The organism is Pantoea sp. RIT-PI-b, from assembly GCF_001187905.1.
GTDB lineage: Bacteria > Pseudomonadota > Gammaproteobacteria > Enterobacterales > Enterobacteriaceae > Pantoea > Pantoea nemavictus.
This window is the reverse complement of record NZ_LGIS01000018.1, coordinates 1-56,808: the sequence shown is the minus strand read 5'-3', so window position 1 is coordinate 56,808 and position 56,808 is coordinate 1. Positions and strand designations below refer to the sequence as shown.

The 56,808-nt window shown below is 56.0% G+C and carries 55 protein-coding genes and 1 riboswitch (1 of these 56 only partly in view); of the genes, 18 read left to right on the top strand and 37 right to left on the bottom strand.

Annotated features, from left to right (window positions below):
* Nucleotides 1-28: the 3' portion of a porphobilinogen synthase gene (hemB, locus tag AC790_RS11860; protein ID WP_007889868.1), read on the top strand. It extends 950 nt beyond the left edge of the window; the window shows 28 of its 978 coding nt (coding positions 951-978); its start codon lies off the left edge, out of view; its stop codon occupies nt 26-28.
* A 108-nt stretch (nt 29-136) separates the two neighbouring features.
* Nucleotides 137-1,111 carry a sensor domain-containing diguanylate cyclase gene (locus tag AC790_RS11855; RefSeq protein WP_007889869.1) on the top strand — a complete coding sequence of 325 codons (975 nt, stop codon included), beginning with the start codon at nt 137-139 and terminating at the stop codon, nt 1,109-1,111.
* A 48-nt stretch (nt 1,112-1,159) separates the two neighbouring features.
* On the opposite strand, the gene AC790_RS11850 is transcribed toward AC790_RS11855, so the two are convergent.
* On the bottom strand, nt 1,160-2,182 hold the full coding sequence (locus AC790_RS11850) for an alpha/beta fold hydrolase (RefSeq protein WP_049851909.1): 1,023 nt from the start codon (nt 2,180-2,182) through the stop codon (nt 1,160-1,162).
* Nucleotides 2,183-2,498: 316 nt separating this feature from the next.
* Here AC790_RS11850 and AC790_RS11845 point away from each other — a divergent pair, with 316 nt between their 5' ends.
* Entirely contained in the window at nt 2,499-2,990 is a 492-nt protein-coding gene (locus tag AC790_RS11845) for a helix-turn-helix domain-containing protein (protein ID WP_049851908.1), read from the top strand.
* 123 nt (nt 2,991-3,113) lie between these two features.
* On the opposite strand, the gene yfaU is transcribed toward AC790_RS11845, so the two are convergent.
* From yfaU to AC790_RS11815, 6 genes are all read right to left on the bottom strand, one after another.
* A complete protein-coding gene (gene yfaU, locus AC790_RS11840; protein WP_049851907.1) occupies nt 3,114-3,914 on the bottom strand; it encodes a 2-keto-3-deoxy-L-rhamnonate aldolase in 801 nt (266 codons plus the stop codon).
* 13 nt (nt 3,915-3,927) lie between these two features.
* On the bottom strand, nt 3,928-5,214 hold the full coding sequence (locus AC790_RS11835) for an MFS transporter (RefSeq protein WP_049851906.1): 1,287 nt from the start codon (nt 5,212-5,214) through the stop codon (nt 3,928-3,930).
* A 49-nt stretch (nt 5,215-5,263) separates the two neighbouring features.
* On the bottom strand, nt 5,264-6,466 hold the full coding sequence (gene rhmD, locus AC790_RS11830) for an L-rhamnonate dehydratase (RefSeq protein ID WP_049851905.1): 1,203 nt from the start codon (nt 6,464-6,466) through the stop codon (nt 5,264-5,266).
* Between the two features lie 13 nt (nt 6,467-6,479).
* Nucleotides 6,480-7,262 carry an IclR family transcriptional regulator gene (locus AC790_RS11825; RefSeq protein WP_049851904.1) on the bottom strand — a complete coding sequence of 261 codons (783 nt, stop codon included), beginning with the start codon at nt 7,260-7,262 and terminating at the stop codon, nt 6,480-6,482.
* 178 nt (nt 7,263-7,440) lie between these two features.
* On the bottom strand, nt 7,441-7,911 hold the full coding sequence (locus AC790_RS11820) for a hypothetical protein (RefSeq protein ID WP_049851903.1): 471 nt from the start codon (nt 7,909-7,911) through the stop codon (nt 7,441-7,443).
* Nucleotides 7,912-8,074: 163 nt separating this feature from the next.
* Nucleotides 8,075-9,076 carry a GlxA family transcriptional regulator gene (locus AC790_RS11815; RefSeq protein ID WP_049851902.1) on the bottom strand — a complete coding sequence of 334 codons (1,002 nt, stop codon included), beginning with the start codon at nt 9,074-9,076 and terminating at the stop codon, nt 8,075-8,077.
* 100 nt (nt 9,077-9,176) lie between these two features.
* On the opposite strand from AC790_RS11815, the gene AC790_RS11810 reads away from it, so the two are divergent.
* Nucleotides 9,177-9,872 carry a cysteine hydrolase family protein gene (locus AC790_RS11810; RefSeq protein WP_049851901.1) on the top strand — a complete coding sequence of 232 codons (696 nt, stop codon included), beginning with the start codon at nt 9,177-9,179 and terminating at the stop codon, nt 9,870-9,872.
* Here AC790_RS11810 and AC790_RS11805 read toward each other — a convergent pair whose 3' ends face one another.
* Entirely contained in the window at nt 9,873-10,220 is a 348-nt protein-coding gene (locus tag AC790_RS11805) for a hypothetical protein (protein ID WP_049851900.1), read from the bottom strand.
* A gap of 74 nt (nt 10,221-10,294) precedes the next feature.
* A complete protein-coding gene (locus AC790_RS11800) occupies nt 10,295-11,479 on the bottom strand; it encodes an NAD(P)/FAD-dependent oxidoreductase (RefSeq protein WP_071531058.1) in 1,185 nt (394 codons plus the stop codon).
* Nucleotides 11,480-11,720: 241 nt separating this feature from the next.
* On the opposite strand from AC790_RS11800, the gene pitA reads away from it, so the two are divergent.
* Nucleotides 11,721-13,220, top strand: a complete 1,500-nt coding sequence (gene pitA, locus AC790_RS11795; protein ID WP_152929126.1) for an inorganic phosphate transporter PitA — start codon at nt 11,721-11,723, stop codon at nt 13,218-13,220.
* A 155-nt stretch (nt 13,221-13,375) separates the two neighbouring features.
* On the opposite strand, the gene uspB is transcribed toward pitA, so the two are convergent.
* Nucleotides 13,376-13,711, bottom strand: a complete 336-nt coding sequence (gene uspB / locus AC790_RS11790; protein ID WP_007889890.1) for a universal stress protein UspB — start codon at nt 13,709-13,711, stop codon at nt 13,376-13,378.
* A 417-nt stretch (nt 13,712-14,128) separates the two neighbouring features.
* On the opposite strand from uspB, the gene uspA reads away from it, so the two are divergent.
* On the top strand, nt 14,129-14,566 hold the full coding sequence (uspA, locus tag AC790_RS11785) for a universal stress protein UspA (RefSeq protein ID WP_007889892.1): 438 nt from the start codon (nt 14,129-14,131) through the stop codon (nt 14,564-14,566).
* Nucleotides 14,567-14,645: 79 nt separating this feature from the next.
* Here the strand turns inward: uspA and rsmJ are convergent, their stop codons facing one another.
* The 4 genes from rsmJ to AC790_RS25120 form a co-directional block, all read right to left on the bottom strand.
* A complete protein-coding gene (rsmJ, locus tag AC790_RS11780; protein WP_049851899.1) occupies nt 14,646-15,395 on the bottom strand; it encodes a 16S rRNA (guanine(1516)-N(2))-methyltransferase RsmJ in 750 nt (249 codons plus the stop codon).
* Nucleotides 15,396-15,403: 8 nt separating this feature from the next.
* The gene (prlC, locus tag AC790_RS11775; RefSeq protein ID WP_049851898.1) at nt 15,404-17,446 is read right to left on the bottom strand and encodes an oligopeptidase A; all 2,043 of its coding nucleotides are present in this window, start codon (nt 17,444-17,446) and stop codon (nt 15,404-15,406) included.
* A gap of 140 nt (nt 17,447-17,586) precedes the next feature.
* A complete protein-coding gene (locus tag AC790_RS11770) occupies nt 17,587-18,477 on the bottom strand; it encodes a hypothetical protein (protein ID WP_049851897.1) in 891 nt (296 codons plus the stop codon).
* 127 nt (nt 18,478-18,604) lie between these two features.
* Nucleotides 18,605-19,054: a hypothetical protein gene (locus AC790_RS25120; protein WP_007889901.1), complete on the bottom strand. Its 450-nt coding sequence runs from the start codon at nt 19,052-19,054 to the stop codon at nt 18,605-18,607.
* 330 nt (nt 19,055-19,384) lie between these two features.
* Between AC790_RS25120 and AC790_RS11760 the strand changes: the two genes are divergently transcribed.
* Nucleotides 19,385-20,227: a 23S rRNA (adenine(2030)-N(6))-methyltransferase RlmJ gene (locus tag AC790_RS11760; RefSeq protein ID WP_007889903.1), complete on the top strand. Its 843-nt coding sequence runs from the start codon at nt 19,385-19,387 to the stop codon at nt 20,225-20,227.
* 39 nt (nt 20,228-20,266) lie between these two features.
* Nucleotides 20,267-21,079, top strand: coding sequence for a CPBP family intramembrane glutamic endopeptidase (locus tag AC790_RS11755; protein WP_007889905.1), 813 nt, complete (start codon nt 20,267-20,269; stop codon nt 21,077-21,079).
* Here the strand turns inward: AC790_RS11755 and rnz are convergent.
* Complete coding sequence (gene rnz, locus AC790_RS11750; RefSeq protein ID WP_049851896.1) at nt 21,076-21,987, bottom strand: ribonuclease Z; 912 nt, start codon at nt 21,985-21,987, stop codon at nt 21,076-21,078. The genes AC790_RS11755 and rnz overlap by 4 nt on opposite strands.
* 249 nt (nt 21,988-22,236) lie before the next feature.
* Here rnz and gorA point away from each other — a divergent pair, with 249 nt between their 5' ends.
* The gene (gorA, locus tag AC790_RS11745; protein WP_049851895.1) at nt 22,237-23,589 is read left to right on the top strand and encodes a glutathione-disulfide reductase; all 1,353 of its coding nucleotides are present in this window, start codon (nt 22,237-22,239) and stop codon (nt 23,587-23,589) included.
* Nucleotides 23,590-23,661: 72 nt separating this feature from the next.
* On the opposite strand, the gene dinD is transcribed toward gorA, so the two are convergent.
* Nucleotides 23,662-24,519: a DNA damage-inducible protein D gene (gene dinD, locus AC790_RS11740; RefSeq protein ID WP_049851966.1), complete on the bottom strand. Its 858-nt coding sequence runs from the start codon at nt 24,517-24,519 to the stop codon at nt 23,662-23,664.
* 373 nt (nt 24,520-24,892) lie between these two features.
* On the opposite strand from dinD, the gene AC790_RS11735 reads away from it, so the two are divergent.
* Entirely contained in the window at nt 24,893-25,825 is a 933-nt protein-coding gene (locus tag AC790_RS11735; RefSeq protein ID WP_049851894.1) for a nucleoside recognition domain-containing protein, read from the top strand.
* 260 nt (nt 25,826-26,085) lie between these two features.
* A complete protein-coding gene (locus tag AC790_RS11730) occupies nt 26,086-26,865 on the top strand; it encodes an L-threonylcarbamoyladenylate synthase (RefSeq protein WP_007889920.1) in 780 nt (259 codons plus the stop codon).
* A 42-nt stretch (nt 26,866-26,907) separates the two neighbouring features.
* On the opposite strand, the gene AC790_RS11725 is transcribed toward AC790_RS11730, so the two are convergent.
* Together AC790_RS11725 and AC790_RS11720 are read right to left on the bottom strand one after the other, a co-directional pair.
* A complete protein-coding gene (locus AC790_RS11725; RefSeq protein WP_049851893.1) occupies nt 26,908-27,924 on the bottom strand; it encodes an NAD(P)-dependent alcohol dehydrogenase in 1,017 nt (338 codons plus the stop codon).
* Between the two features lie 163 nt (nt 27,925-28,087).
* Entirely contained in the window at nt 28,088-28,909 is an 822-nt protein-coding gene (locus AC790_RS11720) for an SDR family oxidoreductase (RefSeq protein WP_049851892.1), read from the bottom strand.
* A 95-nt stretch (nt 28,910-29,004) separates the two neighbouring features.
* On the opposite strand from AC790_RS11720, the gene AC790_RS11715 reads away from it, so the two are divergent.
* A complete protein-coding gene (locus AC790_RS11715; protein ID WP_049851891.1) occupies nt 29,005-29,907 on the top strand; it encodes a LysR family transcriptional regulator in 903 nt (300 codons plus the stop codon).
* A 1-nt stretch (nt 29,908) separates the two neighbouring features.
* Here the strand turns inward: AC790_RS11715 and AC790_RS11710 are convergent, their stop codons facing one another.
* Nucleotides 29,909-30,550, bottom strand: coding sequence for a hydrolase (locus AC790_RS11710; protein WP_007889925.1), 642 nt, complete (start codon nt 30,548-30,550; stop codon nt 29,909-29,911).
* Nucleotides 30,551-30,803: 253 nt separating this feature from the next.
* Between AC790_RS11710 and AC790_RS11705 the strand changes: the two genes are divergently transcribed.
* The gene (locus AC790_RS11705; RefSeq protein WP_049851890.1) at nt 30,804-31,721 is read left to right on the top strand and encodes a bestrophin family protein; all 918 of its coding nucleotides are present in this window, start codon (nt 30,804-30,806) and stop codon (nt 31,719-31,721) included.
* A 128-nt stretch (nt 31,722-31,849) separates the two neighbouring features.
* Here the strand turns inward: AC790_RS11705 and AC790_RS11700 are convergent, their stop codons facing one another.
* The 4 genes from AC790_RS11700 to AC790_RS11685 form a co-directional block, all read right to left on the bottom strand.
* The gene (locus AC790_RS11700) at nt 31,850-32,746 is read right to left on the bottom strand and encodes an alpha/beta hydrolase (RefSeq protein WP_049851889.1); all 897 of its coding nucleotides are present in this window, start codon (nt 32,744-32,746) and stop codon (nt 31,850-31,852) included.
* Between the two features lie 191 nt (nt 32,747-32,937).
* Nucleotides 32,938-33,285, bottom strand: coding sequence for a hypothetical protein (locus tag AC790_RS11695; protein WP_049851888.1), 348 nt, complete (start codon nt 33,283-33,285; stop codon nt 32,938-32,940).
* 26 nt (nt 33,286-33,311) lie between these two features.
* Nucleotides 33,312-34,661, bottom strand: coding sequence for a sodium:proton antiporter (locus AC790_RS11690; protein ID WP_007889933.1), 1,350 nt, complete (start codon nt 34,659-34,661; stop codon nt 33,312-33,314).
* A 54-nt stretch (nt 34,662-34,715) separates the two neighbouring features.
* Entirely contained in the window at nt 34,716-35,921 is a 1,206-nt protein-coding gene (locus tag AC790_RS11685) for an MFS transporter (RefSeq protein WP_049851965.1), read from the bottom strand.
* A gap of 92 nt (nt 35,922-36,013) precedes the next feature.
* On the opposite strand from AC790_RS11685, the gene AC790_RS11680 reads away from it, so the two are divergent.
* Complete coding sequence (locus AC790_RS11680) at nt 36,014-36,946, top strand: LysR family transcriptional regulator (RefSeq protein ID WP_007889936.1); 933 nt, start codon at nt 36,014-36,016, stop codon at nt 36,944-36,946.
* Nucleotides 36,947-37,065: 119 nt separating this feature from the next.
* Here AC790_RS11680 and AC790_RS11675 read toward each other — a convergent pair whose 3' ends face one another.
* The 8 genes from AC790_RS11675 to AC790_RS11645 form a co-directional block, all read right to left on the bottom strand.
* Entirely contained in the window at nt 37,066-37,575 is a 510-nt protein-coding gene (locus tag AC790_RS11675) for a TIGR00645 family protein (RefSeq protein WP_049851887.1), read from the bottom strand.
* Nucleotides 37,576-37,629: 54 nt separating this feature from the next.
* A complete protein-coding gene (gene kdpD / locus AC790_RS11670) occupies nt 37,630-40,302 on the bottom strand; it encodes a two-component system sensor histidine kinase KdpD (RefSeq protein ID WP_049851886.1) in 2,673 nt (890 codons plus the stop codon).
* A gap of 89 nt (nt 40,303-40,391) precedes the next feature.
* Complete coding sequence (kdpC, locus tag AC790_RS11665; RefSeq protein ID WP_049851885.1) at nt 40,392-40,964, bottom strand: potassium-transporting ATPase subunit KdpC; 573 nt, start codon at nt 40,962-40,964, stop codon at nt 40,392-40,394.
* A gap of 11 nt (nt 40,965-40,975) precedes the next feature.
* The gene (gene kdpB / locus AC790_RS11660) at nt 40,976-43,024 is read right to left on the bottom strand and encodes a potassium-transporting ATPase subunit KdpB (protein WP_049851884.1); all 2,049 of its coding nucleotides are present in this window, start codon (nt 43,022-43,024) and stop codon (nt 40,976-40,978) included.
* Between the two features lie 7 nt (nt 43,025-43,031).
* The gene (gene kdpA, locus AC790_RS11655) at nt 43,032-44,711 is read right to left on the bottom strand and encodes a potassium-transporting ATPase subunit KdpA (RefSeq protein ID WP_049851883.1); all 1,680 of its coding nucleotides are present in this window, start codon (nt 44,709-44,711) and stop codon (nt 43,032-43,034) included.
* A complete protein-coding gene (gene kdpF / locus AC790_RS24195; protein ID WP_081113208.1) occupies nt 44,711-44,800 on the bottom strand; it encodes a K(+)-transporting ATPase subunit F in 90 nt (29 codons plus the stop codon). Before kdpF ends, kdpA begins: the two co-directional genes overlap by 1 nt.
* Nucleotides 44,801-44,908: 108 nt before the next feature.
* Nucleotides 44,909-46,072: an HD-GYP domain-containing protein gene (locus AC790_RS11650; protein ID WP_049851882.1), complete on the bottom strand. Its 1,164-nt coding sequence runs from the start codon at nt 46,070-46,072 to the stop codon at nt 44,909-44,911.
* 139 nt (nt 46,073-46,211) lie between these two features.
* Nucleotides 46,212-47,594, bottom strand: a complete 1,383-nt coding sequence (locus AC790_RS11645; protein ID WP_049851881.1) for an MFS transporter — start codon at nt 47,592-47,594, stop codon at nt 46,212-46,214.
* 423 nt (nt 47,595-48,017) lie between these two features.
* Here AC790_RS11645 and AC790_RS11640 point away from each other — a divergent pair, with 423 nt between their 5' ends.
* Complete coding sequence (locus tag AC790_RS11640; RefSeq protein ID WP_007889954.1) at nt 48,018-48,932, top strand: sugar ABC transporter substrate-binding protein; 915 nt, start codon at nt 48,018-48,020, stop codon at nt 48,930-48,932.
* Between the two features lie 77 nt (nt 48,933-49,009).
* Here AC790_RS11640 and AC790_RS11635 read toward each other — a convergent pair whose 3' ends face one another.
* Entirely contained in the window at nt 49,010-49,507 is a 498-nt protein-coding gene (locus tag AC790_RS11635) for a GNAT family N-acetyltransferase (protein WP_007889956.1), read from the bottom strand.
* 64 nt (nt 49,508-49,571) lie between these two features.
* On the opposite strand from AC790_RS11635, the gene AC790_RS11630 reads away from it, so the two are divergent.
* Nucleotides 49,572-51,404 carry an ABC transporter ATP-binding protein gene (locus AC790_RS11630; protein WP_049851880.1) on the top strand — a complete coding sequence of 611 codons (1,833 nt, stop codon included), beginning with the start codon at nt 49,572-49,574 and terminating at the stop codon, nt 51,402-51,404.
* Here AC790_RS11630 and AC790_RS11625 read toward each other — a convergent pair.
* The gene (locus tag AC790_RS11625; protein WP_049851879.1) at nt 51,401-52,525 is read right to left on the bottom strand and encodes a GNAT family N-acetyltransferase; all 1,125 of its coding nucleotides are present in this window, start codon (nt 52,523-52,525) and stop codon (nt 51,401-51,403) included. The two genes, AC790_RS11630 and AC790_RS11625, sit on opposite strands and share 4 nt — an antisense overlap.
* 226 nt (nt 52,526-52,751) lie before the next feature.
* Here AC790_RS11625 and AC790_RS11620 point away from each other — a divergent pair, with 226 nt between their 5' ends.
* Together AC790_RS11620 and AC790_RS11615 are read left to right on the top strand one after the other, a co-directional pair.
* Nucleotides 52,752-53,693: a glutathione S-transferase family protein gene (locus AC790_RS11620; RefSeq protein WP_049851878.1), complete on the top strand. Its 942-nt coding sequence runs from the start codon at nt 52,752-52,754 to the stop codon at nt 53,691-53,693.
* 11 nt (nt 53,694-53,704) lie between these two features.
* Nucleotides 53,705-54,310 carry an alpha/beta hydrolase gene (locus AC790_RS11615; RefSeq protein WP_049851877.1) on the top strand — a complete coding sequence of 202 codons (606 nt, stop codon included), beginning with the start codon at nt 53,705-53,707 and terminating at the stop codon, nt 54,308-54,310.
* Here the strand turns inward: AC790_RS11615 and AC790_RS11610 are convergent.
* The 4 genes from AC790_RS11610 to AC790_RS11595 all read right to left on the bottom strand — a co-directional run bounded on the left by AC790_RS11610 (nt 54,307) and on the right by AC790_RS11595 (nt 56,375).
* The gene (locus AC790_RS11610; RefSeq protein WP_049851876.1) at nt 54,307-55,104 is read right to left on the bottom strand and encodes a sugar phosphate isomerase/epimerase; all 798 of its coding nucleotides are present in this window, start codon (nt 55,102-55,104) and stop codon (nt 54,307-54,309) included. The two genes, AC790_RS11615 and AC790_RS11610, sit on opposite strands and share 4 nt — an antisense overlap.
* A 106-nt stretch (nt 55,105-55,210) precedes the next feature.
* Nucleotides 55,211-55,588 carry a fluoride efflux transporter CrcB gene (crcB, locus tag AC790_RS11605; protein WP_007889962.1) on the bottom strand — a complete coding sequence of 126 codons (378 nt, stop codon included), beginning with the start codon at nt 55,586-55,588 and terminating at the stop codon, nt 55,211-55,213.
* A 90-nt stretch (nt 55,589-55,678) separates the two neighbouring features.
* A riboswitch (Fluoride riboswitch) is annotated at nt 55,679-55,754 on the bottom strand.
* 42 nt (nt 55,755-55,796) lie between these two features.
* Entirely contained in the window at nt 55,797-56,138 is a 342-nt protein-coding gene (locus AC790_RS11600) for a hypothetical protein (RefSeq protein ID WP_049851875.1), read from the bottom strand.
* Nucleotides 56,139-56,147: 9 nt separating this feature from the next.
* Nucleotides 56,148-56,375 carry a type II toxin-antitoxin system Phd/YefM family antitoxin gene (locus tag AC790_RS11595; protein ID WP_007889964.1) on the bottom strand — a complete coding sequence of 76 codons (228 nt, stop codon included), beginning with the start codon at nt 56,373-56,375 and terminating at the stop codon, nt 56,148-56,150.
* Nucleotides 56,376-56,808: the final 433 nt, after the last annotated feature.

The following is a 56,808-nucleotide window of genomic DNA, read 5'->3' as shown; positions in this document are numbered from 1 at the left end:
TGATCTCGCCGAGCAAAAAATGCTCTGATCCTCGTTACGCTTGGCAGTGGTTATCGCAGCCACTGCCCGGCGCTTTCTGCCTGTGTGGCAAAAACACCAGTGTTGTCGTAATTCCATAATTAATAAGAGTAACGCGATGAAAGCACCTGCACTGCCTGCGGACGAGTCACATCGTCTGGCCCAGTTACGTGCGCTCAACATTCTGCATACGCCGGCAGAAGAGCGTTTCGACCGTTTAACCCGCCTTGCCCGTCGTCTGTTTGGCGTGCCGGTGGCGCTCGTGAGCTTAATGGAAGAGGACCATCAGTGGTTCAAATCCATCGCTGGACCGAGTGCTGCCACCGCGCCGCGCAATACCTCCTTCTGCGGCCATGCCATTCTGCAAGACGATGTGATGGTGGTGGAAAATCCCTTAGAAGATGAGCGTTTCTGCGACAACCCGCTGGTGAAAGATAACGACAATCCGATACGTTTTTACGCCGGTTGTCCGCTGCGCACGCCCGCTGGCGCTAAAGTCGGCACGCTGTGTCTGATTGACCATCATGTGCGCGAGTTTGACGCTGACGATATCCATACCCTGCGCGATCTGGCTGCCATGGCGGAAGCGGAATTGGTCGCATTTCAGACCGCCACCTCCGATGAGCTGACGCAAATCACCAACCGCCGCGGCTTTATGACGCTCGGCCAGCTGGCGCTGAATGAGTGCCAGGTGAAGCAGTTACCCGCCAGCCTGACCTTCCTCGATCTCGATCGCTTTAAAGCCATCAATGATACGCTCGGCCACCGCGAAGGCGACCGTGCGCTCATGGATTTTGCTGATGCCATGAAGGTGAGCTTCCGCCATGCGGATATCTTTGCCCGCCTGGGCGGCGATGAGTTTGTGGTGCTGTTTAACGGCTTGCAGCAAGCCGATGCCGAAGGCGTGCTGGCGCGCTTTGATCGGTTCCTGCAGCAGCAAACCCAGGATTTGGATCGTCGCTACGTTCTGCACTTCTCATCGGGAATTGTTGAGTTTGATCCCGACCATCCGCAATCGCTGGAGCAGCTGCTGGAAGGCAGCGATGAGCGTATGTACGCCGCTAAAAACGGCAAAAAGCAGCAGAGCGTATAACAAGCGGGTCGCCAACCGTGGCGACCTCATAATCATTGCGTTTGGCCGCTATTTACGCGTCAGCGCCTCAACCAATTGCTGATTAAATTTCTGCGGCTCTTCCATTTGCGGCGCATGTCCCATGCCCGGGAATTCGATTAAACGGGCACCGGGAATCATCTGCGCCACCTGCTTACCCAGGACGTTGTAATGCCCCAGCTTCGCTTTCACTTCCGGTGGCGCAATATCACTGCCAATCGCCGTGGTATCGGCGGTACCAATCATCAGGGTGGTTGGGACGCGTAAATCTTTAAACTCGTAATAGACCGGCTGAGTGAAAATCATGTCGTAGATTAACGCCGAGTTCCACGCCACTTTCTTGTGCCCCGGCCCGCCGTTCAAACCTGCCAGCATATCGACCCATTTGTCATATTCCGGCTTCCACTGGCCGCTGTAATAGGTCTGTTGCTCGTACTTCTTGATGCCCGCCGCGTCCAGTTTGAGTTCACGCTGATACCACTGATCGACCGAGCGCCACGGCGCGCCTTTGGCTTTCCAGTCCTCTAAACCAATAGGGTTCACCAGCACCAGCTGCTGCGTTTGCCTGGGATACATCAGCGCGTAGCGCGTTGCCAGCATACCGCCGGTTGAGTGCCCAATGATGATGGCGTTTTCGACGCCGAGCTGCTGCAACAGTTGATGGGTGTTCTGCGCCAACTGCTGGAAGGTGTATTGATAGTTGGCCGGTTTGGTTGAACTGCAGAAGCCAATCTGATCCGGCGCAATCACACGATAGCCTTTCTGGCTCAGCGCTTTGATGGTGTCGTCCCAGGTGGCGCCGCAGAAATTTTTGCCGTGCATCAGTACTACGGTGGCTCCATTGGCCTGCTGCTCAGGCTTAACGTCCATATAGCCCATGCTCAGCGTTTGCTGCTGCGAAGAGAAGGAAAAGTGCTGCAGTGGATAGGGATAGCGGAAGCCTTCCAGCTGTTCGCCATACACATTGGCGGCGAACGCAGGTGCAGTACTGGCTATCGCCACCGTGGCCAGAATAACGGCAAGTGACTGTTTTGTCTTAAAACGAAAACCCATATTGCCCTTCCTTAACAGAGAAAACCTTCAGTCTGACACGTTAATCCGTTTTACGTATTGATGGCGTGTGCCGCAGAGGGATGTAAATTTTACATTTAGCCCATCAACACTATGAAAAATTTGAGTTAATAATAACGTCCGTTATTACGATAAATATTCAACATCAGAACAACACGCAAACGGTTTTGCGCACGGGAAACAAGACCAGTCTTGATGACAAATAATAAATAAGCCAAATAATCAGAAAACTTTACATTAATTGCAGATTGGAAAGATTAATTAAATTACACTCTCTAAGTGTTTATGGAGGACTACAATGACACAGCAAAAATATAATGAAGGGGTGATTGATTCGGTGACCGAATGGATTATGTCTAATTTGGATCAACGTTTAAGCATTGATGATATCGCATTAAAATCGGGCTATTCAAAATGGTATTTGCAGAAACTTTTTGCCCGCTATCACAATGAAACCCTGGCACGCTACATTCGTAAAAAGAAACTGATTCACTGCATCAATGATTTGAAAAACAGCAACGCGCCGATAATTAGCCTGGCCGTAAAATACCACTTTGAAAGTCAGCAATCTTTCACGCGGTCGTTTAAACACGTACTCGGCTGCACGCCGCTCTTCTGTCGCAAAAGGCAACTCGATAAGGAAACCCAACAAGCACTGCACGAAAGTAATGATCCCTGCGTACTTTGTCGACAGGCCGGATTTGATGTTACAGAACGCACGCGAGAAATTGTTGCTCCTAAAGTACGCACTAATGAATTTTTACCACGTATCAGCTGCGTGATGCGCTAACGAATCCATCACGCTTTTATTAACGCCTTTGCACTCATTTCTGACGCTAATAGACTTATTCATGTCAAATTTAAAGGCTATATCAACGCTGAAAAACGGATGGCGCACCATCCGTTTTTTCATTTAATAGCTGGCTTTATTCAGCGCGATTGCACTGTTTTTAAAATGCGCTAAACGATTATCCAGCGCGGCGGTATAAAGCATGGTATCTACCCCGACGGCGACAAAATTTGCCCCCCATTCGAGAGCACGTTCCGCCATGGCCAGATTAACCGCCAGAAAACCAGCGGCTTTTCCCGCACTGCGGATGCGTTTAATACTGTGTTCAATGATCTTCTGCACCTCGGGATGATCGGCATTATCGGGAAAACCTAATGAAGCTGACAGATCCGCTGGGCCAATAAATATCCCGTCAACACCCTCAACCTCTAGCAGCGCATCCAGATTCTCAATGGCGGTTTTGCTTTCGGCCTGTATCAGCAAACAGAGTTCGTCATTGGCACGCGCCATGTAATTTTCCACCCGCCCCCACCGCGCTGCACGCGCTACCCCAGCTCCTACCCCGCGCGTGCCATAAGGTGGATAGCGTGTCGCCCGTACCAGCGCCTGTGCCTGCTCGGCAGTATCAATCATCGGCACCAGCAAAGTACGTGCACCGATATCCAGCACCTGCTTAATCAACGCCGTCTGGAACTCTATCGGACGAATTACCGGCTGGCTGCGATAAGGCGCAATAGCCTGCAGCTGATGATAGAGATCCTGCACGGTATTCGGTGCATGTTCGCCATCAATCAATAACCAGTCGTAGCCGCTGGTGGCGGCAATCTCGGCCAGATACGACGATGTGCTGCTGAGCCATAAACCAATCTGCGTTTCACCGTTGGCCAGGCCGGCTTTAAAGGCATTTTTTAATGGATCCTGCATACCCACTCCTTCTTTAATGCGACGCCTGCTGAGATTGTGGCAATTGACGCTCCACTTTCAGGCTGAGAATAATCAGTGAACCGATGGCAGCGATCAGCGCCAGCGCCAGTAACCCGGCGCTGCTGCTGTTAAACTGCGCCTCGGCATTGACGCGAATCAGCGGGGCGAGGAAGCCACCGACGGCACCAAACAGATTGACGAAGCCGATGCCCGCCGCCAGCGCGGTGCCGGACAGCAGCTGGGTTGGCATGGTCCAGAACACCGGCTGCACGGCAATAAAGCCTACCGCCGCCACGCTAAGTGCGAGGATGGCCAGCAGCGGCGACACCAATCCGGATAGCCCAATCCCCAGCGCCGCCGCTAGCAAGGTAAACGCCGCCACCCGACGCCGTTCGCCGCTGCGATCGGAATAACGTGGAATCAACCAGGTGCCAAACAGCGCGGCAACCCACGGAATCGCCGCCACTAGCGAAGCGAGAAATCCGACTTTGGTGCCGATCAGCGCCGCCACCTGCGAAGGCAGGAAGAAGATCAGGCCATATACCGCAATCTGAATGGTCATGTAGATAATGGCGAGCTGCCAGACGCGACCGTTACGCAGCGCATCACGCAGCTGTGCGGTGGGCTTTTGCTGCTCCTCGCTCTCCAGCTGGCGCTGCAACGCTTGTTTCTCATCAGCGCTGAGAAAACGCGCGGTTGCCGGCGTGTCGTCGATGTAGCTGAAGGTGAAAAGCCCGGCGGCTACCGCTAATAACCCCTCAATAATGAACATCCAGAACCAACCCGGATGTCCCAGCACGCCATGCATTTCCAGCAACGCACCCGAAAGCGGCGAGCCTAACGTCAACGCCAGCGGTGCGCCCATGTAGAACAAACCCATTACGCTGGCGCGCTGCTGCTGCGGGAACCACAGCGATGTCAGATAGATCATGCCAGGAAAGAATCCCGCCTCAGCGGCACCGAGCAGTGTGCGTACCAGCAGAAATTTGGCCTCGGTGTCGGCAAATGCCATCGCCGCCGAAAGAAATCCCCACAGCAGCGTGGTGCCGCCAATCCAGCTGCGTGCGCCAAAACGTCGCATCAGCAAATTGGCCGGCACGCCGAGCAATGCGTACACCACAAAGAAAATCCCGGCACCGAGCGCGTAAGCCTCGTTACTTAAGCCGGTATCGAGTTGATACGCCTCTTTGGCAAAGCCGATGTTGGCGCGGTCAAGAAACGCCAGCACGTAGAGCATCAACATGAAAGGAATGAGGCGGGCACGGTTTTTCTTCACCGCGCTGTGCACCAGATTATCCATTGGGAAAGCCCTCACAAATGGCTGCGACCATCAGCCGCAGCCCACGCGGTTAATGGTGATAAGGACGTTTCAGACCTTCGCGATTCAGCTCTACGCCAAAGCCCGGTTTATCCAGTACCGATTTGTGTATGCGGCCATTAACTGGCACCGGCTCATTGATGAGCAGCGGATCAAACTGCGGGCGTAGCGTGCTGCAATCCGGGCTGGTCATCAGGAATTCACTGAATGGCGTATTGGTGAACGTGATTACCGCATGATGCGAGTAAACCGAAGAGCCGTGCGGCACCACCAGCTGACCGCGTGATTTCGCCAGCGCGGCCACTTCAACCAACGTAGTCAGGCCGCCGCACCAACCGACATCGGGTTGCAAAATATCGATGCCGGTTTCTGCCAGCGTGCGGAAGGATTGCAGCGTGCCGTGATGCTCGCCGCTGGTGATTAACATGCCTTGCGGCGCCTGCTTTTTCAGCTGGGCGTAGCCTTCAAATTGTTGAGGCGGCAAACACTCTTCCAGCCACTTGACGTTATAAGGCGCGCAGGCGTGTGCCAGTTTGGTGGCAAAATTCACGTCCTGGCTCATCCAGCAATCCAGCATCAGCCAGAAATCTGCGCCACAGGTTTCACGATAGTGGGCAATGCGCGCCACCTCTTTACGGATGCCTTCGTCACCATCGTGCGGTCCCCACTGCACCGCCGTCTTGCCGCCGATAAACCCCATTTTTTGCGCCAGGTCCGGACGAGCGCCGGTAGCATAGAACTGCAGTTCATCACGCACCGCGCCGCCCAACAGCTTGTATACCGGCAGATCGGTAACTTTGCCGAACAGATCCCACAGCGCCAAATCGACGCACGAAATAGTATTCATCACCACGCCACCGGAACCGGCGTAGTACATGGTGGCATTCATCATCTGGTCGTGAATCAGTTTGATATCGCTAACGCAGCGCCCTTCGATGAAGCGATTCAGATGCTTTTCAACGATAAAGCAGCCCATTTCACCGCCGGTGGTGATGGCAAACCCTGTTTGCCCGTTATCGGCTTCGACTTCAACAATCAGCGTACCTAGCACGTTGATGCCGAAGGATTGTCGCGACTGCTCATACTGTTTGTATTTGCTCATCGGCGTGGCGACATGGTCATCAATCCAGTGATTAGCACCCTGATCGTGGTAATCGCCGCCAGCTGCCGCTTTATCGGCCGTTGCGCCACCGGCAAAGTAGGCGCGGACAGTTTTAATTTTTGGTAGGGACATGAGCTTCTCCGGGTTACGAGGCGTGTTTTTCCGCCGGGCTACGCCAGCCCAGCAGACGGGAAATATCGCGGGCGCAGGCTATCGCCAGGCCGGCAAGGTAATCGCGCTTATCGTCATCAATTTCCAGCCGGGTACCCACCAGCGAAATGGCGGCGACTAACTGCTCGCGAGCATTAAAAATTGGGGCAGCCACACAGCGCACATCGGGATAATCCTCACCGTTATCAAAGCTCCAGCCCTGACGGCGAATGCGCGCCAGCTCAGTACGCAAGGCATCGGCGCTACGCAGCGACGTGGGCGTTACCGCCACAAAGCGCATGTCGTTGATGATGCGTTCCTGCTCTTCGGGGCGTTGCCAGGCAAGCAAACACTTACCAATGCCGGAGCGATACAGCGACAGGCTTTTACCTTCGTGCGAGCGCACGCTGATAGTGGCAGCCGATTCGAGTTTGAGGATGTAACAGGCATGACCGCCATCAAGGATGCCGAGATGACACAACAGGTTGGTTTGCTGCATTAACCGCGTAAGACGCGGGCGCGCGATATCGCGGATGTCCATGTGCTGCAGTGCGTGACCGGCGAACTCCACCAGTCGCGTCCACAGGCAGTAGTTGTTATTGCGATCGATGGTGATCAGACGCTGTTTTTTCAGTTCGGCGAACAGCAGATAGGCACTGCTTTTAGGCAGCGCGAGCGTTTCTATAATCTCAGCGGCGCTGCACGGTCCGTGCTGCGCAATAAAGTCGAGAATAGCAATCGCGCGCGTCAGTGCGGGGACAGGTGTGACTTCCATCATGCTGGACTCCAGTCTGATTATCTGGAGGGCAGTGTTGTGGTTTTAGTTGGGTATAAGTGTGCGCCGTATCAAATTCCCTTAGGGAGAGCGCCTCATACAGCAGCGTGTGTGCGGGAATGTGAATCGTGCCGCGCTGAAAGTACAGCCGATTGTACTCAACACCCCAGCGCGCAAGAATTTACGAGAAGATATATTTAACAGCCGCAATCACCATGGTGGTGGCCATCACCATCAGTAAGCGTTTAATCCAGCGCATGTCAGTTTTTAATGCAGAGACGTCTGCTTTCAGTTGTTTGACATCAGCTTTAAGTTCGCCAATATCTTTTTCCACCGCGTCGAGGCGCGTTTCAACTGCGAACAGGCGCGTGTTCAGTTCCTGTATCGCGCCACTTAGTCGAGAATCCAGTTCTTTAATCGCACCGCTCAGCCGATCATCTAGCTCTTTAATTGCTGCACTCAGCCGAAGATCCAGCTCTTTAATGCTCCTCGTCGTTTCCTCTCCAGCCTTCATCAAATCCGCACGTGACAGCGCATTGTCCTGCTGCATTTCAGTAAAGATTTCTACCATCGCTTCGGCTTGTTGATCGCTGACGCCAGCCAGCTGCAACGCTTTAAAAGCTTTGTGAGTATTCATCATCGCGAGTGTCATCCGTGAAGCTCCTGAGTTGATGTGACGCGTCTGTCAAACATCATGCCCAGCGAGCAATTATTGCACCATGTGACTGTTTGCATTTTGCGCTGCGCGGCGAAAAATATCAATTAGTACAACAAGTAACGTGCAATGGGATGCGAGAGCGCTCGCAAAATTTGCGTTAGGATCTGCCGCGAAAGGTTTTACGATATTGCAGTGGGGAGGTGTTCAGCTGCTTCTTAAAATGACGGCGCAGCATCAGCGGCGATGAAAATCCGGCTTTTTCAGCAATCAACTCCACCGGTTGATCGGTTTTCTCCAGAAAACGCTGCGCCAGTGCCAGGCGTTGATTCACTAACCAATCGCTAAAACAGCTGCCGGTGGTTTGGTTAAAGCGGCGGGTGAAGCTGCGGCGGCTCATCAGCGCTTTCTCTGCCAGCTGCTCCAGCGTGAGCGCCTGCTGCAGGTTTTCTGTCGCCCAGCTCAGCGCCGACATAAAGCGATCGTTGCCTGCCGAATGATAAACCGGCTGCTCAATGTACTGCGCCTGTCCGCCCTGTCGATGCGGCGGCACCACCAGCATACGCGCGACGCTATTGGCCACATCAACACCACACTGCTCGCGCACCAGATGCAGACAGCAATCAATACTCGCGGCGGTACCTGCCGACGTGACGATCTGCCCTTCGTCGATGTACAGCACGTCGCGATCAATCGCCACATCCTGATACAGGCGTTCAAAATCCGCCATCCAACGCCAATGTGTGGTTGCACGGCGCTGGTTCAGTAAGCCGGCGGCGCCGAGTACAAACGCACCGAGACACAAACCCACGACTTTCGCTCCGCGCTGCGCCGCCTGCTGAAGCGCCAGCAGCAGCTCAGCGGGTGGCGGCACCGAGGGATCGCTCCAGCTTGGCACCACCACCATATCGGCATCGGCCAACTGTGCTAATCCATGCTCAGCAATAATCGAAAAACCGCTGTTGGTTTTTAATGGGCCGGGATGCGTAGCGCAAATCATTAACTGATAGCACAGGGTGCCGTCGTCCTGAGCCGCCTTTTCAAATACCGCGCAGGGCACTGAAAGGTGGAACGGGATGATGTCGTCGAACACCACGACACCGACTTTGATGGGCGAAGCCTTACCTGGCGTTTTTGGCGCAAACTGAACGTTATTTGTCATCCGTTGTACTCCTTCACTCACGGCGAAATCGCCATACTGCACCCCATCGGAAGCCGTGCTGGCCTCCTCTCTACGCTAAACCATCAAAGGATTATTACGTATGAAAAATATTTTTGCTTCAGGAACTCTGGCACTGGCCATGGCAATTTCAGGCAGTGCTTTCGCTGCTGAGACTAAGCCTGAGAAAGCGCCGACTATTCGTACCATGAGCGGTGCTACTGCTACTACTTCACTTAATGCGAAGCAAACTGCTGTGATTGTCATTGATATTCAAAACGAATATTTCCCTGGCGGTAAAATGCCGATCCCGGATGGCATGCAAGCGCTGAAAAATAGCAAACGCATCGTCGAGTTCGCTCACAAAAACAAGATGCCGGTCTTCTTCGTCCAGCATTTAGGTGATGCCGATGGTCCGCTGTTTGCGAAAGGCAGCCGTTTTGCTGAGTTCCATAAGGATTTGCAGCCAGCCAAGGGTGATCGCGTAATCAGCAAAGCCACGCCAAGCTCATTTGTCGGCACCGACCTGCAGAAGCAGCTGGACTCACTGGGCATCAAACAGCTGATCATTACCGGTCTGATGACGCACATGTGTGTGTCATCCACCGCGCGTGATGCGGTGCCGCTCGGCTACTCCGTCATTATTCCGGAAGATGCGACAGCAACACGTGATCTGGCAACCTGGGACAACAAGGTGGTGGATCATAAAGTCTTGCAGCAAGCGGCGCTGACCGGCGTCGCAGATGTGTTCGCTGAAATTAAAACCACCGATGCTGTGCTGGCGATGCCCGTTAAATAATTACTGAACCGGCTGGCCGGGTAACAGTTTGTCAGACATCAAACGGCGGCAGGAGAGACTCTCCTGCCGCGCTTGTTGCTGTTGCTCCGGTGACAAATCCTGCCAAATGCTTTGCAGATGATCTGCAAGCCCTGGCTTGAAATGAATCTTCTGCAGCGCGTAATCGGAATTGCTGCCTTCAATGATGTGCTGCATATCCTGTGATGTATTGCCGCGCCCATCATGAGTGAGAGTACAGAACGTGGCGATGTAGTAGGCTTTATCCTCGTCGCTGTAGTGCGGCATCAGCCACCAGACAACGGCGCTCAGCACAATCAGCAACGGCAGAAGAATTTTGATTTTTAACATGAAGGGCGTCACCCGCTGAAGAGTAAAGCGCGCGATAGTAGCAGATTGCGCGCGTGCGGCCTATTCAGCACGCACTACAGCGCCTGCGCGCACGCCCAGGCTGAGCTCCACGCCCACTGGAAGTTATAGCCACCCAGCCAGCCGGTGACATCCACCACTTCACCAATAAAGAACAGCCCCGGCACATCGCGTGCTTCCATGGTTTTCGACGACAGCTGCGTGGTATCCACGCCGCCCAGCGTCACCTCAGCGGTACGATAACCTTCGGTGCCGTTCGGCTGCACACGCCAATGATGCAATGTGTTAACCAGCTCGCTCTGCTGCTTGCTATTCAGCTGCTTCAGCGTGACGTCGGGAATCTGTTTCAGCTCCTGCAGCACTTCCACCAGCCGTTTCGGCAGGATCTTCGCCAGGCTGTTTTTCAGGCTGAGATTAGGATGAGCCTCGCGCTGCACATTAATGAAATCATCCAGCGAGGTGGCAGGCGACAAATCAATGGTGACGAATTCACCAGGCTGCCAATAGCTGGAGATTTGCAACACGGCCGGGCCAGACAGGCCGCGATGGGTGAACAGCATCGCTTCTTTAAATAAGGTGCCGTCCTGCGCGGTGATGGTGGTAGGCAACGCCACGCCCGACAGCGTATTGAGCTGTTCAAGTAGCGGTTTATGCAGCGTGAAAGGCACCAATGCCGCGCGCGTGGGGAACACTTTCAGGCCGAACTGCTCGGCCACTTTGTAGCCGAACGGCGTCGCACCCAGGCCCGGCATCGAGAGTCCACCGCTGGCGATGACCAGTTTTTCCGCCTGCACCGCTGTGCCGTTAAGCTGCAAGGTGTAACCGCTGTCGTCACGATCCACGCTCATCACTTCGCTGCGCAAACGCACGGTAACCTGGCCAGCCTCACACTCTTTTAATAACAGATCGACAATCTGCTGCGCCGAGTCATCGCAGAATAACTGTCCCAGCGTTTTCTCGTGATACGCAATGCCATGGCGATTCACCAGGTCGATGAAATCCCACTGGTTGTAACGCGCCAGCGCCGATTTACAGAAATGCGGGTTGTGCGACAGATACGCCGCAGGCTCGGTGAACATGTTGGTGAAGTTGCAGCGGCCGCCACCCGACATCAAAATTTTGCGTCCGGCTTTTTTGCCGTTATCCAGCAGCAGCACGCGACGACCCAATTGCCCTGCCTGCGCCGCACAGAACATGCCGGCTGCGCCTGCACCAATAATGATAACGTCAAACTTTTCCACTGCTTTATCCGCCTTGCCCGAAAGGCGCTGATTGTAGGGATTTGCGGCTTTTAGCGCTAGCGTCAAAAAATTGCCGTAAATATGTCATAATGTAACTCACTAATTTTTAGCTGTTTTCAGCTAAATCTATACGCTGCATTACAATTTTAAGACAAGAAAGAGCTATATTTTTCTTTCATATCGCGCACGTTGTCGCAGATAATGCGCCGCGTTCATGTCCTCCCAAAATGGCGTAACGTTTATGCTACATCTGTTTGCTGGTCTCGACCTCAGTACCAGCCTGTTACTGATTCTTGCTCTGCTGTTTGTATTGTTTTATGAAGCAATCAACGGTTTTCACGACACTGCTAACGCGGTCGCGACTGTCATTTATACCCGTGCGATGCGGGCGCAACTGGCAGTTGTCATGGCGGGTGTTTTCAACTTTCTGGGTGTTTTGCTTGGTGGATTGAGCGTGGCGTATGCCATCGTTCACATGCTTCCGACCGATTTACTGTTGAATGTCGGTTCGGCCCACGGCCTCGCAATGGTCTTCTCCATGCTGCTGGCCGCGATTATCTGGAACCTTGGCACCTGGTATTTAGGTTTGCCGGCGTCCAGTTCTCATACTTTGATTGGCGCCATCATCGGTATTGGTCTCACCAACGCCCTGATGACCGGCACCTCGGTGGTAGACGCGCTCAACTTGCCGAAAGTCATCAATATCTTCATGTCCCTGATTCTTTCGCCGATTGTTGGTCTGGTGATAGCAGGCGGGCTGATCTTTATCCTGCGTCGCTACTGGAGCGGAACCACTAAGCGTTCACGCATCCATATGACGCCTGCCGATCGTGAAAAGATTGATGGCAAGAAAAAGCCGCCGTTTTGGACGCGCATCGCCCTGATCGTTTCGGCGATTGGCGTGAGCTATTCACACGGCGCAAACGATGGTCAGAAAGGCATTGGCCTGATTATGCTGGTGCTGATCGGCGTCGCGCCAGCCGGGTTTGTGGTTAACCTGAATGCGTCGGGTTATGACATCACCCGCACACGCGATGCTGTTAACCATCTGGAACAGTATTATCAGCAGCATAACGAGTCGCTGGCGCATATGGTGCAGCTTGCACCGCCGGTGGTACCAACGCCGGAAGAGTCAGTCGGCGGCCCGCAGGAGTTCCATTGCGATAGCAGCCGTGCGCTGCAAGCCATCGATCGTGCGCAGCTGCTGCTGAACAACCTGCAGAGCTATGACCAGCTGTCGGTTGATCAACGCGGACAGATGCGTCGTCTGCTGCTGTGTGTCTCCGATACCGTGGATAAAGTGGCTAAGCTGCCGGAAACCAGTGCGGAAGATAAGCGCTTCCTCAACAAGCTGAAAAGCGATTTGCTGGGCACCGTTGAGTACGCACCGATCTGGATTATTGTTGCTGTGGCGCTGGCGCTGGGCATCGGTACCATGATTGGCTGGCGTCGCGTTGCCACCACTATCGGTGAGAAAATCGGTAAGAAAGGCATGACCTATGCGCAGGGTATGTCGGCGCAGGTGACGGCTGCGGTATCGATTGGCGTCGCCAGTTATACCGGTATGCCGGTTTCCACGACGCACATTCTGTCATCGTCGGTAGCCGGTACTATGCTGGTGGATGGCGGTGGATTGCAGAGTCGCACCATCAAAAATATCGCCATGGCGTGGGTATTCACCCTGCCGGTGTGTATTTTGCTGTCGGGTTCGCTTTACTGGATCGCGTTGAAATTAATTTAATAGATACCCTAAATAATTCGAATTGCAGGAAGGCAGCAAGTGGGTGAGGTCCCCAGGAGCTTACTGAAGTAAGTGACTGGGGCGAACACACGCAGCTAACGCTGCTGCAAGTCGAAGTATGACGGGTATGAGGGCGACAGCGATGTCGCCCTTTTTTATTGCCAGATTGCCATCGCAATCAGGCTGACCACCACCAAAAAACAGAGCCCGCTGGTCAGCACGAACTGACCGCGCACGCGCTCACAGCGGCGAATAAATTCGTCGTCATGATGATCGTGATAGCGCTTATCCCAGATATAGCGCACCAGCCGCACCTGCTTGCTCGGCTGCCCGTGCGAGGTAAAGAACCCCGCGCCATCCACGTATTGATATAACAGCGGATCGCAACCGCGCAAAACGGCCAATAGTGAGCGCAAAGAAGAGAAGTAGCGCGCCATATTCACCAGACAAACCACACACAGAGCCCAAAAAAGCGCGATAGTGCTGATCATGTTCCCCTCCCGGCTGGAGCCGCAACGACGTCGAACGCAGCGGGGAATTGCTGTAGACGCCGCACGGGAAATAAACCAGCCACTGAATGATTCCGATTGCATTGTTGTTATGCGAACCTGAGTGCGCGACTCATACGGCAGTGGCACTTATTTTCAGTGTAGGAGATCTGTTCAATTTTTTTCCAGCGATGATTTTCGTTCGGGGCGAGTGAAAAAGCCGATAACGCTTGATCTTCCTCACAAGCGGACTTTCGCTTGCAGCATTTGTTAACAACTCTGGCTATACTCAGGGCATAACAAAAACCGCCTGCAAGGCTGAAATAGTGGTTGGTGGCGCTTCATCGCCGTCTCGCGCAAAGGAACCGCCTACCGTGAAAGCAGGAAGATTGCCCCGAATCTTGAGAAAGGAGTTTTATCATGGCTTATAAACACATCCTGATTGCAGTAGACCTTTCCCCGGAAAGCCAGTTGCTGGTTGATAAAGCCGTTTCGCTGGCCCGCCCTTACGACGCGAAAATCTCGCTGATCCACGTTGATGTGAACTATTCAGACCTCTACACCGGGCTGATTGACGTTAATCTGGGTGACATGCAGAAGCGTATTTCTGAAGAGACGCACACCGCGCTGAAAGAGCTTTCGATCAATGCCGGCTATCCAATCAGTGAAACCTTGAGTGGCAGCGGCGATCTCGGCCAGGTGCTGGTGGATGCGATTAAGAAATATGACGTGGATTTGGTGGTATGTGGCCACCATCAGGACTTCTGGAGCAAGCTGATGTCCTCAGCACGCCAGTTGATTAATACCGTGCATATCGACATGTTAATCGTGCCGCTGCGCGATGAAGACGAAGAATAATTGATCAGGTCAGCGTGAATGCTGACCTGACAATTCGTAGGGTCGGCATGAATGCCGACCTTTTTCATGCCCGCACGATCTACGCCAGCGGCGGATAAATATCAAAACGATGGCTTTTAGTCACCACCGCATCTTGTGTCACCACGCCCGCTAGCGGCGGCGCGTAGTCCGGACGCTTCACCACGATACGCTTCTTCGCCAGTCGGCGCGCCGGTTCCAGCAGCGCATCAGCATCTTGATCGGGCCCCACCAGCGACTGAAACACGCGCATCTCTTTCTTTACCATCGCGCTTTTCTGCCGATGCGGATACATCGGATCGAGATACACCACATCCGGTGCGGGAGTGATCTCGCTCAGTGCCTGTTGGCTAACGACATGCAGTAGCGTAAGGCGATCGCGCAGCCAGCCGCCAATCTCTGCATCCTCGTAGCCACGACGCAAACCATCCTCCAGCAACGCCGCCACCACCGGATGCCGCTCTAGCATACGCACACGACAACCGAGCGCCGCCAGCACAAAGGCATCGCGCCCTAATCCGGCCGTCGCATCAATCACCTCAGGCAGATAACCACTTTTGATGCCGACTGCTTTCGCCACCGCTTCGCCGCGACCGCCACCAAACTTACGCCGATGCGCCATCGCACCCGACACGAAATCCACAAAGATGCCGCCCAGTTTCGGCTCATCCAGCTTACGCAGTTCAAGGTGCTGCTGCGTTAACACCAGCGCCATGGTCGCCTGAACGTCCTGCTGCAGGCCCCAGCGCTCAGCCAAATGTAATAAGGCGCCGTCTCCGGCGCCTGATTCATCGATTAAACCAATTTTCACAAGCCGGCTTATCCCTGAATTCCGTAGTGTTCCAGCATCGCATCGAGCTGTGGTTCACGGCCACGGAAGCGTTTGAACAGCTCCATTGGCTCTTCAGAACCGCCACGCGTCAGGATGTTGTCGAGGAACGACTGACCAGTCTGACGGTTGAAAATGCCCTCTTCTTCGAAGCGCGAATAGGCATCGGCAGCCAGCACATCGGCCCACAGATAGCTGTAGTAACCTGCCGCATAACCGCCGGCGAACACGTGGCTGAAGGCGTGCGGGAAGCGGCCCCACTCCGGGCTTGGCACCACGGCAACCTGCTTCTTCACTTCACGCAGGGTTTCGAGGATTTGCGCGCCTTTCGCCGGATCGAACTCGGTATGCAGGCGGAAATCGAACAGGCCGAACTCCAGCTGACGCAGGATAAACAGCGCCGCCTGATAGTTTTTCGCCGCCAGCATTTTATCCAGCAGTTCCTTCGGCAGCGGTTCGCCGGTTTCATAGTGGCCGGAGATAAACGCCAGCGCTTCCGGCTCCCAGCACCAGTTCTCCATAAACTGGCTCGGCAGCTCCACGGCATCCCACGGCACACCGCTGATACCGGATACGCCCGGCGTTTCGATGCGCGTCAGCATGTGATGCAGACCATGACCAAATTCGTGGAACAGCGTGATCACTTCATCATGCGTGAACAGCGCCGGTTTGCCCTGCAGCGGACGGTTGAAGTTACAGGTGAGATACGCCACCGGCTTCTGCAGGCTGCCATCGGCTTTACGCATCTGCCCCACACAATCGTCCATCCACGCACCGCCGCGCTTGTGTTCGCGCGCATACAGGTCGAGATAGAAGCTGCCGCGCAGTTCGCCGCTTTCGTCGAACAGATCGAAGAAGCGTACGTCCGGATGGTAAACATCCACGTCTTTGCGCTCTTTGGCAGTAATGCCGTAGATGCGTTTTACCACCTCAAACAGGCCGCTTACCGCGCGCGCTTCCGGGAAGTAAGGACGTAGCTGCTCATCGCTGATGGTGTAGAGATGCTGTTTCTGCTTTTCGCCGTAGTAGGTCAAATCCCACGGATTCATCTCGTCGACGCCGAACTCTTTTTTGGCGAAGGCGCGCAGCTGAGCCAGCTCTTTTTCGCCCTGCGGACGCGCACGTTTCGCCAGATCGGTAAGGAACTCAATAACCTGCGCCGGATTTTCCGCCATTTTAGTGGCCAGCGATTTGTCAGCGTAGGAGTCGAAGCCCAGCAGCTGAGCCAGTTCGTGGCGCAGCGCCAGCTCTTCCGCCATCACCGGACCATTGTCCCATTTGCCGGCATTCGGGCCCTGCTCGGACGCACGCGTTGAATAGGCGCGATACAGCTCTTCACGCAGCGCGGCGTTATCGCAATAGGTCATGACCGGCAGATAGCTTGGGATATCCAGCGTCAGCAGCCAGCCCTGTTGCTCTTTGGCTTCGGCCTGCGCTTTGGCTGCGGCCAGCGCGCTCTCCGGCATGCCCGCCAGATCGGCTTCATCGGTCACCAGCTTGCTCCAGCCCATGGTGGCATCAAGCACGTTGTTGCTATACGTCGAGCCCAGCTCAGACAGACGCGCAGCGATTTCGCCATAGCGCTTCTGTTTCGCTTTATCGAGGCCGATACCGGACAACTCGAAATCACGCAGGCTGTTATCCACCGCTTTCTGCTGCGCAGTATCGAGGCCCGCGTAGCTATCGCCCTCTTTCAGGTTGCGATATGCCTGATACAAACCTTCGTGCTGGCCAACCCAGGTGCTGTACTCGGAGAGCAGCGGCAGCGTTTGCTCGTAAGCTTCACGCAGTTCCGGGCTATTTTTCACTGAATTGAGGTGGCTGACCGGCGAGAACAGGCGACCTAAGCGATCGTCCACTTCAGCCAGCGGCTGAACCAGATTATTCCATGTGTAGGGCGCGCCTTGCGCCACTACGCGTTCCACCGCTGCGCGGCAGTCGTTCAGCGCTTCGGTAACCGCTGGAACCACATGTTCAGGTTTGATGGCAGAAAACGGCGGAAGCGAAAAAGGCGTGAGTAACGGATTGGTCATAAGCGCAGTCCTTTCATGATGAAGTTGCGCGCGAACTCTCGCGCGACACAATTTTACTAACATGCGGCTTGATGGCATGAAAATCAATGCCACTAAGGATGGACTAGCGAAGAAAAGCCCGCCAGAAGGCAGGCTGAAGATTATTTAATCGCGAGCTGATAATGGATGACATCGTAGGGCGCCACCCACGGCGGCAATGGTTCACGCTCAAAGATATCTTTGGCCAGCGCCCAGCCTTCCACTTCGCCCCCTTTACCGGTGAGCGACATGCCGTCATGCATCAGCGGCGGCAGATGATTATCAAAGGGCACGTTATCATCCGCAAAATTGTTAATGACTTTGCCGCTCAAGGTGCTGACTTTTACGTTAAGTTCTACCGGCTGGTCAGGAATGAGCTTCGATTGCACCGATTTCACCGCAAACCAGTGCATACCGTTTTCTGCCCGCAGCGCCTTGCGCTTCTCTAGCTGCTGATTCAGCTGCGCATAGCCTTTGGCAATTAGCGCACTCATCCCTTTATTGATCGACGCCTGCATCGTGGCATAACGCTGCGCCATCTCTTTACTGCTTAGCGCCGAGGTGCCGGTTTTCAACTGCGTGGTTACGCCAGCGATCAACTGATCCATGCTGATGTCGAGACCGACATCTTTTACCATTTGCAGCTGCGCGACGGCATTGCTGGCGATGGATTGGCCCAGCGTATAGCCATCACGTTCGGCATCACTTTGCGGTGCCGCGATCGTGCTGGCGTCACTCCTGGTCTGCCTGGCCGCCAATTGCTTTTCCAGCTCGCTGATGCGGGCGCGCAATTGCTTCACTTCTCTCTGATCGGCTGCATGGACGACAGGCCTGGCGACCGGTTTTGCTACCGGCGGTAACTGCGGTTTTGGCTTTTGGACTGGTACAGGAGGTAGCGTGCGTGCGGCATCGCCAAAGGCGTGCAGCATCTCCTCTTCAGAAGCCGCGCAAGCCAGCGCCGGGGATAATAGTGCGGTGATGAAAAGGACAACGGGCAGATGACGCTGTGTCATCACAATCTCCTGAGGCAGCCTTAAGAACACAAAAGGCTTCATCTCTATGGATAAAATAGAGATGAAGCCCATCCTGCGCGCGAAATATCGCGCTGCTACTTCGCGGGTATGATTAAGAACGCGCGTGTTAACCGGCCTGGCGAATAATCAGCTGTGACAGACGAGTCTTAATACGGAAACACAACTCACGAATCTGGAACTGATAACGTGGCATCACTAAATCGTTAATATCCGCGCCAATTGAATCTTTAATTTGCAGATATTTATTGGTCTGGGCGCCGATTTTCTGGAATTCGGCTTGATAGCTGTCATACGAGGCCTGGCTATAAAGGCGCATCGCGTCGAGCTCTTTGCGGCACTGCTGAATGTTGCTGGCACGGTCATCACTAAATGAGGCGCTTGCTGGCTGAGCCGGTGCGGAAGCCACAAAAGGAGTACCTTGCTGCTCTGGCGCATTTTGCGCAGCAGGCTGCTCGTCCGCAGTTGGCGGTGTGACCAAACTATGAACGGGTTGTTGTTTCGCGCAGCCCGTCAGTACCAACAGGCTTGCCACCGCGATACCAGTCATTTTTTTCATTATTTTCACCAGGAGTTGTTAGAGATGCTTGAAGCAAAAAATTATACGGCCTTAACCGGAAAGTTTCCTGCCAGACTCTCTGGCATTTGGCTTATGACCGCTTGGTTTAGCGCAGACTAACTTACTTAATCTATGGATGAAATTCGAGTAAGGAATTTTCCTTAGGAATATTCGCTGATAACCAGGCAAGTCGCAACCCGCTATAGCGACGCTTTGTCGCAAAACTTAAGCGTCTCGCAAAACGTCAGCAATTTTTACCCAGCACGGCTATAATCGCGCCACACACGATGTATTGACTCCCTTTGATCCAACCGCGGACCCCTCTCTTTTATGCTGAGTTATCGCCACAGTTTTCATGCCGGCAACCATGCCGACGTGCTGAAACACACCGTTGAAAGCCTGATCCTCACCGCCCTGATGGAGAAGGAGAAACCTTTCCTCTATCTGGATACCCATGCCGGTGCCGGACGTTACCTGCTGAGCGGTGAGCACGCCGAGCGTACCGGTGAATATCTGGAAGGCATTGGCCGTATCTGGCAGCAGCCGGATGTGCCTGAGCTGCTGAAGCCGTATCTTTCGGCGGTGCGTAACCTCAACCCACACGGCACCTTAAAGTATTATCCCGGTTCACCGTTGATTGCCCGCTTCCTGCTGCGTGAAGAGGACAAGATGGAGCTGACCGAGCTGCACTCCAGCGATTATCCGTTGCTGCGCACCGAGTTCAGCAAAGATTCGCGCGCGCGCGTGGCGCGTGGCGATGGCTACCAGCAGCTGAAAGCCAAGCTGCCGCCGCTGAGCCGTCGCGGTCTGATTCTGATCGATCCGCCATATGAGATGAAAAGCGATTATCAGGATGTGGTGAAAGGCATTCAGGAAGGCCACAAGCGCTTCGCCACCGGCGTGTTCGCGCTGTGGTATCCGGTGGTAATGCGTCAGCAGATCAAGCACATGGTTAAAGATCTGCAGGCCACTAATATCCGCAACATTCTGCAGATTGAGCTGGCGGTACGTCCGGACAGCGATCAGCGCGGCATGACCGCCTCCGGCATGATCGTCATTAATCCGCCGTGGAAGCTCAAAGCACAGATGGAAGAGCTGCTGCCGTGGCTGCATCAAAAGCTGGTGCCAGCCGGCACCGGTCACTTCAGCGTTACGCAGATCGTGCCAGAGTAAGTTCGCTCACGGCGTTGCCAGCCAAATAGGATAATTATCATGTGGATCATTCTGGCTGGCGCGCTCGCTGTGCTGTCGCCCGCCAAACGTTTTTCGGTACTGCTGCTCACGCTGGCCACGATTCTCGGCCTGTTTCAGGATGTGCTGGATTGGCCGGCGATGCTGCTGCTCGGCGCAATAGCCATTATCGCGTGGGTTCGCGTCGAAAACAGCGCGCGCTGGATTCAGCTGGTCAGTGAAGCCGCGCTGGTCGCTATCGCCATTGGCCTGTTTATGCATTTCTTCCCAGGCTTCAAAAATCCGCGCCAGGTTGAAGATGTGCAGGCCGGGCCGCTCAGCCTGCCGTTCAGCTTCTCCTACAACTTCGATAAAGCGCTGATTCCGTTTGTGTTGCTCATCTGCTTGCCGCAGCTGTTTCGCACCAAGGCCGCTCCGCCGCGTTACAAAATTTTGTGGCTGGCGCTGCTGGCGGCGATTCCGCTGCTGCTCTACGTGGCGGTGCAGTTAGGTGGTTTGGCCGTTGAGCCGCACTGGCCGGAGTGGCTGGGCAGTTTTATGCTGGCGAACCTGTTCTTCGTTTCACTGGCGGAAGAAGCGTTCTTTCGCGGCTATCTGCAGCAGCGCCTGCGCCAGCACATCGGCGCCGTGGCGGCACTGCTGCTGACGTCGCTGCTGTTTGGTTTAGCGCATTTTCCCGGCGGGCCGCTGCTGATGATCTTCGCCACGCTGGCCGGGCTGATTTATGGTCTGGCGTGGCACTGGAGTGGACGCCTGTGGGTTGCCACCGGCGTGCATTTCATTTTCAACATGACGCACCTGCTGTTCTTCACCTATCCGGCGCTACAGCACTAAACCTCGAACACCGCGAAATCATGTGCCAGCTCGGTCGCAGCAAACACCGACTGGCACTCCGCCAGCAGTTTTTCCCGATCCTTCGATAAATAGCGCGAGCTGAAATGCGTGGCGATCAAGCGCTTAGCGCCTGATTGTTTGGCCACTTCGGCTGCCTGAATCGTGGTTGAGTGACCGCGACCGTTGGCTTTCTCCTGCAGCGCCGCTTCCAGCGTGGTTTCGTGCACCATCACATCCGCATTGGCGGCCAGCTGCAGCGCAACATCGGTGGGCGCGGTGTCGCCAAATATCGCCAGCACTTTGCCTTTGGTGGCAGGCCCAAGATACTCCGCGCCGTTGATCTCCCGACCATCCTCCAGCTGGATGCGCTTGCCTGCTTTTAAATCCTGATACCACGGACCGCGCGGTACGCCTTCTGCTTTCAAACGCGGCGCATCAAGGAAGCCCGGCTTGTCGTGCTGCTCAATGCGATAGCCAAAGCACTCAATCACATGATTCATCGGCCAGGCGGTAACACGAAATTCGCCATCATCCAGCACCAAACCGGCTTCGATTTCGACAATTTCCAGCGGATAGGAGGTGTAAGAGCCACTTAAACTGAGCGCCGTCTCAATAAACTGGCGAATACCTGCTGGACCGTAAATGGTCATCGGTTCGGGGATGCCTGCCATCGAACGGCTGGTGAGCAATCCCGGCAGCCCGAAGATGTGGTCGCCATGCAGATGGGTGATGAAGATTTTTTCCAGCTTGCCCGGCTTGAGCGCCGAGCGCATGTATTGATGCTGCGTTGCTTCGCCGCAGTCGAACAGCCAGGTTTCGCCGCGTTTCGACAGCGTCAGCGCAATCGCGGTGACATTACGTTGCAGGCTGGGCGCACCGCCGCCGGTGCCGAGAAAAGTCAGTTGCATATTCATTTCCTTTTGACGAGTAGCACCCGTCATAATTCATGTTGCAGGAAGGCGGCAAATCCTTTAATCCCCAGGAGCATAGTTCACTATGTGACTGGGGTTAAAGGATGCAGCCAACGCGCCTGCGGCTTGAAGTATGGCGGGTTTCGGGATTCAACCCTATTACATTTATAGGTGCAATCTTTGCGCGCCTCGCGCCTCAAGCGTTAAACTCTATGCCAATTTTCTTCCAACAGATGGACATAACGGATGACCAGACATTTTGACTACCTCGCCATCGGCGGCGGCAGCGGCGGTATCGCCTCGATTAACCGCGCTGCGATGCACGGCCAGAAATGCGCGCTGATTGAAGCCAAAGAGCTGGGCGGCACCTGCGTCAACGTCGGCTGCGTACCGAAAAAGGTGATGTGGCACGCGGCGCAAATCGCTGAAGCGATTCATCTTTATGGGCCAGATTATGGCTTCGATACCACGGTAAACCGTTTTGACTGGTCAGTTCTGGTGAAAAACCGTAGCGCCTACATCGATCGCATCCACAGCTCGTACGACAACGTGCTGGGCAAAAATAAGGTGGAAGTGATCAAAGGCTTCGCGCGCTTTATCGATGCCAATACCGTGGAAGTCAACGGTGAAACACTCACCGCCGATCACATTCTGATCGCCACCGGCGGTCGTCCAAGCCACCCAGACGTACCGGGCGCGGAGTACGGTATCGACTCAGACGGCTTCTTCGAGCTGGATGCGTTGCCAAAGCGCGTGGCGGTGGTGGGTGCAGGTTACATCGCGGTAGAACTGGCCGGCGTGGTTAATGCGCTGGGCGCAGAAACGCACCTGTTCGTGCGTAAACACGCGCCGCTGCGCAGCTTCGATCCGCTGATCGTCGATACGCTGGTAGAAGTGATGCAGGCGGAAGGACCAACGCTGCACACCGAATCGATTCCGAAAGCCGTGATTAAAAACGCTGACGGCAGCCTGACGCTGCAGCTGGAGAGCGGCCACGAGCAAACGGTGGATTGCTTGGTGTGGGCGATTGGCCGTGAACCGGCGACCGATAACCTCAATCTGGCGGCAACCGGCGTTAAGCTGAATGAAAAAGGCTATATCAGCGTCGATAAGTTCCAGAACACCAATGTGCAAGGCATTTATGCGGTAGGTGATAACACCGGCGCGGTTGAGCTCACGCCAGTCGCGGTAGCGGCCGGTCGTCGTCTCTCCGAGCGTCTGTTTAACAACAAGCCGGACGAGCATCTGGATTTCAGCAACGTGCCCACCGTGGTGTTCAGCCATCCGCCGATTGGCACCGTTGGCCTGAGCGAACCGCAGGCGCGCGAGCAGTACGGCGACGATCAGGTGAAAGTGTACACCTCCTCCTTCACCGCGATGTACACCGCGGTAACGCAACATCGCCAGCCGTGCCGCATGAAGCTGGTGTGCGTCGGTCCGGAAGAGAAGATTGTCGGCATCCACGGTATCGGCAACGGTATGGATGAAATGCTGCAAGGCTTCGCGGTGGCGCTAAAAATGGGCGCAACCAAAAAAGACTTCGATAACACCGTGGCGATCCACCCCACCGCGGCCGAAGAATTTGTGACAATGCGTTAATATCGGTTTGATTAATAAACCGCTAATCTCGTAAATAACATCAGGATGCTTATGCATCCTGATGTTGATTTATTAAAGTTCATCGCTATCTTTTTCCAGTTTCGCTGGTTTAACAAGTGACTTCTTTTCTGCTGAAGCCAATCTCCGCTCAACTTTTTTTACATCTTCAGCAGCCGATAAACTTTCAGGTCTAATTCCTCGACTGAGTAATGTTTCTCTTACCGCCTGGTTATTATTAACGTGCTCGCCGGATATCTGCAGCTCACTTTGCATTTGTAGCGTACGAGCATTATGAATAGTAATTTCTGTGGCGAAATCTTTGGCTTTTAAAATTATGGTTGGCGCGAAATCAGCTAATGGGCGACTTTCTGGCACAGCCCACAGTGCTTTCATAACCTGAGTAGTACGATTAAACAGGGCAAAATCACCTTTACTGCGAATAAGTGCGAAGTTCTGGCTTCCACCCGTTTGTTCGTAGATTACGTTTGAAAGCTCTTTTTCGGTTCCGCTCAGTTTTTTCCTTGCCTGCACCCGCTCAGTTTCTAGCAGCCTTAATTCAATAAGCTCCGCTTTACGCGTCTGCATGGCAAAGTAAGTCTGCGCAAAGGCAATCTCCTGCTTTCTGGGATCGCCGTTTTGAGCAATCAGATAACATGCATACCGCGTAAGCATGACATCATCAATTTTGCGCTGCCCACCTTTGCCAAGTTCGATCATTTTCCCGACGTCGGCAAAATGATCCAACACCTCATGCTCTGAAATCTCGCAAGCCGTTTTGGCTTTCAAAACCACACTTTGAAAGTTGTCCCATTTGCCATATCCCAGCAGATGTTGCACATCTCGCGCTAACCAGAACTCCACACCACTATCAGTTTGTTGAGAACAGCGTTGAAAAGCATCGGTCAGCATCTGAATATGTTTGTTTTCCATCATTCCCCCTAAAATGCGTGTCAACACATCACTCGGGGATCAAACTGCCCAGCCTTCCTCTACATCGATAGCAGGTCCGTCTTATTTTTCGTTATCGCTTATTGGAACTTAACCGCAATCAGTCATGGAAAATAGTTCGGTATACTTCATTTCCTGAAATACAAAACCCATTTTCTTCGCTACTCAACAGTCCACGTAACGGATAAGATTTATTCCTTTACGGATGCTGAGTTATTCGGCCGCCATTAATGACGAAACTACAACGCGTTACCGCGATGTTGTAGGGTGCGCATTAATGCGCACCGCAAACTTAATGGCATTGCCGGTTTATATTTTTCGGGGAGAACGGTGTGAAAACAGGTCGTAATTGGGCATGAATATTATCGATATCATCATGTCCGCAGGCAAAGCCTCGGTGGACGTGGCGCTCTACACCTTAATTCCAATTATGGTGGTGATGTTATTCATCATGAAATATCTGGAAGTCAAAGGTCTGTTGGACTTCGTCGTCCGTCATGCCACGCCGTTATTAAAACCCTTCGGTATTACCGGGCTGGCTTTTTTTGCCATGATTCAGCTTAATTTCGTCAGCTTTGCGGCACCGCTGGCGGCGCTGGCGATTATGGAAAAGCGCGGTACCTCCGATCGTCATATGGCGGCTACCCTGGCGATGCTGTTTGCCATGGGGCAGGCCAGCACCTTTTATCCGCTGATTCCGGCGGGATTACACTGGAGCAGTGCGCTATTTATCTCGGTCTGCGGCGGAGTCGTAGCGGCGGCGACCACCTATCACTTCTTTGGTCGCAAACTTTCGGACGCAGCCCTGCTGAACGAAGATGACGCCGTGACCAGCAACGAAAGCAAAATGGGGCTGATTGGCATTATTAACAGCGCCGGTTCCGATGCGATTCGTCTGGCGCTCGGGTCGCTGCCGATGCTGATAATTTCGTTATCGGTGGTTGGCGTTTTAAAAGAAGCTGGCGGCATAGATATACTGACGCGCCTGATATCGCCGCTGCTCGACAAGCTGCACATTTCCGAGGTCTACATTCTTCCGGCGCTAACCAAATGTCTGGCGGGCGGCACCGCTTATTACGGCGTGGTGGCAGGATTGGTGGAGAAAGGCTTGTACAGCGCGCACAACATCAACGCCTCGGCGGGATTACTGATTCAAACCTTCGATCTGCCCGGCATCGGTATTTATCTTGGCCTGTCGAGCCGCTTCCCGCGCCTGTTCCGCTTCGCCGTGCCCGGCATTCTGCTCGGCATCGCGCTGCGTGCAGTAGCGCACGCCATCCTATTCTGATTATTTCTGGCGCTGAATAATATTTTCAGCGCCCTTTTATCAATAACACTACAATTCACAGGCGTTATTTATTATTACCCCTATTTAATTCATCGTTATTTTCAGCAGTTGCACCGCCATTAATTTTAGTACTATTATCGCAAGAGATACTTCGATAATGTAATTAACCCTGATTAAATAACGGGTTAATTAATAAAGCCCTTGTTTTCATCGCAGGTAATATTCCTGCTCACTCTCTTTTACATCGATAGGGTAACTCCATGAGCGGTAAGCAGATAAGCTGGAATGGCGGTTTACAACCTGAGGCCATTGATATTCTCGCCAAAGATGGCGGCATGATTGTGAGTCCCACCAAAGTGGGTTACATCATCATGACATCCGACAAAGCCGGGCTGGAACGTAAGTTCGAAGCTAAACAGCGCAAGCGCAACAAACCAGGCGTAGTGCTGTGTGGCTCGCTGGAACAGCTGCGTTCGCTGGCGCAACTGACGCCAGAAATCGACCAGCTTTATCAGCGCCATTGGGATGAAGATATTCTGCTGGGCTGTATTTTGCCGTGGCGCGACGATGCGCTGGCGCGTATTCCCGCTGATGGCTCAAAAGAGTTGATGATGGATGGCCGTCAAACCAGCTGCTTCGTGATTAAATTTGGCAAGCCAGGCGAAAATATCGCAAAAGCATTGTGGGAGCAGCACGGTAAATTCTCCTTTGCCAGTTCGGCAAATCCGTCCGGCCAGGGTAATCGCGGTTTGGTCGAGGGTATTGGCGAGCGCATTGAAGCCCGCGCCGATTTAATTATCGAAGCCAATGCTTACGTGAAGTCCATCCAGCCTAACGACACCAATAAAGTGCGCTATGAACAGGGTGTGATGGTGTCGATGGTAGATAGCGAAGGTCGTCTGATTCCACAGCAAAACGGCGAACGTAAAATCACGCCGTGCCCGGTGCTGATCCGTAAAGGGTTAGATGTGGATAAAATTATGGCGCTGCTATCTGACATCTTCCCTTCATGGGATTATCGCCACGGCGACTACTACTGACTTTTATAGGTCTGTTTCCGCTATGGAAACAGACTCTGCGTTTTACCACTCCACTGTAATCTTGCCAAAATGCCCCGCGCTCTGCTGATGCTTAAACGCCGCTGGCAGATCGCTCAGTGCACCATAGCTATCGCTAATCACCGGCCGAGCATCGGTTTGCTCCAGCGCGCGCACGAACTCCTGTTGTTGACGACGATGGCCGACAATCAGCCCCTGAATTCGCGCCTGTTTCGCCATCAATAATGATGTGGGGATCACGCCTTCGCGACCGGTGAGCACGCCGATTAACGCAATATGTCCGCCAACGCGCACCGCCTCAATTGACTGCGCCATGGTACCGGGACCGCCGAGCTCAATCACCACATCTGCGCCTTGCCCATCGGTCAGTTGCTGTACCGCTTTGCCCCACGCCGGTGTAGTGCGATAGTTGATGCCGGCATCGGCACCCAGCTCACGCGCGCGCGCCAGTTTTTCGTCAGAAGACGAGGTTACAATCACGCGTGCGCCCATTGATTTGGCGATCTGCAACGCCGTGATCGACACACCCCCGGTACCCAGCGTAACAATGGTGTCACCCGCTTTAATCTGTGCATCACCCACCAGCGCACGCCAGGCGGTGAGGCCTGATGTGGTAATGGTCGCCGCCTCCGCATGGCGCCAGCCGCGCGGTGCCAGCGTAAAATGTTGCGCCGGACGCACCACCACGTCGGCAGCAAAGCCGTGCGCACCATCGCCCGGTGTTTGTGCGAAATTACCCACCTGGCTAAACGGCAAGCCGTCCTGCCACTGCGGGAAGAAGCACGACACCACATGGTCGCCCGGCTTAAATTCGCTGACGCCTGCCCCCACTTCCTCCACCACGCCCGCGCCGTCCGCCATCATAATGCGGCCATCGGCGGTGGGGATCGATCCATCCGCCACCAGCAGATCGTGGAAATTGAGTGACGTCGCGTGGATCGCCACACGGATCTCACCTGCGCCAGGTTTACCGGGATCGGGGAGATCCGCCAGTTGCAGATTCTCTAATCCACCGGGATTCTTCAGGATCATCGCTTGCATGTTGGAACGTCTCCTTGGCTCATAAGATTGCTTGCGGATGGGTCGCCATCAATGGCGCCCCTACTCTGACCGTTGTAGGGTGCGCATTCATGCGCACCAGGCAAAAATGCACAATGGCTGAGTTTGGCAGCTATCTGCGGATTGCGCCTAACATCCTATGCGGTTACCCATCCGCGCCAAAGGCCACATCACGCTGCGCACGCAGTTCCGCCAGTCGGCTCTCCAGCGCCGCTTCGATATGCTGATACGCGGTGCTACCGAGCGCCAGGCGCAGCGGCATGCTGGCCTGATCGAGCGTGGCGATCATCGCCACCACACATTTCCCTGCATCGCCCGCGATAGTGAAATCACCCGAGAGAATCGCCTGGCGCAGCTGGCCTGAAGCGTTATCGCGATAAACATCCAGCGCCGTGGCCACATCCAGGCCGGCAGCGAAATGCGTTGCGGTTGGGCCGGGTTCGACCAGTAAGAAGTCGATGCCGAAGCTGGCAACTTCCTGACGCACCGCCTCGACAAATCCTTCAATGCCCCATTTGCTGGCGTGATACAGACTGAAGTTGGGATACGCCACCTGCCCGCCTTCTGAAGAGAGCTGCGCAATACGCCCACCGCCCTGCTGGCGCAGAAAAGGAATCACCGCGCGAATCAGCTGGATGGAGCCGGTAAGATTGGTGGCGATCTGGCGATCGATCTGCGCATCGCTCAACTCTTCTGCCGCACCAAACAGGCCGTAAGCGGCATTGCTTACTATGACATCAATGCGATCGACGGCGGCAAAAGCGCGGGCTATGACAGGCGCGATGCTGGCGGTTTGTGCCAGATCCAGCGCCATCACCTGCAGCCGTTCGCCGTAGCTTTGCTGCAGATCGACCATTGCCTGCTCACGGCGTACACATGCCAGCACGCGATCGCCGCGCGCCAGTAAACGTTCACTCATCAAACGCCCCAGCCCGCTGCTGGCGCCGGTAATTAACCAGGTTTTCATCTTGTGCTCCTCTTCTTGAAAACCTGATGGTAGAACGCTTTACTGGTGGTGATAATCCACCTAATTACGCATGACCCGGTGAGGAAAAACCACCAATGAGACGTCCTTCATGGCACGAGTTGCAGGCCATTAAAACGCTCGGTGAAGCGCGCAGCTTTCGCCGCGCCGCCGAACTGCTCGGCTTGAAGCGCTCCTCGCTCAGCCATCTGGTGAAAACACTGGAGCACAATCTTGGCGTGCAGCTGTTTCAGCGCACCACGCGCAGCGTATCGCTCACCGATGCCGGGCAACAGCTGCTGGATCGGCTCTCGCCTCTGCTGAATCAGATGGATGATGTGCTGCACGACATCTCCGCCAGCCGCCATCAGCATTACGGCACCTTGCGCATCAGCGCCAGCGATGCCTCGATTGGTTTGCTGTTGCAGCACGTAGTGGCGGACTTTAGCGCGCGCTATCCCGATATCCAGCTCGATTTCGCTGCGCAAGGCGCGTTGGTGGATATCACTGCCGCGGGTTTTGATGCCGGCATTCGGCTGATTGAGGATGTGCCGCAGGATATGGTGGCGGTGCCGATCGGCGGTGCGCTGACCTTTGTCACCGTGGCAGCGCCGGCATATCTGGCGCGACGTGCTGCGATTGTTCATCCGCGCGATCTGCTGCAACAGCAGTGTATTCGCCAGCGCTTGCCGAGTGGTAAACGTTATCAATGGGAATATGCACAGGCCGCTGAAACGCACCAGATTGATGTTCCCGGCACCCTTACGCTGGACAGCAACGCGCTGATGGCACAGGCGGCGCTCGCCGGTTTAGGCATTGCTTATGTGCCGTCGCTGTATGTGGAGCAGGAATTGCGCAGCGGCCAGCTGGTGGAGTTGCTGGCCGATTGGCGGGTGCAATCGGCGGGGATTGCGCTGTGGTTCCCGCCCAACCGACATCAGTCGATGGCGCTGCGGCTGTTTATTGATGCGCTGAAAGTCAGCCTGCCGCGCCCATCGTGATTCAGGCGGTGCGCTGCGGGGCTTTGTGCACCATGGTGTAGGCGTAATCGACGCCCATGCCGTAAGCACCGCTGTGTTCACGCACCAGATCCATCACCGCATCATAGGTCTCTTTGCGTGACCAGTCGCGCTGGTACTCGAGCAGCACTTGCTGCCAGGTGACCGGCACCGCGCCTGCCTGCACCATACGCTGAATCGAGCGTTCATGCGCATCAACGCTGGTACCGCCCGAGGTATCGGTCACCACATACACTTCATAACCCTCTTTCAACGCCATCAAGGCAGGGAATGTCAGGCACACTTCAGTCCACAGCGCGGAGATAATCAACTTCTTACGGCCCGTTTTCTCCACCGCTTCAACGAATTTCGCGTCTTCCCATGAGTTCATCGAGGTACGTTCGATCGGCTTCGCTTCCGGGTGTACCGCCAGCAGTTCAGGCCAGATGTAGCCGCTGAAGCTTTCGGTTTCTACCGAGGTGTAAATCACCGGCACGTCGAAAATTTTGCCGGTTTTCGCCAGGGCGACGGTATTATTTTTGAGCTGCTGGCGATCGATGTTCGCCACACCAAAAGACATCTGCGGCTGGTGGTCGATGAAAATCAGCGTGGAGTTCTGTGGGTCGAGCAGATCGAATTTAGACATGATGTGTTCCTCTAAAGTGGTTTTAAATTTGTGTGTTGTGCTGCTGGAATGAACTTTAGAGAAGGTGAACAGGAAGAGATAACGCAAAGAATTTTACAACTTGTTCAAAGCGTTTATAGAAGATTGATTTACCAATAAAAAAACAGCTAATCGCTATGCCATTGGCCTTAAAAATGCTGAGAATGGGCGTTGTTCAAGCGAACTGGGCGGCGTAACCTGTTGCCACAAAATCAAAAAAATACACCATCGCAAAATGATCGTACGTCCTCATCAACACTGGTTTATGCGCTTGTTTGACTGGCACGGCTCGGTGCTCAGCAACATCGTGTTCCGCCTGTCGCTCAACCTGTTAATGTCGCTGATCGCCATCTTTGGCTATCCGTGGTACTCCACCTTCGGCATTCACCTCACCACCGCACCCTTTAGCCTGGTAGGCGTGTCGATCGCTATCTTCCTCGGCTTTCGCAACAACGCCAGCTATGCGCGTTTTCTCGAAGCGCGTAATTTGTGGGGCAGCCTGCACATCACCCAGCGATCGCTGCTGCGGCAAATTAAAAGCATTCGCGGCGTCAGCGAAGAGCAGATACGGGAATTTACCGGCTTGCAGCTGGCGTTTTGCTGGTGTCTGAAGCACCGGCTGCGTAAAACGGAGGTACAGACGGATTTGCAGCGCTTGCTGCCCGCCCGCTGGCACAGCGCGGTGCTCCATCATCCGCTGCCGACCTCACAGATTTTATTGTGCCTCAGCGAATGGCTGGCGCAGCGCCGTGATGAAGGGTTGGTGTCGGATATCGTCTGGCAGAGCATTGATGAGAATCTTAATCAGCTGTCGACCATTCTGGGCGGTTGCGATCGCATCGCCAGCACGCCCATTCCGTTTGCCTACAGCCTGATTCTGCATCGCACCGTTTATCTGTTCTGTACGCTGCTGCCGTTCGCGCTGGTGGCGGATTTGCATCTGATGACGCCGCTGGTGTCGATGTTTATCTCCTACACCTTTTTGTCGCTCGAGGCGCTAGCGGAAGAGCTGGAACATCCGTTTGGCACCGCGCCGAACCATCTGCCGCTCGATGCGCTGTGCGTCAACATCGAACGCAATTTGAAAGCGATGAATGGCGACATGCCGCTGCCCGAACCGTTACGGCCGGATGCGCATTTTAATCTGACGTGATTGATATTTATGGGGCATGCCTGGTCGCCATGAATGGTGACCCTACGCCGGTTCTGTAGGGTCACCATTCATGGTGACCACCCCAATCGGCGCACCAATCGTGATGACGCTATTTATGGCTGACGTGATTAACCCAGATTATCCAGCCAGCGCACATAAGCCTGATCCCACAGCGCGGCAGGCGTGCCCGCTTTGCCGAGACCAAAACCGTGGCCGCCGCTGCTAAGCTCAATCAACTCAACCGGCACGCGCATGCGGCGACAGGTATCGCGCATGATTTCGGTATTGTGAGGATTTGAGGTGCGATCGTCTTCGGCCTGCGCGAGGAAGGTGGGCGGATATTGCCGCGTGACGTAGTTTTGCACCGACCAGTTGGCTTCCTGGGTTGGCGTGACGTTATGGCCCACCAGCATCAGGTGCGTGTTGGTGTGCTGATACGGCGCTTCGAGGGTGATGACAGGATAGATCAGGCCAACGCTATCCACGCTCGGTCTGACCTGATCCAGCGGGTCCTGCGCCGGATAGGATGCGAAATCCGGTCGCGCGGCGGCCATGCCGAGCAGATGTCCGCCGGCGGAAAAGCCCAGCAGATGCACCTTGCGCTCCATGGAGCGCACCAGACGAATCGCCCGTTGCGCATCCTGCAGCGGCGCCAGATTGCCCGCCTGCCACTTCTCACCCGGCAAACGGTAGCTGAGCACATACACGGTGTAGCCGTTTGCATTGAGCCAGCGCGCGACCGGCCAGGCTTCGCGCCCCATACCGATAAAACGATAGCCGCCGCCCGCTGCGACAATCACCGCTTCGCCGTTGGGATTTTCCGGGCGGAAACGCTGAATGGCGGGAGAAACGATGTTGGTCCAGGAGCCGTATTTGTTAACTTTAAGCAAACCCGAAGGGCCGCCGCCGCCAGGCGGATCGTCGGGCCACAGCGGAATGACGTCGTCGCGAGCAAATAACTTGCCCGTGGTCATCGAGAGAGCGGTTGCTCCGGTTGCCAACAAAAAGTGACGACGTGTAATCATCTTGCCCAGTGCCAGTATGCAAAAAATGCCAGCTTTAACAGCTGAATCTCATTATGTGACGCATGTCTGATTTCGACGTTGGCGATTATGTACGTAAATCGTACAAAAAAGCCATAAAAAAACGCGCCTAAAAAGGCGCGAGTTCTTTCAAATACCCTAAATAATTCGTGCGGCAGAAAGTATGACGGGTATTAGTCTTGTTGCTGGAACTGGGTCATCACCGTTTGTTCACATTGCTGCTGATCTTTACGCAGTTTGCCGCGCTCATCTTCGCCCAGCTCCAGCCACGCGCTAATCACTTCCTGCGCGATCTCTTCATTGAATTCAGGCTGCTGCATCGCCGATGAAGACTGGCTAGCCGCCAGTTGGGACTTCAGCTTCTCGGTGTAGCCATCCAAATCGCTGGTGCTCTTCTCGCTGCTCACCAGATGACACAGCTGGCTGGCATAGACATTCTCTTCCTGATTATTGTCACCCTCGGCAGCAAACACACCGGCCGAAAGAGACAGCCCAACGAGGGCGAGTAATAACGCTTTCATAACAGGCTCCAATAATTTCCAATAAATCAGTTTTCGTTGCGCTCCGCGCGTGCGGCCTGACGGGCAGCACGCCAGTTTAACAACGGCGTTACCGTGATGCCGTGCAGCACAATACTGCACACCACTAACGTCAACGCCATATCCACCATCTGCTCCGCCTCGGGTCCACGCATGCCGTGCACCCATGCATAGGCAATATAATTGATACTGCCGATGCCGCGAATACCCAACCAGCCAATCAGCAGCCGTCGCATTAACGGAATATCGCAACGCCACGTAGTGATCCACACCGCCAACGGACGCACCACCACAAACAGCAATAGCGCCAGGCCAATGCCGGTGAGATTCCAGTGCTGCGCCAGCGTAATGCCGAGCACCACCATCATGCCTGCGGCGAGCAAGCGCTCGATAGTATCACCAAAGGAGAGCGCATCGCCGATCACCAAACCGACCGATTTCACCATGCCGCTACTGCCTTGCGCCATACGTTGACCGGTATTCACCCGCGCTTCTGCCGGTAAGAAACGCTCCTCTTCTGACATCTCATCCTGCGGATAGTGCTTCACTACGCGTAATTCCGCACGACGCAAACCGACGCCGGCGGCGAAAGTCGCGAGGAAGCCGGAAGCATCAACCGACTGCGCAGCGGCGTAGCTGAGCGCAATCAGCGCAAGAGCAAACAGATCGTTCGGCGCCACATCCTGATTAGCGGTGCGTAGATGCGTCGCCAGTTGGCCAATCAGCCAGCCCAGCGCAAAACCTATCCCCAACCCGCCGCCGATCGCCCAAAGCGCGTCTTTGGCGAACCATTCGCCGAATGAAGCCATGTTCAGCGCGCCCGGCTGCAGCATCAACATGGCCAGCATCAGCAGCGGCAGCGCCGAGCCGTCGTTCATGCCGGCTTCGCTGGAGAGCGCCACGCGCAGCGCATCGTCATCGCGCGCATCATTGACGGAAATCAGGCTGGCAAGCACCGGATCGGTCGGCGCCACAATGGCACCAAATGCCAGCGACAGCGCCCAGTCAAAGCCGGTGATCCAGTGCACCAGCACCGTCATACTGCCTACCGTCAGCAGCATCGCCGGAAACGCCAGCCGCACGCCGATGCGCCACGCATGCGCATTGAGCGGCAAACGCAGCTTGAGCCCGGTGATAAACAGCGAGGCGGCCATGGTAATTTCAGTGATGTGCGCAGCGAGATTGGCGTGACCGATAATATCGACTTGCAGCAGATTGAGCATCCACGGGCCACAGAGGATACCCGCGAACAGATAGAGACCAAATGAGGTCACTGGCCCGCGGTGAATCCAGCCGGAAGCCAGTGACATAAGAAGTAGCAGACCGCCGGTGGCGGCGGTCCAGGCCAGGAAATTCATAACGCTCCGTTTTTAAATAATATTCTTCCTTTAAGCCTGGCACATGTTACGCGGTTAGTTTTTCAGATGACGGCTTGCCAGGCGAATCATCAAGGCAAGCGCAGCGGCTAGCGTCGAGAGCGCGACCACACCGGTCCAGCCCCAATGCGCCAGCGCCAGGCTACCCAGCGCCGCACCGGTTGCCATGCCGATAAAGACCACGGTAAACATCAAGGCGTTAAGACGACTGCGCGCTTCCGGTGCCAGGCTGTAAACCAGCGTCTGATGCGCCACCAGCGTGGCCTGCACACCCAAATCAAAACCGATGGTGCTGAGGATAATCAGACCAAGCTGCGCTGGCATCGGCAACAGCGGCAGCAGGAACATCAACGCGAACGATACCATCACCAATGTGGCACCGTACTGCGTGACACGTGCGGGACCGATACGATCCGCCACGCTACCGGCTAACGGTGCCGCTAACGCCCCTGCCGCACCGGCCAGGCCGAACGCACCGGCAACGGCGCTATCCAGATGGAATTTGTCGCTTAGCATTAACGCCAGCGTTGACCAGAAGGCGCTAAAGCCAACCGATAACAGGCCCTGCGCCAACGCCGCGCGCCGCAAAGTTTGATGGTGCTGCCACAGATGAGCCAGCGACAGCAGCAGACGCGGATAGCTCACCGAAGTGCCTGGCGTAAAGCGCGGTAACACGCGCCACAGCGCACCGCTAATCAGCAACACCGCTACGGCCGCTATCAGGTACATGGTGCGCCAGCCGAAATACTCCGCCACCACGCCGCTCACCACGCGAGACAGCAAAATCCCCACCAGCAAGCCCGTCATCACCGTGCCGACGATTTTGCCGCGACTGCGCTCCGGCGCTAACGCCGCCGAAGCCGGTACGATGTCCTGCGCCACGGTGGCGGTTAAGCCGGTGACGAAGCTGGCGATCAGCAACGCGTTCAACCCGCCCGAAAAGCCACACAGCAGCAGCGCGGCAACCAGCAGCAAGCCTTTGATCAGGATGATGGTGCGTCGATCGTGGCGGTCGCCGAGCGGGGCCAGCAGCAGAATGCCGAGCGCGTAGCCGGCTTGCGTCAGCATCGGCACCATGCCCACGCTACCAATCCCGACGTTGAACTGTTTGCTGATGATATCCAGCATCGGCTGGCTGTAGTAAATCGATGCAACGCTGAGTCCAGCACCGGCGGCGAGCGTAAACACCAGCGGCGCGGGCAGTTTCTCAGCGGGCATGGCTGAAGATGAGATGACTGACATAATGGATTCCCCCGTGAAAGTGCGCTTATTAAAGCGCGTTACCGCCATACGCGGTAGACTGCTCAAACACAGAACTGTTATGCGTGGTACGTATGAACACGGTTTCCAGCGTTGATCGCATCGAACTGATGCAGACCTTTATCCGCATCGTCGAGAGTGGATCGCTTTCGGCAGCAGCAAGCCAGCTCGGCACCACGCAGCCCACCATCAGCCGTCGGCTGCAGGCACTTGAGCAGCGGCTCGGTCTCAAACTGATTATGCGCACCACGCATGCGCTGAAGCTCACCGATGATGGCGAGCGCTGCTATGCGCAGGCGCGTCAGCTGGTGGCGACCTGGCATGCGCTGGAAGATGATCTGACCGGAGCCAGCGACGATCCGATTGGCACCCTGCGCGTGCGCGCACCGCACGCCTTTGGTCAGGATCAGCTGATTGAGCCGCTGATTGATTATCTGCACCGCTACCCGCGCTTAACGGTAGAGTGGATGCTGAATGACCGCACGCCGGACTTTATCAGCGAAAACATCGATTGCGCGATCCAGGTCGGTGCGCCGAGCGACTCATCCATCGTGGCGATATTGCTGGCTGAAGTGCCGCGCTTTGTGGTGGCCGCGCCATCGCTGCTGGCGGCCTATCCGCCAGTGACCGAAGTAACGCAGCTCAACAACCTGCCGTGGCTGGCGTTGACCAGTTTTTATCGTAACGAAATCGCCTTACAGCGTATCAGCGACGGCCAGCCGGTGAATCTGGCGATTGCGCCACGTCTCGCCAGCGACAGTTTGTACGCGGTGCGCAAAGCCGCCGTGGCGGGGATGGGCGCAGCAGTGGTGTCATCCTGGGTGGTGCAGGAAGATTTGGCTAAAGGGGATCTGATTCAGTTAATGCCGGAGTGGCAAGCGCCACCGCTGCCGGTGTGGCTGACTTATCCGTGGGCCAGCTATTATCCGGCACGACTACGGCAGTTTTTCGAAATGATTCGTGAAGTGATGCCTAAGCTGGCGGGCGCGCAGCCAGCAACGCGGTAGCGGTTTTTCCCTCACCCCAGCCCTCTCCCGCAAGCGGGCGAGGGGGCGGACCGTGCATCAATCGGTTCCCTCTCCCACCTGTGGGAGAGGGTTAGGGTGAGGGAACAGCGCACACCACCCTACATCTTCGCAGCGTTCTTATCCGCCTTCGACATATTATCCAGCCAGCCCATTACAAACGCCGACAGCACAAACGTCAGGTGGATAATCACGTACCACATCAGCTTTTCGTTTTCGACGTTGCGGGCGTCCATAAAGATGCGCAGCAGGTGAATTGACGAAATCGCCACAATCGAGGCCGCGACTTTGTTTTTCAACGAGCCGGAGTCCATTTTACCGAGCCAGCTCAGCTTCTCTCTGTGCTCATCAATATCCAGCTTGGAGACAAAGTTCTCGTAGCCCGAGAGCATCACCATCACCAGCAAGCCGCCGACCAGCGTCATATCCACCAGCGACAGCAGCAGCAGAATCAGATCGTTTTCGGCGATGCTGAAAACGTGCGGCAACAGGTGAAAAATCTCCTGAAAGAATTTGATAGTCAGCACCAGCAGGCCCAACGAAAGTCCCATGTAAACCGGAGCCAGCAGCCAGCGCGATGAATACATCAGGTTTTCGATAAAACGTTCCATAAGTTCCCATTAATCAACAGACAAGTGGGCGAGTATAACCGAACTTATGTGAAGTTATTTCAGCCCTTCTTCAGAAATTTCTGGCGCTGCCGGCAGCGGCAGGGACAAACGAAACACCGCGCCGCCTTCCGGTCGATTCTCCGCCCAGATGCGTCCACGGTGGGATTCAATAATGGTTTTGCCAATCGCCAATCCCAGCCCCACGCCCGGCACCGCCGACTCTTTATCGCCGCGTGCGAACTTGTCAAAAATGCGCGTCAGGTTCTCCGGCGCAATACCCGGCCCGCTGTCCCACACCGCAATCTCCAGCCGATCGCGCTCGCACCAGGCGCGAATACCGTGCTGCGCGGCGTTGCCCGCGTATTTCAGGCTATTTTCGACAAGATTGGTAAACACCCGTTCCAGCATGGCGCTGTCGCCTTTAATCAGCACCATCTCTGGCAAATCGAGCGTAAATTCGTGGCCTTTCAACGACGGCCCCATACTGCTCAGCGCCCCGCCAATCACCTCATCCAGCGCCACCCACTCTTCGCGCAGATTGAGTCCACCGGATTGAATGCGCGCCATATCCAGCATGTTGCTCACCAGGCGGATGGTGCTCAGCGTCTGCTCACGAATCTGATTGGCCTGGCCGACAAACTTTGACTCTTCACTGGCCAGATCGAGCATTAGCATCTCCGCCTGACCAAACAGCACCGTCAGTGGCGTACGCAGATCGTGTGACAGTGCTGACAGCAGCGCATTACGCAGCTGCTCGCGCTCGGCGGCAAGGCGCGATGCCGCTTCACTGTGCGACAGCGCCATGCGTTCCAGCGCGTTGGCGATCAGCACGGTGAAGGTTTCCAGCAGGCGCTGCTGCTCGGGGATCATCAGCTGGCGCAGGTTTTCCGGTTCAACCACCAGCAAACCGCGACAGTGATGGCCGCTTTTCAGTGGCAGAATCTGGTACGGCACCGCTGGTAAGGTATCGGTGCCAGCGCCCGCTGGCTGGCCTTTGCTGTAGCTCCATTTGGCGATGGCGAGATCCGGCGGCGTGCCCATTGCGCTATCGCCAATAGTTTGCAGCTCGCCCTGCTCATCGGGCAGCAGCAGCAAACTGCGCGCCTGCAGGGTGACATCAATAATGCGCTGGCTGGTGGTGGCGATATCCTGCGGCGTGAGGTCGCTGCCGAGGGCTTTCGCCATCTCATACAGATGGCGCGCACGCTGTTCGCGATAGCGCGCCACTTTGGCCTGGTAGCGCACGCCCGCCGTCAGATTCCCGACAATCACCCCCACCGCCAGCATCACCGCAAAGGTCACCAGATACTGCAAATCCGACACCGCCACGGTGCCGGTCGGCGCGACGAAAAACAGGTCGAAGGCAATGATGTTGATCACCGTGGCGAACACCGACGGCCAGCGACCATAGCGCAGCGCCACCAACACCACCGCTAGCAGATAAATCATCACGCTGTTAGCCGGATCAAACGCCACCAGCAGCCAGCGGCCCACCGTCGTGACCAAAATACACAGCAGCAGCGCCATCAAACAGCCGCGCAGATAGAGCCGCCATTTTTCGCTGCTACCGCGCTGGCCGCTGAGCGGATGCGGCGCGTCGCGCACCGGTTCATCCAGCGCGACCACCAGTAAATCAACATCCGGGCCGAGTTCGCCCAGACGCTGGGCAAAACTGTCGCGCCGCCAGCGCCGCTGTGGCTGCCGTCCAATGACGATTTTGCCGAGATTGTGTTCGCGCGCATAACGCAACACCGCACGCGCTTCATCAGGATCGGAGAGCGTGGCGGTTTCCGCGCCGAGCTCCTGCGCCAGCTGCAGCGTGCGCAGAATGGCACGACGCCGTGCTTCCGGCAGGCGATTCAGGCGCGGCGTTTCCACATACACCGCGTGCCATGCGCTGCCGAGCCGTGCCGCCAATCGCGCGGCGGTGCGGACCAGCTTTTCGCTGCCGGTATCATCACCAATACACAGCAGAATGGCATCGCGCGTGTGCCACACTTTGTCGCGGCCCTGCTGGTCGCGCCAGGCGCGCATCTGGTCATCCACGCGATCGGCGGTACGACGCAGCGCCAGCTCGCGTAGCGCGAACAGATTGCCTTTGCGGAAGAAGTTTTCGATGGCGCGTTCGGCGCGATCGCCGACGTAAACTTTGCCCTCTTTCAGCCGCTGACGCAGATCGTCCGGCGGCAGATCCACCAGCACCACTTCGTCGGCGCTATCGAAGAAGGGATCGGGCACGGTTTCACGTACCTGGATGCCGGTGACGCCGCCGACCACATCATTCAGGCTTTCCAGATGCTGCACGTTAACGGTAGTGATGACGTCAATGCCCGCCTCGAGCAGCTCCTCAATATCCTGCCAGCGTTTCGGATGGCGCGAACCCTGCACGTTGGTGTGCGCCAGCTCATCCATCAGAATCACCGCCGGGTGGCGCGCCAGCGCGGCATCGAGATCGAATTCAGCATGGCGCGAACGCCCGGAGGTACGACGTGGCAACACCGCCAGCCCGTTAATCAGCGCGGCGGTCTCTTCACGGCCATGGGTTTCCACCACGCCGGCTAACACGTCGAGCCCCTGCGCGCGCAGACGCTGCGCCTCCTGCAACATGGCGAAGGTTTTTCCCACGCCCGCGCAGGCGCCGAAGTAGATTTTCAGTTTACCGCGATGGCTGTCGCTGTGATTGAGCAGCAGCGCATCGGGATTGGGGCGGGAAATGTCGTCGTTCATCGATCGTCCATTGTAAAAACCGCGCGATAAATCGCGCCGCTACGATGACGTGCACATACCGTAGCGGCGCAATTCATTGCGCAATCGGTTTAACCTTGCAAATCATCCAGCGCCAGATTCAGGCGCAGCACGTTTACCGTCTCTTCGCCAATAAACGGCAACAGCGGGCGCTCGGTGTGGCGGGCAATCAATGCTTCCACATCCTTCAACGCCATGTTGCGCGCGGCGGCAATGCGCGGCGCTTGCCACAAGGCGGCTTCGGGCGAAATATCCGGATCCAGGCCGCTCGCCGACGCGGTCACTAACTCTACCGGCACCGCTTTGGGCGCCTGCGGATTGGCTGCACGCAGCGCGGCGACGCGCTCCGCCACCGCTTTATCCAGCGCCGGATTGCTGCCCGCCAGATTGCTGCCGCTCGAGGCCAGCGCATTATAAGGCGCATCACCGGTGGCGGAAGGACGCCCCCAAAAGTGGCCCGGCTGAGTAAACACCTGACCCATCTGCTCGGAGCCGCGCACCGCGCCATCCTGCTCAATCAGCGAACCGTTGGCCTGCGACGGAAACCACCACTGGGCCAGACCGGTGGTCAGCAGCGGATAGACCGCGCCGGTGAGCAACGTAAGCACCATTAACAATACAATAGCCGGACGTAACTGACTCATTTCTCTTCTCCTCAAGCCAGACCAAGCAGCGTCAGCAGCAGGTCGATAGCTTTAATCCCGATAAACGGCACCACTAAACCGCCCGCGCCATAAATCCACAGGTTGCGACGCAGCAGCGCCGCGGCGCTCAACGGACGATAACTCACGCCTTTCAGCGCCAGCGGAATCAGGAACACAATCACCAGCGCGTTGAAAATCACCGCCGACAGAATCGCCGAATTGGGCGAATGCAGCCCCATCACGTTCAGCATATTGAGCTGCGGATAGGTGGCGGCAAACGCGGCCGGAATAATGGCGAAATACTTCGCCACGTCGTTGGCGATACTGAAGGTGGTGAGCGAACCGCGCGTCATCAGCATCTGTTTACCGATGTGCACCACTTCCAGCAGTTTGGTCGGGTTGGAGTCGAGGTCGACCATGTTGCCGGCCTCTTTCGCCGCCTGGGTTCCCGAGTTCATCGCCACCGCCACGTCGGCCTGCGCCAGCGCCGGGGCGTCGTTGGTGCCGTCGCCGGTCATCGCCACTAATCGTCCTTCGGCCTGATACTGGCGAATCAGCGCCAGCTTGGCTTCCGGCGTGGCTTCCGACAGGAAATCATCAACGCCCGCTTCGGCCGCAATCGCCGCCGCAGTTAATGGGTTATCACCGGTAATCATCACCGTTTTGATGCCCATCTTGCGCAGCTCGGCAAAGCGCTCTTTGATGCCGCCTTTAACGATATCTTTCAGCGCCACCACGCCCAGCACCTGCGCGCCTTCGGCTACCACCAGCGGTGTGCCGCCAGCACGCGCCACTTCTTCAACCGCAGCGTTCACTTCCGTTGGGAAGCGGCCATGATTGGCTTCAATGTGGCGACGCACCGCATCGACCGCGCCTTTGCGGATCAGCCGATCCTGCACGTTCACACCGCTCATGCGCGTTTGCGCCGAGAATGGAATAAAGCTCGCACCCATGCTGCTCAGGTCGCGTTCGCGCAGGTTAAATTTCTGCTTCGCCAATACCACGATGCTGCGCCCTTCCGGCGTCTCATCGGCCAGCGATGCCAGCTGCGCCGCATCGGCCAACTGCTGCTCGCTGACGCCCGGCGCGGGCAAGAACTGCGTCGCCTGACGGTTACCGAGCGTGATGGTGCCGGTTTTATCCAGCATCAGCACATCGACGTCACCCGCCGCTTCCACCGCACGGCCGCTGGTGGCGATAACGTTGGCGCCGAGCATACGGCTCATCCCCGCCACACCGATGGCCGACAGCAGGCCGCCGATGGTGGTCGGAATCAAACACACCAGCAGCGCCACCAGCACCGTGATGCTCACTGGCGTGCCGCCATAAGCGGAGAACGGCCACAGCGTAACGGTTGCCAGCAGGAACACGATCGTCAGGGACACCAGCAGAATGGTCAGCGCCACTTCGTTCGGCGTTTTACGGCGTTTGGCGCCTTCCACCATCGCAATCATGCGGTCGAGGAAGGTTTCACCCGGATTGACGCTGCACTGCACCACCAGCCAGTCAGAGAGAATGCGCGTACCGCCGGTTACCGATGAGAAATCCCCGCCCGATTCACGGATAACCGGTGCGGATTCACCGGTAATCGCGCTCTCATCCACCGATGCGCCGCCCTCCAGCACTTCGCCGTCGCAGGGGATGATGTCGCCGGCTTCCACCAGCACCACATCGCCCTTGCGCAGCGTATCGGCGGCCACGTTATGCCACGCTGCGCCGTAGCGCGCTTCCGCCAGTTTTTTCGCATCGCTGGTTTTGCTGATGCCTTTCAGGCTGTTGGCCTGCGCCTTACTGCGCCCTTCCGCCAGCGCTTCGGCGAAGTTGGCAAACAGCACGGTAAACCACAGCCAGATGGCGACGCTGGCGGTAAAGCCCGCGCTGCCGCTGAGCGAGCCGGTTGCCATGCCGACCGCCAATACCGAGGTCAGCACGCTGCCGATCCACACCAAAAACATCACCGGATTGCGGAACTGCACGCGCGGATCGAGTTTTTTCAGCGCATCCAGCATGGCAACGCGAGTGAGCGCCGCATCAAACAGCGCCAGTTGTTGACGACTCATGATTCCGTTATCCCTGAATTAATTGCAGATGTTCCGCGACCGGGCCAAGTGCCAGTGCGGGGATGAACGTCAATGCGCCCACCAGCAAGACGGTGCCAATCAGCAGCGCGATAAACAGCGGGCCGTGCGTTGGCAGCGTGCCGTTGCCCACCGGCTGAATTTTCTTCGCCGCCAGCGAACCGGCAATCGCCAGCACCGGAATGATGATGCCGAAACGCCCCACCAACATGCAGAAGCCCAGCAGCAGGTTCCAGAACGGCGTGTTGGCGCTGAGTCCCGCAAAGGCGCTGCCGTTGTTGTTGGCCGCCGATGACACCGCGTACAGCACTTCGCTAAAGCCATGAATACCCGGATTGGCCATGCCCGCGCGTCCGGCGTCGGTCATCATTGCCAGCGCGCTCCCGAGCAGCACCAGCGTTGGCGTCACCAGAATCGCCAGCGCGGTCATCTTCATCTCCCACACGTCGATCTTTTTGCCCATGTATTCCGGCGTGCGACCGATCATCAACCCGGCGATAAACACGCCGAGCAGCACGAACAGCAGCATGCCGTACAGGCCCGCACCGACGCCGCCAAACACCACTTCGCCTAGCTGCATCAACCACATCGGCACCATGCCGCCAAGCGCCGTAAAGGAGTCATGCATCGCGTTGACCGCTCCGCACGACGCGGCGGTGGTGATCACCGCGAACAGGCTGGAGTTGAGAATGCCGAAGCGCGTCTCCTTGCCTTCCATGTTGATGGCGCTGTCCGCGCCAAGCGCGAGAAAGTGCGGATTACCGCGCAGTTCGGCCCACATCACGGTGATCACCGCGAGCACGAACATGATGGTCATTGCCCACAGCAGCATGTGGCCCTGACGACGATCGCCAAGATGCTGACCAAAGGTGAAACAGAGCGCCGCTGGAATCAGGAAGATGCTCAGCATCTGCACGAAGTTAGTCAGCGCCGTCGGGTTTTCGAACGGATGCGCTGAGTTAACGTTGAAGAAACCGCCGCCGTTGGTGCCAAGCATTTTGATCGCTTCCTGCGACGCCACCGGACCGAGCGGCAGCGTCTGCCGCGCCCCTTCCAGCGTGGTGAGCGCGTGGTAAGGTTCGAAGGTTTGAATGCTGCCCTGGCTGACGAAGAACAGCGCCATCGCTAAGCTGATCGGCAGCAGCACGTAAACGGTGATACGCGTCAGGTCGCGCCAGGCGTTGCCGAGCGTCGCCAGCGAACGGTTAGCGAAACCACGAATCAGCGCAAACGCCACCGCGATACCGGTCGCCGCCGACAGGAAGTTCTGCACCGTCAGGCCCGCCATCTGACTGAAATAGCTCAGCGTGCTTTCGCCCGCGTAGGATTGCCAGTTGGTGTTGGTGACAAAGCTGATGGCGGTATTCAGCGCCAGATCCCAACTCAGATTGGGCAGATGCTGCGGGTTAAGCGGCAGCGCCGCCTGCGACATCAACATCAGCAGTAACACAGCAAAACCGAGTGCGTTAAACAGCAGAATCGCCAGCAGATAATGCGGCCAGCGCATGGCGGCGCCATCCGCACCGGCCAGCCGCCACAGCGCGCGTTCGGTGCGCGGCAGCAGCGGCTTGTCGGCGACAAAGTGCGCGAGGAGACGTCCCAGCGGTTGTGCCAGCACCATCAGCACCAGCAGGAACACCGCAATCAGCAAGAATGCATTCGCAGCCATCAGAACGCCTCCGCATTAAGCAGGGCATAAATCAGGTAGCCCAGAAGAACAAATACCAGCACGATGCCGGCTATCACGCCCACACTCACAGCAACCTCCAGAGGATTTGGTAGTGCTGCAAGCATGCGCGGCGCGGCATAAAGAAGAGGTAAAAAGGCGGGAATCAGGCGTAAATAAAGTATAAAAATGGTGCGAAATTAAGCGGTTTCCAGTGCCCAGATACGATTCAAATCGATGTTCTGCCACAGACCGCTGTCTTCCGCGCCGGTGATGCTGTCGGTGCAGAAACTGTCGCCGAGATCGAGCTCCTCCGGTTTAACCTCGCGCTGGGCGTGCAAAGACCAGAACACGTGCACTTTGGGCTTCAGCAGCGATTTCTCTCCGGCCTGTACCACCAGCGCTACGCGCCCGGAAGCCAGACGTACCAGCGATCCCACCGGATAAATGCCGATAGTGCGTACAAAAGCGTGCAGCAGCGTGTTGTCGAAGTGACCGCGCCAGCTCAGCATGTTGTGCATTGCCTCAGCAGGCGTCCAGCCTTTGCGATACGGCCGATTCGAGGTCACGGCATCGTAGACGTCACATACCGACGCCATACGCGCATACAGCGAGATTTCGTCCCCTTTCAGGCCATGTGGATAGCCATTGCCGTCATACTTTTCATGATGATGCAGCGCAATATCCAGCAGATCTTCGCCGGCATCGGCTTCCATCAGCATCTGCGCGCCAACAATTGGGTGCTGCCGCATCACGGTGAACTCTTCATCGCTCAGCTTGCCGGGCTTGTTGAGAATCTCCAGCGGTACCGCCGCTTTACCGACATCGTGCAACAAGCCGCCCATACCAACGCGACGCAGCTGGTGCTCATCAAGGCCCATTTTTTTGCCGAGCGAAATCATCAAGCCGCACACCGCCATCGAGTGCAGGTAAGTGTAATCGTCGTGATTTTTCAGCCGCGCCACGCTGAGAAGCGCCGTCGGTTCGCGGGTGATCGAACCGGCAATTTGATCGACCAGATCAAGGGTGTAATCGAGGTCGAGGCCTTGCCCCATGCGCGCCTCGTTAAACATCGCCAGCACCTGCGGTTTACCCTGATTGAAGATGCTTTGCGCCTGATCCATCTCCTGAAAAAAAGGCGTTTGCGGAATATCTTTTTTTGGCGCCGGCGCCACCGGCGCCTGAACCGATTTGTCGAGATCGATCCACAGTTGCAGGATCCCTTCATTGCGGATCATCGCGATCTGGCGTTTATCAGTGATCAGCATTTGGTTGCGAATGCGCTTATCTTTGACCCACCAAACCTCCAGTTTGTGGATAAACATTCCCTGCCGCAGTTCGTCAACGTTAATCAGCTTTATCACGATATCGCTCCTTAATATCAGTGGGTGGTAAGGAGATATCGGCAGCTGAGCAAAAAATCTTCAGAGTGGATTTGTGCGATCGGGGAGGATTGTGAAATGGGTGCGCATTAATGCGCCCCCTACGACAGTGCGGGCGTTCCTACGGGGTTGTAGGGTCGCCATTCATGGCGACCTGGCTTGAGACATCCTGCTCCTCGCCAACACGCTCTATCGGCCCCATCACCAGCAGGAACAACAGTGCGGCGACCACGCAGTGCGCACCGACGAACACCAACCCGATGCTGTAGCTGCCGGTTAGGCCGACGATGATGCCGAACAGCAGCGGCGTGATGAAACCAGCCATATTGCCGATGCCGTTAAATATCGATCCCGCCAGACCAACCGCCTCTTTTGGCGCGGTATCGCTGACAATCGTCCAGGTGCCCGCGCCCGCCGCCACGCCTTTGCCAAAGAAGGCGAATGACATGATGGCGATAATACCGACGTTGCTGGGAATGACCGCCGCCAGAATCAGCGACGCCGCCATCAACATGCCGACGATATACGGCGTTTTGCGCGCCCACGACAGGCTCCAGCCGTTCGCCAGCAGTTTGTCAGAGATATAGCCGCCGCTGATGCCGCCGAGGAAGCCGAACAGCGCCGGCGCGATGGTGGCGAAGCCGGCATCCAGAATGTTCATGCCGCGCGCCTGCACCAGATAGATCGGGAACCAGGTAATAAAGAAGTAGCTCAGCGCAATGGTGCAATATTGTCCGATATAGGCGCACCACAGCATGCGGTTGCTCAGCAGCTTTTTAAACATGGCTTTGCTCAGCGGCGGACGCGCTTTTAAGGTGTGCGCCTCATCAATATCAACCAGCGCGCCACCCTGTTCGATATAGCGCAGCTCGGCATCCGAAACCTGCGGATGGTGGCGAGGGCTGCGCATAAAGCCCATCCAGACAAATACCGCCAGCACACCAATGCCGCCCAGCACGAAGAACGGCCATTCCCAGCCAAAGCGCGACACCAGCCAGCCGGAGAGCGGCGAAAAGATAGCCACGGCAAAATATTGCGCCGAGGCGAAGAGTGAAGAGGCGCGGCCCCTTTCGGCGCTCGGGAACCACATGATCACCGCGCGCGCATTGGCGGGAAAACTCGGCGCTTCAATCAAACCCAACGCGAAACGCAGCGCAAACATCAGCGTCAGCGCCATGGTCATGCCGCTGGAGAACTCGCCGACAAAGCCCATCAGTAGCGTGGCGATCGACCACAGCGCCAGCGTCACGCCATAGACTTTTTTGGTGCCGAAGCGATCGAGAAACAGGCCGCCGGGGATCTGGCCGATCACGTAGGCCCAGCTAAACGCTGAGAGGATCAGGCCAAGCTGGATCGCCGAAAGTCCAAACTCCTCTTTGATCGCCGATCCGGAGATCGACAGGATCGAACGGTCGGCGTACGCCACCACGGAAAGAAACAGGATCAAACATAAGATCCCGACGCGTACGTGGCTGTTCTGCCTGCGATTATTGGCTTGTTGCATAGGCTGAATTCCTCAATTGAAGCGCGCGATGTCTTGCCGGAATACCACTTTATTTCCCCTGTTCAGCAACTATAGAGAGCCGGTTCAGCCGCGGTCATTGTGCGAATGGAGGAATCGCGCGGGCAAAATGGCGTCGGATTTGGCATCTGCCACAAAGTGAGGTGCGGCGCCGCACAGAACCTTAAAAAACAGCGTGCTGTTGCACGGGAATGTGCGCTAACGCCAGGAAAATAGTTCGCATCGAAACTATGAGTGCGCAAAGAGATGGCGCACCCGAGATCAAAGTGTGCGCTTAGCTGCAAAATCCATCCATGCCGATTGTCAGCCTTCGGGCGGACTCGTAGTCTGAAAATGATTTCATTGAGCCATTTTCATCATCAATGGAACATTTATTCTAATAACAAGCTTACTCTGGAGTCTGCGATGAAAACCCTCAAGGCAATAGTATTACTCGGCCTGCTCACTACTTCAGCCTCGGCACTGGCGGAAAAAATTGGCGTATCAATGGCCTACTTCGATCAGAACTTCCTGACGATTATTCGCCAGTCGATCGATAAAGAAGCCAAAGCGCGCGGACTCGACATTCAGTTTGAAGATGCACGCGGTGACGTTGGCCGCCAAACCGATCAGGTGCAGAGTTTTATCGGTTCAGGTGTGGACGCCATCATCGTCGATCCGGTTGATTCCGCCAGCACGCCGCAGCTGACCAAACTGGCGCAGCAGGCCAAAATTCCGCTGGTGTACGTTAACCGCACGCCGGGTGATAAATCGCTGCCGCCAGGCGTGGTGTTTGTCGGTTCCGACGAGCGTGAATCCGGCACCTTGCAGATGGAAGCGCTGGCAAAAATGGCCAATTACCAAGGCAACGTGGCGATCATGATCGGTAACCTGTCTGATGCCGGTGCGCTGCAACGTACCAAAGACGTTGAGCAGGTGGTGGCGAAATATCCCGGCATGAAAGTGGTGCAGAAGCAGCCCGCCAACTATGCGCGTAATGAAGGCATGGATCTGATGAACAACTGGCTGGGCAACGATGAAGCGATTGATATTGTGGCGGCCAATAACGATGAGATGGCAATTGGCGCGGCAATGGCGCTCGCCAAAGGTAACAAGAAAGTGCTGGTTGGCGGCATCGATGCCACGCCAGATGGCCTGAAAGCGCTGTCGCAGGACAAAATTCAGGTCACGGTGTTCCAGGATGCGGTCGGCCAGGGCAAAGCGTCGGTGGATGTGGCGCAGAAGCTGATTAAAGGCGAGAAAGTCGATTCACACGTGTGGATCCCGTTTGAACTGGTGACCAAAGAGAATATGCAGAAATACGTGGATAAGAGTCAGTAACAGGTCAAATTCGCGCGATAAATCGCGCCGCTACAAAAATGTGCACAACCCGTAGCGGCGCAATTTATTGCGCAAAATCAATCAGTTTTTAGTTTAGCCATCTGCACAATATCGTGATATTCCCCATCGCGCAGGCAGGCTTTGCGCTTCACGCCTTCGCGCTCGAAGCCCAATTTTTGATACAGGCCAAGCGCGCGTTCGTTGTCGTGGAACACTTCCAGCTCGATGCGCATAATCCCCAGCCAGTTGTAAGCGTAATCAATGGCGTTACGAATCAGCTTTTCACCAATGCCGCGTCCGCCAAAGGCCGGATCGACGCCGATACCAAAACTGATGCTATGGCGGGTACGCGGGCGCTGTTCCACAAATAGCGTCAGCTCGCCGACCATCGCGCCATCAATCTCCGCCACAAAGCCGATATACCCCAGCTCATCCATCTTCTCGAACTTCTTCTGCCATGTGGCCACGCTGGGACACGGCAGCTGCGTGGTCCAGCGATAAACCTCAGGATGGCTGTAAAGGCGTTGGTAGGCGGCGGCATCGCCCGGTTCGCGACCGCGAATGAGTAAATCCATGTCGGTAATCCCTTTTCACTTGCACTAAGCTGTTAACTCTCACCAATTCGGGAAGAGTGACTCTATGTTGTATCGCCGTTTTGAACGTTTTATCAATATTTTCCAGGATGCGCCAACCGATTCCCCGCCCTCCAGCGTCTGGCCATTTTACTTTTACTATCTGCGTCAGGTATGGCCGAGCTTTGTCGCCCTGCTGATTGTTGGCTTAGCACAGGCGCTGATTGAAGTGGCGCTGTTTAGCTATCTCAGCCGCATCATTGACCTCGTTAATCACTCCACGCCCGCCACGCTGTTCAGCGATAACTGGCCGACACTGCTGTGGATGGGAGTGGTGGCACTGATTCTGCGGCCGCTGGTGATTGCCGCGCACGACATGCTGGTGCACCAAAGCATTAACCCGAGCATGACCAGCATGATCCGCTGGCAGCATCACAACTACGTGCTGCGCCAAAGCCTGAACTTCTTCCAGAACGATTTTGCCGGGCGCATCGCCCAGCGCATCATGCAAACCGGTAACTCGCTGCGGGATTCCGCGGTACAGCTGGTGGATGCGATCTGGCACGTAGTGATTTATGCGGTGACCTCGCTGGTGCTGTTCGCCGAAGCCGACTGGCGCCTGATGATTCCGCTGGTGATCTGGATTGTCGCCTACTGCGTGTCGCTGAGCTTCTTCGTGCCGCGCGTCAAGCAGCGTTCGGTGGTGTCATCGGAAGCACGCTCCAAATTGATGGGCACCATCGTCGATGGCTACACCAATATCGCCACCATCAAACTGTTCTCGCATAACGATCTGGAGAAGCGTTACGCGCGCGAGGCGATTCAGGAGCAAACCGACAAAACTCAGCATGCCAGCCGCATGGTGACCACCATGGATATCACGCTCTCAACGCTGAATGGCCTGCTGATTGTCAGCACCTCGGCGCTGGCGTTGTGGCTGTGGAGCCAGTCGCTGATTAGCGTGGGTGCGATTGCGCTGGCGACCGGTTTGGTGATCCGTCTGGTGAACATGTCCGGCTGGATCATGTGGGTAGTCAACGGCATCTTCGAAAATATCGGCATGGTGCAGGATGGCCTGAATACCATTGCCCAGCCGCTGAGCGTGCAGGATGAACCGCACGCCAAAAAGATGCAGGTGACGCGCGGCCAGATCCGCTTTGAGGATGTACGTTTCGATTACGGTGGCAGCCGCCAGGTGATTAACCGCCTCAATCTCAACATCAAGCCGGGCGAGAAGATCGGTTTGATTGGGCCATCCGGCGCCGGCAAATCCACCATGGTGAATCTGCTGCTGCGGCTGTATGACATCAACAGCGGACGCATTGTGATTGACGATCAGAACATCGCCGAAGTGACGCAAGAGAGCCTGCGCGGGCAAATCGGCATGATCACCCAGGATACCTCGCTGCTGCACCGCTCGATTCGCGACAACCTGCTGTATGGTCGTCCGGATGCGACGGAGGCGGAGCTGCAGGCGGCGATTATCCGCGCGCGCGCCGACGAGTTCATTCCGCTGCTCTCCGATCCGCAAGGCCGTACCGGGCTGGATGCGCACGTTGGCGAGCGCGGCGTGAAACTGTCGGGCGGCCAGCGTCAGCGTATCGCTATCGCCCGCGTATTGCTGAAAGATGCGCCGATTCTGATCATGGATGAAGCCACCTCCGCGCTCGACTCCGAGGTAGAAGCGGCGATTCAGGAGAGTCTGGAAACGCTGATGCAGGGCAAAACGGTGATTGCCATCGCGCACCGTCTCTCTACCATCGCCAAAATGGATCGCCTGGTGGTGCTGGAGAAAGGTGAGATTGTCGAGATGGGCAATCACCGCGAACTGCTGGCACAAGGCGGCTTGTACGCGCGTCTGTGGCAGCATCAAACCGGTGGTTTTGTCGGCGCGGATTAATCGCTGCGTCGATACGGCAAGGCGTCGCGCGCCTCAAGCGCCCAGACGTGCACGCCCTGCCGTTCCTGTAGCAGAAAATCAGCCACCGCATCCCGCAAACCCGGATGACACAGATAGTGCCAGGAATGGGTGATCTGCGGTTCAAAGCCGCGTACCAGCTTGTGCTCGCCCTGCGCGCCGGCATCAAAACGCTGCAAACCTTCCGCAATGGCGAAATCCATGCCCTGATAAAAACAGGTTTCAAAATGCAGCCGATCAAACTCCGCCAGGCAGCCCCAGTAGCGGCCATACAGCGTATTGCCATCCACTAAACAGAAGGCCATCGCCGCCGGTTGGCCTTGCAGCGTCGAAATCACCACGCGAATCGAACGCGGCATCCGTTCTGCCAGCAAGCTAAAAAACTGACGCGTCAGATAGGGTCGCTGACCGCGCACCGCATAAGTGTTGGCGTAACAGGTGTAGATGAAATCCCACTGATCTTCGCGCAGCTCATCGCCGCGATGCCAGGTGAAGTCGAAACCGCTGCTCATCACCTGCTCACGCTCTTTGCGCAGCTGTTTGCGTTTGCGCGACATCAGCGTGTCGAGGAAATCCTGAAAATCACGATAGCCTTTGTTGTGCCAGTGATACTGCAAGCCAAGGCGCTCCAGCCAGTCCGGCTGTTGCTGCATCAACGCGTTGGCGAACGGCGTGGTGAAGTTGATATGTGCACCGCTGAGGCCATGTTCAAACAGGTGATCCGGCAGCGCGCCGAGCAGTTGCAGCACCGCGTTTTCATCGCCCAGCAGACGTCCGCCGGTCACCGGGCTGAACGGAATCGCGCCCAGCCATTTCGGATAATAAGCAATGCCAGCGCGCTGACAGGCATCCGCCCACGCATGGTCAAACACATATTCACCGCGCGAATGGCGTTTGCGATAGCCCGGCAGCGCCGCACGCAGCGTGCCGTTCTCGCGCCACAGCAGATGCTCGGGCTGCCAGCCGTTTTCCGGCCGCACGCTGCCGCTCTGCTCTAATGTCAGAAGAAAGGCGTGGCGTAAAAAAGGTTGATCGTCAGGTAACAGCGCATCCCATTCGACAGCAGAGATCTCCGCCAGCGACGACAGATGAAGCAAAGACATTCACGGCTCCCGGCCAGGTGAAAGCGAAAGTCTAGTTCAACAGGTTTTTCCGCGCGGGAAAAGGTGCAGCGCACTGAATGCGTAGTCGCGGGGCTATCTGGCAAAAGTACGTGCTTCACATCGTTCAACTGATTCCAAAATGGAAATAATAAAAGCCATTTTGCCCGGATTATCATGCATTCAGCAGGACTGTATGCTCTCTTCATCAACGTAGAGGAGCAAGATTATGCTGGTAAACGGTAAGTGGAGTGCAGAGTGGCATCCGGTGCAAGCCACCGACAAACAGGGCGGATTTGTGCGTCAGACTTCCAGTTTTCGTCACTGGATTACCGCAGATGGCTCCAGCGAATTTGCGGCCGAGCCGGATCGTTATCATCTTTATGTGGCGCTGATTTGTCCGTGGGCTTCACGTACGCTGCTGGCGCGCAGCCTGAAGGGGCTGAATGACGTGATTAGCGTGTCGGTGGTTGAGCCGCAGCTCGGCGCACAAGGCTGGCACTTCGGCGATTACCCCGGCGCGGATCGCGACTGGCTTAACAACGCTGAATATCTTCACGAGCTTTACACCCGCGCCGATGCCGATTTTACCGGGCGCGCCACCGTGCCGGTGCTGTGGGATAAGAAGACGCAAACCATCGTTAATAACGAATCAGCGGATATCCTGCGCATGTTGAACAGCGGCTTTGGCGCGCTGGCGGACGATCGCATCGATCTTTATCCCGAGGATCTGCGTGCAGAGATCGACGCGCTGAATGAATCGATCTATCCGCGCCTGAATAACGGCGTTTATCGCACCGGCTTCGCCACCACGCAAGTGAGCTATCAGCAGGCGTTTAACGACGTGTTCAGCCAGCTGGATGAGCTGGAGCTGCGTTTGCAGGATGGCCGCACTTTCCTGCTTGGCGAGCGCTTAACCGAAGCGGATATTCGCCTGTTCGTCACGCTGGTGCGCTTTGACGCCGCCTATCACGGCCTGTTTAAATGCAACCTGCGCCGCCTGCGCGACTATCCGCTGCTCGATCGTTATCTGAAGAGTATGCTGTCGGTCTCTGGCGTGCGTCAGACGGTGAATATCGACCATATCAAGCAGGGCTATTATTCGATTAAAACGCTGAATCCCAACGGCATTGTGCCGGCTGGCCCGGATCTGGCGGCCTACGGTTTATAAGGAGCAGTGCGATGGCAAAAGCGTTAGTGATTTTTTTACACGGTGTCGGCAGTAACGGCGACGATCTGGCGGTACTCGGTGAGCATTGGGCGCGTCTGCTGCCGGATGTGGCATTTGCCTCGCCAAATGCGCCCTTTCCGTTTGAACATGCGATGGGTTATCAGTGGTTTAGCCTGACCGGCATCAGGCCGGAAAACCGTCCGGCGCGGGTGCGCGAAGCACGCGCCGCCTTTGATGACACGCTGCAGCAGCTGATGGCGCAACACGACATAGCGGACGCGTGGGACAAAGTGATTCTGGTGGGCTTTTCGCAGGGTTCGATTATGGCATTGGATGCGCTGGCCTCTGGCCGTTATCCGCTGGCGGGCGTGGTGGCATTTTCCGGTCGTCTGGCGTTTGAAGGCGCTTTAACGCCGCAGCCGTATACGCCCGCGCTGCTGATTCACGGCAAAGCCGATGATGTGATTCCGTTTAGCGAAAGCGAATCGGCGTTGCAGCGTTTGCAACAGGCGGGCGTGACGGTGGAAGCGCGTTATGAAGCCGCGACCGGCCACACCATTTCATCGCAGGGCGCGATGGATGCAGCCGGTTTTATCGCCCAATGTTTGCAGGATTAAGGCCAGTAACGGTTTAATGCCTGCCACGCCTTGTGCGCAGCCACATCTGCTGGCTGCGCTTTCAGCTCATCATTGAATACTTCAATGCCGACCGGACCGCTATAGCCGGCACTTTTCAGCTTATCGACAAAGCGTTCCACTTCGATGATGCCATCGCCCGGCAACAGGCGCTGATGACGCGCATACTCGCTGAGCGGCTGCTTCTCCTGTGGCGGCATCTCTGCCATGTCGCACAGCTGCACTTCATAGATGCGATCGGCGGGAATGCCATCCAGCTGTGACGCATCGCCACCCAACGCACAGATGTGGAACAGATCGACCACCAGCCCAATATTCGGCTGATCCAGCCGCTGCAGCCGTTCCCACGCCAGCGGCAGCGTGTTATCTACGCTGCACCATGCCATCGGCTCATACATGATACGCATATTGAAGCGCGCCGCTTCCGACGCCAGCCAACGCAAATCTTCATCAATTCGCGCCGCCACGCAATCTTCGCGCGTGCTGGCGGGTGCCTGAATGGTGTCGCAGCCGATAGTTTGGGCAATCTGGATAAACTGGCGCAGCTCTTCGCGTTTTTGCTGACGTTCGCGATCCGGCGCGCCGGTGAAATCACGCAGCACCTGCACATTGGTGAAACCCAGTTGCAACTGCTTTGCGAGCTGCGGCGTACTGGCCCGCACATCTTCGCGCCAGATCTCAACCTGGTCGAAACCGGCGGCGCGTGCGGCGCGCAGCTTCTCCTCAGGTTCACCGTTTAACAACACCAGGTTAAGGAATTTGGGGTTACGGCTCATTCATTCGCTCCTTAATCGTCCGGATAATCGGTGACAAATTCTGTCCGTCACGCGGACAGAACGGCGTTCAGTATCTACCTCTTAGTGGTTATTTCAAGCGTGGCGGTCATCCCAGCAGATTTACCACGGCAAAACCGGCGAAGGTCATCAGCAGAGAACCGATAACATGCACCATGACACTCGACATCGCCCAAAGGTATTTTCCTGATTGTAGCAGTCCGACAATTTCCGCAGAAAAGGTTGAAAACGTGGTTAAACCGCCACACAAACCGGTGACAATCAGTAATTTCCAGAAAGGGTCGATGTGGGGATTACGGACAAAAAACGCCAGCGCGGCGCCAATGATAAAACCGCCCACCAGGTTCACCATCAGGGTGCCTGGCGGCAGATTGGGGAACAGCGCATTGAAACGCAATGAAATTAACCAGCGCAGCGAACAGCCCACCGCACCGCCAACGACAACCGCGAGTAACGACTTCAACATAGTGTGTAGCTCCTGAAAAGAATTACGCGCAGGGCCGCGGCAGGACAGAATAACACCTGACACACCGCCGTCTCCCGCGCAGGGATACGAGTGTTGTCAGGCGTCATCAGCCGTCTGTGACCAGAACGGCGGTTGGGGAAGGTGGCACGCCATCACCTTAGGCGGGAGATAATACGCTGGCTTGGATAGGGTGACAATATGATGCCAGTTAATGCACAAGCAAGCGTTTGAAAAGCAACTGCTGAATACTTTGGCGTTGTGATAACAGCACGTGGGCAAAAACGGTTTGTTTTTCAACTGAGAATAAAATTCGATAGCTTTCACTGCTATTGAATTCTCTATAACGCGTGACGCCAAGATCGGTTAATTCTGAACACACCGCACAACTTAAAGGAAATTGGCTCACTCGTGCTTCGAACTCATCAAGAACGCGCGCGATAATTGCGTTGTAATCATTCCCCAGGCGACGATGGAAGGCGACGATCTCTTGCAGACTCAATCGGACCGTGGATAGGTAGATGATAGTGAATGACTCTTCCTTGTGCTGCATACTTTGTCCTTAGAGATCCTCTAACAACTGTTGCCGTGTCATTCCTTTGCCAGCTGCTTTGTCCTCTTCCGACAATGCAAGCAGCTTGAGTAACGCCAGGGTTTCATCTCGCTGCTGGCGCGCTTCCCATGACTCAATAACGTAAGCAGGGTTACCGTTTTGTGTCACAAGAATTGGCTCAGAGAGATCGAGAGCAGCGGCGTTTTTTTTGATGTAGCTTATAGTTTCGATTTTCATAGACTCCTCCGAATCAGTCCAAATTTAGACTTTTTATGGATGTTACGCAATGAGTCTTTGGTTTGTTGCCGTGCACCGACTTGATGTTAAGTTGCATGCCCTATGAAAACCAAACGACTTAATCGCAGGGTCGCCATTTATGGCGTAATGCTCGTCAATTAAGCAGCGCACTGGCTCCGCGGGGGTTCCGCCCGCTAAGCATATGGCAGTTTCAGAATGTGTAAAGCCGGCGGCCGGGCTAAGGTCCGAAGGCGCGGACCTTAGCAATCCGCGCCTGCGCCGTCCTCGCTGTTCCCTCGCTTATCACTCCGGCCTGACGGACCGCGCGGATTCGCCATCCCTGGCTCATGCCGCGCTTTCGCCGACGTCCTGTCGGCTCATCCTGGCCGTCACTCTGCGCTCGGCGCTGCGGATAGCGCCCAACACCATCGCC

Bases quoted from the DNA above. Each gene is read 5' to 3' on its own strand.
- AC790_RS11845 (WP_049851908.1), top strand. From the start codon at position 2,499: ATGACACAGCAAAAATATAATGAAGGGGTGATTGATTCGGTGACCGAA.
- AC790_RS11725 (WP_049851893.1), bottom strand. From the start codon at position 27,924: ATGCAAGCGATGATCCTGAAGAATCCCGGTGGATTAGAGAATCTGCAA.
- AC790_RS11595 (WP_007889964.1), bottom strand. From the start codon at position 56,375: ATGAAAATCGAAACTATAAGCTACATCAAAAAAAACGCCGCTGCTCTC.
- AC790_RS11805 (WP_049851900.1), bottom strand. From the start codon at position 10,220: ATGTTAAAAATCAAAATTCTTCTGCCGTTGCTGATTGTGCTGAGCGCC.
- AC790_RS11625 (WP_049851879.1), bottom strand. From the start codon at position 52,525: ATGTCTTTGCTTCATCTGTCGTCGCTGGCGGAGATCTCTGCTGTCGAA.
- AC790_RS11755 (WP_007889905.1), top strand. From the start codon at position 20,267: ATGTGGATCATTCTGGCTGGCGCGCTCGCTGTGCTGTCGCCCGCCAAA.
- kdpA (WP_049851883.1), bottom strand. From the start codon at position 44,711: ATGGCTGCGAATGCATTCTTGCTGATTGCGGTGTTCCTGCTGGTGCTG.
- AC790_RS11680 (WP_007889936.1), top strand. From the start codon at position 36,014: ATGAACACGGTTTCCAGCGTTGATCGCATCGAACTGATGCAGACCTTT.
- AC790_RS11695 (WP_049851888.1), bottom strand. From the start codon at position 33,285: ATGAAAGCGTTATTACTCGCCCTCGTTGGGCTGTCTCTTTCGGCCGGT.
- AC790_RS11730 (WP_007889920.1), top strand. From the start codon at position 26,086: ATGAGCGGTAAGCAGATAAGCTGGAATGGCGGTTTACAACCTGAGGCC.
- AC790_RS11700 (WP_049851889.1), bottom strand. From the start codon at position 32,746: ATGATTACACGTCGTCACTTTTTGTTGGCAACCGGAGCAACCGCTCTC.
- AC790_RS11850 (WP_049851909.1), bottom strand. From the start codon at position 2,182: ATGGGTTTTCGTTTTAAGACAAAACAGTCACTTGCCGTTATTCTGGCC.
- AC790_RS25120 (WP_007889901.1), bottom strand. From the start codon at position 19,054: ATGAAAAAAATGACTGGTATCGCGGTGGCAAGCCTGTTGGTACTGACG.
- AC790_RS11635 (WP_007889956.1), bottom strand. From the start codon at position 49,507: ATGGATTTACTCATTCGCGGTCGCGAACCGGGCGATGCCGCCGCCTAC.
- AC790_RS11720 (WP_049851892.1), bottom strand. From the start codon at position 28,909: ATGAAAACCTGGTTAATTACCGGCGCCAGCAGCGGGCTGGGGCGTTTG.
- yfaU (WP_049851907.1), bottom strand. From the start codon at position 3,914: ATGCAGGATCCATTAAAAAATGCCTTTAAAGCCGGCCTGGCCAACGGT.
- AC790_RS11815 (WP_049851902.1), bottom strand. From the start codon at position 9,076: ATGACAAATAACGTTCAGTTTGCGCCAAAAACGCCAGGTAAGGCTTCG.
- AC790_RS11835 (WP_049851906.1), bottom strand. From the start codon at position 5,214: ATGGATAATCTGGTGCACAGCGCGGTGAAGAAAAACCGTGCCCGCCTC.
- AC790_RS11760 (WP_007889903.1), top strand. From the start codon at position 19,385: ATGCTGAGTTATCGCCACAGTTTTCATGCCGGCAACCATGCCGACGTG.
- AC790_RS11855 (WP_007889869.1), top strand. From the start codon at position 137: ATGAAAGCACCTGCACTGCCTGCGGACGAGTCACATCGTCTGGCCCAG.
- kdpC (WP_049851885.1), bottom strand. From the start codon at position 40,964: ATGAGTCAGTTACGTCCGGCTATTGTATTGTTAATGGTGCTTACGTTG.
- AC790_RS11820 (WP_049851903.1), bottom strand. From the start codon at position 7,911: ATGACACTCGCGATGATGAATACTCACAAAGCTTTTAAAGCGTTGCAG.
- AC790_RS11675 (WP_049851887.1), bottom strand. From the start codon at position 37,575: ATGGAACGTTTTATCGAAAACCTGATGTATTCATCGCGCTGGCTGCTG.
- AC790_RS11770 (WP_049851897.1), bottom strand. From the start codon at position 18,477: ATGACACAGCGTCATCTGCCCGTTGTCCTTTTCATCACCGCACTATTA.
- AC790_RS11620 (WP_049851878.1), top strand. From the start codon at position 52,752: ATGCTGGTAAACGGTAAGTGGAGTGCAGAGTGGCATCCGGTGCAAGCC.
- AC790_RS11600 (WP_049851875.1), bottom strand. From the start codon at position 56,138: ATGCAGCACAAGGAAGAGTCATTCACTATCATCTACCTATCCACGGTC.
- kdpD (WP_049851886.1), bottom strand. From the start codon at position 40,302: ATGAACGACGACATTTCCCGCCCCAATCCCGATGCGCTGCTGCTCAAT.
- AC790_RS11705 (WP_049851890.1), top strand. From the start codon at position 30,804: ATGATCGTACGTCCTCATCAACACTGGTTTATGCGCTTGTTTGACTGG.
- crcB (WP_007889962.1), bottom strand. From the start codon at position 55,588: ATGTTGAAGTCGTTACTCGCGGTTGTCGTTGGCGGTGCGGTGGGCTGT.
- AC790_RS11645 (WP_049851881.1), bottom strand. From the start codon at position 47,594: ATGCAACAAGCCAATAATCGCAGGCAGAACAGCCACGTACGCGTCGGG.
- gorA (WP_049851895.1), top strand. From the start codon at position 22,237: ATGACCAGACATTTTGACTACCTCGCCATCGGCGGCGGCAGCGGCGGT.
- AC790_RS11640 (WP_007889954.1), top strand. From the start codon at position 48,018: ATGAAAACCCTCAAGGCAATAGTATTACTCGGCCTGCTCACTACTTCA.
- AC790_RS11610 (WP_049851876.1), bottom strand. From the start codon at position 55,104: ATGAGCCGTAACCCCAAATTCCTTAACCTGGTGTTGTTAAACGGTGAA.
- dinD (WP_049851966.1), bottom strand. From the start codon at position 24,519: ATGGAAAACAAACATATTCAGATGCTGACCGATGCTTTTCAACGCTGT.
- AC790_RS11735 (WP_049851894.1), top strand. From the start codon at position 24,893: ATGAATATTATCGATATCATCATGTCCGCAGGCAAAGCCTCGGTGGAC.
- AC790_RS11710 (WP_007889925.1), bottom strand. From the start codon at position 30,550: ATGTCTAAATTCGATCTGCTCGACCCACAGAACTCCACGCTGATTTTC.
- rnz (WP_049851896.1), bottom strand. From the start codon at position 21,987: ATGCAACTGACTTTTCTCGGCACCGGCGGCGGTGCGCCCAGCCTGCAA.
- AC790_RS11690 (WP_007889933.1), bottom strand. From the start codon at position 34,661: ATGAATTTCCTGGCCTGGACCGCCGCCACCGGCGGTCTGCTACTTCTT.
- AC790_RS11615 (WP_049851877.1), top strand. From the start codon at position 53,705: ATGGCAAAAGCGTTAGTGATTTTTTTACACGGTGTCGGCAGTAACGGC.
- prlC (WP_049851898.1), bottom strand. From the start codon at position 17,446: ATGACCAATCCGTTACTCACGCCTTTTTCGCTTCCGCCGTTTTCTGCC.
- uspB (WP_007889890.1), bottom strand. From the start codon at position 13,711: ATGATCAGCACTATCGCGCTTTTTTGGGCTCTGTGTGTGGTTTGTCTG.
- pitA (WP_152929126.1), top strand. From the start codon at position 11,721: ATGCTACATCTGTTTGCTGGTCTCGACCTCAGTACCAGCCTGTTACTG.
- AC790_RS11630 (WP_049851880.1), top strand. From the start codon at position 49,572: ATGTTGTATCGCCGTTTTGAACGTTTTATCAATATTTTCCAGGATGCG.
- rhmD (WP_049851905.1), bottom strand. From the start codon at position 6,466: ATGTCCCTACCAAAAATTAAAACTGTCCGCGCCTACTTTGCCGGTGGC.
- AC790_RS11685 (WP_049851965.1), bottom strand. From the start codon at position 35,921: ATGTCAGTCATCTCATCTTCAGCCATGCCCGCTGAGAAACTGCCCGCG.
- AC790_RS11825 (WP_049851904.1), bottom strand. From the start codon at position 7,262: ATGATGGAAGTCACACCTGTCCCCGCACTGACGCGCGCGATTGCTATT.
- AC790_RS11715 (WP_049851891.1), top strand. From the start codon at position 29,005: ATGAGACGTCCTTCATGGCACGAGTTGCAGGCCATTAAAACGCTCGGT.
- kdpB (WP_049851884.1), bottom strand. From the start codon at position 43,024: ATGAGTCGTCAACAACTGGCGCTGTTTGATGCGGCGCTCACTCGCGTT.
- AC790_RS11810 (WP_049851901.1), top strand. From the start codon at position 9,177: ATGAAAAATATTTTTGCTTCAGGAACTCTGGCACTGGCCATGGCAATT.
- uspA (WP_007889892.1), top strand. From the start codon at position 14,129: ATGGCTTATAAACACATCCTGATTGCAGTAGACCTTTCCCCGGAAAGC.